Origin of the sequence: Amphritea atlantica (assembly GCF_900111095.1) — a bacterium.
Lineage (GTDB): Bacteria > Pseudomonadota > Gammaproteobacteria > Pseudomonadales > Balneatricaceae > Amphritea > Amphritea atlantica.
Genome location: NZ_FOGB01000002.1, coordinates 399,762 through 457,432, shown reverse-complemented (window position 1 = coordinate 457,432; position 57,671 = coordinate 399,762). Strand labels below are relative to the sequence as shown.

At 52.9% G+C, this 57,671-nt stretch carries 52 protein-coding genes (2 of these 52 cut by a window edge); 19 read left to right on the top strand and 33 right to left on the bottom strand.

Annotated elements, in window-relative coordinates; genetic code table 11:
• The 14 genes from ribA to BMY09_RS05325 all read right to left on the bottom strand — a co-directional run.
• Positions 1 to 140, bottom strand: partial view of a GTP cyclohydrolase II gene (gene ribA, locus BMY09_RS05390; protein ID WP_091354984.1) — the beginning only. 478 nt of this gene lie to the left of the window's left edge; 140 of the gene's 618 nt are visible here — the first part of the coding sequence; its start codon is at positions 138 to 140; its stop codon lies beyond the left edge, outside the window.
• Between the two features lie 104 nt (positions 141 to 244).
• Positions 245 to 1,597 (bottom strand): ATP-binding protein, encoded by a 1,353-nt coding sequence (locus BMY09_RS05385; RefSeq protein ID WP_245756506.1) that lies wholly within the window; start codon positions 1,595 to 1,597, stop codon positions 245 to 247.
• Positions 1,594 to 2,256: a response regulator transcription factor gene (locus tag BMY09_RS05380; RefSeq protein ID WP_091354982.1), complete on the bottom strand. Its 663-nt coding sequence runs from the start codon at positions 2,254 to 2,256 to the stop codon at positions 1,594 to 1,596. The genes BMY09_RS05385 and BMY09_RS05380 overlap by 4 nt, the downstream gene beginning before the upstream one ends.
• A gap of 13 nt (positions 2,257 to 2,269) precedes the next feature.
• Positions 2,270 to 2,596, bottom strand: a complete 327-nt coding sequence (locus tag BMY09_RS05375) for a PepSY domain-containing protein (protein ID WP_091354978.1) — start codon at positions 2,594 to 2,596, stop codon at positions 2,270 to 2,272.
• Between the two features lie 208 nt (positions 2,597 to 2,804).
• A complete protein-coding gene (locus BMY09_RS05370; RefSeq protein ID WP_091354976.1) occupies positions 2,805 to 3,278 on the bottom strand; it encodes a phosphatidylglycerophosphatase A family protein in 474 nt (157 codons plus the stop codon).
• The gene (gene thiL / locus BMY09_RS05365; protein ID WP_091354974.1) at positions 3,275 to 4,252 is read right to left on the bottom strand and encodes a thiamine-phosphate kinase; all 978 of its coding nucleotides are present in this window, start codon (positions 4,250 to 4,252) and stop codon (positions 3,275 to 3,277) included. Before thiL ends, BMY09_RS05370 begins: the two co-directional genes overlap by 4 nt.
• A gap of 9 nt (positions 4,253 to 4,261) precedes the next feature.
• Positions 4,262 to 4,738, bottom strand: a complete 477-nt coding sequence (nusB, locus tag BMY09_RS05360; protein WP_091354971.1) for a transcription antitermination factor NusB — start codon at positions 4,736 to 4,738, stop codon at positions 4,262 to 4,264.
• A gap of 1 nt (position 4,739) precedes the next feature.
• Positions 4,740 to 5,213 (bottom strand): 6,7-dimethyl-8-ribityllumazine synthase, encoded by a 474-nt coding sequence (gene ribH, locus BMY09_RS05355; protein ID WP_091354969.1) that lies wholly within the window; start codon positions 5,211 to 5,213, stop codon positions 4,740 to 4,742.
• 5 nt (positions 5,214 to 5,218) lie between these two features.
• On the bottom strand, positions 5,219 to 6,337 hold the full coding sequence (ribBA, locus tag BMY09_RS05350; protein WP_091354966.1) for a bifunctional 3,4-dihydroxy-2-butanone-4-phosphate synthase/GTP cyclohydrolase II: 1,119 nt from the start codon (positions 6,335 to 6,337) through the stop codon (positions 5,219 to 5,221).
• A 24-nt stretch (positions 6,338 to 6,361) separates the two neighbouring features.
• On the bottom strand, positions 6,362 to 7,039 hold the full coding sequence (locus BMY09_RS05345) for a riboflavin synthase (protein ID WP_091354964.1): 678 nt from the start codon (positions 7,037 to 7,039) through the stop codon (positions 6,362 to 6,364).
• Positions 7,040 to 7,041: 2 nt separating this feature from the next.
• Positions 7,042 to 8,163: a bifunctional diaminohydroxyphosphoribosylaminopyrimidine deaminase/5-amino-6-(5-phosphoribosylamino)uracil reductase RibD gene (gene ribD / locus BMY09_RS05340; RefSeq protein WP_091354961.1), complete on the bottom strand. Its 1,122-nt coding sequence runs from the start codon at positions 8,161 to 8,163 to the stop codon at positions 7,042 to 7,044.
• 5 nt (positions 8,164 to 8,168) lie between these two features.
• Positions 8,169 to 8,645, bottom strand: a complete 477-nt coding sequence (gene nrdR, locus BMY09_RS05335; RefSeq protein ID WP_091354959.1) for a transcriptional regulator NrdR — start codon at positions 8,643 to 8,645, stop codon at positions 8,169 to 8,171.
• A 167-nt stretch (positions 8,646 to 8,812) separates the two neighbouring features.
• A complete protein-coding gene (gene glyA / locus BMY09_RS05330) occupies positions 8,813 to 10,069 on the bottom strand; it encodes a serine hydroxymethyltransferase (RefSeq protein ID WP_091354957.1) in 1,257 nt (418 codons plus the stop codon).
• Between the two features lie 210 nt (positions 10,070 to 10,279).
• Positions 10,280 to 10,699, bottom strand: a complete 420-nt coding sequence (locus BMY09_RS05325; protein WP_091354954.1) for an Hsp20/alpha crystallin family protein — start codon at positions 10,697 to 10,699, stop codon at positions 10,280 to 10,282.
• A 238-nt stretch (positions 10,700 to 10,937) separates the two neighbouring features.
• On the opposite strand from BMY09_RS05325, the gene ettA reads away from it, so the two are divergent.
• Together ettA and BMY09_RS05315 are read left to right on the top strand one after the other, a co-directional pair.
• Complete coding sequence (gene ettA, locus BMY09_RS05320; protein WP_091354952.1) at positions 10,938 to 12,599, top strand: energy-dependent translational throttle protein EttA; 1,662 nt, start codon at positions 10,938 to 10,940, stop codon at positions 12,597 to 12,599.
• Positions 12,600 to 12,741: 142 nt separating this feature from the next.
• A complete protein-coding gene (locus tag BMY09_RS05315; protein WP_091354950.1) occupies positions 12,742 to 13,101 on the top strand; it encodes a PilZ domain-containing protein in 360 nt (119 codons plus the stop codon).
• A 16-nt stretch (positions 13,102 to 13,117) separates the two neighbouring features.
• Here BMY09_RS05315 and radA read toward each other — a convergent pair whose 3' ends face one another.
• Positions 13,118 to 14,491, bottom strand: a complete 1,374-nt coding sequence (gene radA / locus BMY09_RS05310; RefSeq protein WP_091354947.1) for a DNA repair protein RadA — start codon at positions 14,489 to 14,491, stop codon at positions 13,118 to 13,120.
• 158 nt (positions 14,492 to 14,649) lie between these two features.
• Here radA and BMY09_RS05305 point away from each other — a divergent pair, with 158 nt between their 5' ends.
• Entirely contained in the window at positions 14,650 to 15,924 is a 1,275-nt protein-coding gene (locus BMY09_RS05305) for an O-acetylhomoserine aminocarboxypropyltransferase/cysteine synthase family protein (RefSeq protein WP_091354945.1), read from the top strand.
• Between the two features lie 87 nt (positions 15,925 to 16,011).
• Here the strand turns inward: BMY09_RS05305 and can are convergent, their stop codons facing one another.
• The 12 genes from can to pilM form a co-directional block, all read right to left on the bottom strand.
• Positions 16,012 to 16,737: a carbonate dehydratase gene (gene can, locus BMY09_RS05300; RefSeq protein WP_091354942.1), complete on the bottom strand. Its 726-nt coding sequence runs from the start codon at positions 16,735 to 16,737 to the stop codon at positions 16,012 to 16,014.
• Positions 16,738 to 16,790: 53 nt separating this feature from the next.
• The gene (gene hemE, locus BMY09_RS05295) at positions 16,791 to 17,855 is read right to left on the bottom strand and encodes a uroporphyrinogen decarboxylase (protein WP_091354940.1); all 1,065 of its coding nucleotides are present in this window, start codon (positions 17,853 to 17,855) and stop codon (positions 16,791 to 16,793) included.
• Positions 17,856 to 17,999: 144 nt separating this feature from the next.
• Positions 18,000 to 19,421 (bottom strand): FAD-dependent oxidoreductase, encoded by a 1,422-nt coding sequence (locus BMY09_RS05290; RefSeq protein WP_091354937.1) that lies wholly within the window; start codon positions 19,419 to 19,421, stop codon positions 18,000 to 18,002.
• A gap of 72 nt (positions 19,422 to 19,493) precedes the next feature.
• A complete protein-coding gene (gltB, locus tag BMY09_RS05285; RefSeq protein ID WP_091354932.1) occupies positions 19,494 to 23,948 on the bottom strand; it encodes a glutamate synthase large subunit in 4,455 nt (1,484 codons plus the stop codon).
• A 174-nt stretch (positions 23,949 to 24,122) separates the two neighbouring features.
• Entirely contained in the window at positions 24,123 to 25,763 is a 1,641-nt protein-coding gene (locus BMY09_RS05280; RefSeq protein WP_091354929.1) for an AAA family ATPase, read from the bottom strand.
• Positions 25,764 to 25,775: 12 nt separating this feature from the next.
• Entirely contained in the window at positions 25,776 to 26,852 is a 1,077-nt protein-coding gene (aroB, locus tag BMY09_RS05275) for a 3-dehydroquinate synthase (RefSeq protein ID WP_091354927.1), read from the bottom strand.
• 13 nt (positions 26,853 to 26,865) lie between these two features.
• A complete protein-coding gene (gene aroK / locus BMY09_RS05270) occupies positions 26,866 to 27,384 on the bottom strand; it encodes a shikimate kinase AroK (protein ID WP_275991322.1) in 519 nt (172 codons plus the stop codon).
• Positions 27,385 to 27,394: 10 nt separating this feature from the next.
• A complete protein-coding gene (locus BMY09_RS05265; protein WP_091355260.1) occupies positions 27,395 to 29,500 on the bottom strand; it encodes a type IV pilus secretin PilQ in 2,106 nt (701 codons plus the stop codon).
• A 5-nt stretch (positions 29,501 to 29,505) separates the two neighbouring features.
• Positions 29,506 to 30,054 carry a pilus assembly protein PilP gene (locus tag BMY09_RS05260; RefSeq protein ID WP_091354921.1) on the bottom strand — a complete coding sequence of 183 codons (549 nt, stop codon included), beginning with the start codon at positions 30,052 to 30,054 and terminating at the stop codon, positions 29,506 to 29,508.
• The gene (locus BMY09_RS05255) at positions 30,038 to 30,640 is read right to left on the bottom strand and encodes a type IV pilus inner membrane component PilO (protein ID WP_091354919.1); all 603 of its coding nucleotides are present in this window, start codon (positions 30,638 to 30,640) and stop codon (positions 30,038 to 30,040) included. Before BMY09_RS05255 ends, BMY09_RS05260 begins: the two co-directional genes overlap by 17 nt.
• Before the next feature lies 1 nt (position 30,641).
• On the bottom strand, positions 30,642 to 31,190 hold the full coding sequence (locus tag BMY09_RS05250) for a PilN domain-containing protein (protein ID WP_091354917.1): 549 nt from the start codon (positions 31,188 to 31,190) through the stop codon (positions 30,642 to 30,644).
• A gap of 5 nt (positions 31,191 to 31,195) precedes the next feature.
• Positions 31,196 to 32,257, bottom strand: coding sequence for a type IV pilus assembly protein PilM (pilM, locus tag BMY09_RS05245; RefSeq protein WP_091354915.1), 1,062 nt, complete (start codon positions 32,255 to 32,257; stop codon positions 31,196 to 31,198).
• 153 nt (positions 32,258 to 32,410) lie between these two features.
• On the opposite strand from pilM, the gene BMY09_RS05240 reads away from it, so the two are divergent.
• Entirely contained in the window at positions 32,411 to 34,930 is a 2,520-nt protein-coding gene (locus tag BMY09_RS05240) for a penicillin-binding protein 1A (protein WP_091354912.1), read from the top strand.
• 123 nt (positions 34,931 to 35,053) lie between these two features.
• On the opposite strand, the gene BMY09_RS05235 is transcribed toward BMY09_RS05240, so the two are convergent.
• Both BMY09_RS05235 and rpmE read right to left on the bottom strand, forming a co-directional pair.
• Positions 35,054 to 36,325: a malic enzyme-like NAD(P)-binding protein gene (locus tag BMY09_RS05235; protein ID WP_091354910.1), complete on the bottom strand. Its 1,272-nt coding sequence runs from the start codon at positions 36,323 to 36,325 to the stop codon at positions 35,054 to 35,056.
• Between the two features lie 278 nt (positions 36,326 to 36,603).
• Positions 36,604 to 36,819, bottom strand: a complete 216-nt coding sequence (gene rpmE / locus BMY09_RS05230) for a 50S ribosomal protein L31 (protein WP_091354906.1) — start codon at positions 36,817 to 36,819, stop codon at positions 36,604 to 36,606.
• Positions 36,820 to 37,028: 209 nt separating this feature from the next.
• Between rpmE and BMY09_RS05225 the strand changes: the two genes are divergently transcribed.
• The 8 genes from BMY09_RS05225 (at position 37,029) to BMY09_RS05190 (ending at position 45,775) form a co-directional block, all read left to right on the top strand.
• Positions 37,029 to 39,230: a primosomal protein N' gene (locus tag BMY09_RS05225; RefSeq protein WP_091354903.1), complete on the top strand. Its 2,202-nt coding sequence runs from the start codon at positions 37,029 to 37,031 to the stop codon at positions 39,228 to 39,230.
• A gap of 174 nt (positions 39,231 to 39,404) precedes the next feature.
• Positions 39,405 to 41,090 carry an arginine--tRNA ligase gene (argS, locus tag BMY09_RS05220; RefSeq protein ID WP_091354900.1) on the top strand — a complete coding sequence of 562 codons (1,686 nt, stop codon included), beginning with the start codon at positions 39,405 to 39,407 and terminating at the stop codon, positions 41,088 to 41,090.
• A gap of 13 nt (positions 41,091 to 41,103) precedes the next feature.
• On the top strand, positions 41,104 to 41,805 hold the full coding sequence (locus tag BMY09_RS05215; RefSeq protein WP_091354897.1) for an SPOR domain-containing protein: 702 nt from the start codon (positions 41,104 to 41,106) through the stop codon (positions 41,803 to 41,805).
• A 100-nt stretch (positions 41,806 to 41,905) separates the two neighbouring features.
• Positions 41,906 to 42,439 carry an ATP-dependent protease subunit HslV gene (gene hslV / locus BMY09_RS05210; protein WP_091354894.1) on the top strand — a complete coding sequence of 178 codons (534 nt, stop codon included), beginning with the start codon at positions 41,906 to 41,908 and terminating at the stop codon, positions 42,437 to 42,439.
• Between the two features lie 29 nt (positions 42,440 to 42,468).
• Positions 42,469 to 43,803: an ATP-dependent protease ATPase subunit HslU gene (hslU, locus tag BMY09_RS05205; protein WP_091354891.1), complete on the top strand. Its 1,335-nt coding sequence runs from the start codon at positions 42,469 to 42,471 to the stop codon at positions 43,801 to 43,803.
• Between the two features lie 72 nt (positions 43,804 to 43,875).
• Positions 43,876 to 44,253 (top strand): gamma-butyrobetaine hydroxylase family protein, encoded by a 378-nt coding sequence (locus BMY09_RS05200; RefSeq protein ID WP_091354888.1) that lies wholly within the window; start codon positions 43,876 to 43,878, stop codon positions 44,251 to 44,253.
• A 131-nt stretch (positions 44,254 to 44,384) separates the two neighbouring features.
• Positions 44,385 to 45,146: a bifunctional demethylmenaquinone methyltransferase/2-methoxy-6-polyprenyl-1,4-benzoquinol methylase UbiE gene (gene ubiE, locus BMY09_RS05195; RefSeq protein ID WP_091354885.1), complete on the top strand. Its 762-nt coding sequence runs from the start codon at positions 44,385 to 44,387 to the stop codon at positions 45,144 to 45,146.
• Positions 45,086 to 45,775, top strand: a complete 690-nt coding sequence (locus BMY09_RS05190) for a ubiquinone biosynthesis accessory factor UbiJ (RefSeq protein WP_245756505.1) — start codon at positions 45,086 to 45,088, stop codon at positions 45,773 to 45,775. The genes ubiE and BMY09_RS05190 overlap by 61 nt, the downstream gene beginning before the upstream one ends.
• A 40-nt stretch (positions 45,776 to 45,815) precedes the next feature.
• On the opposite strand, the gene BMY09_RS05185 is transcribed toward BMY09_RS05190, so the two are convergent.
• From BMY09_RS05185 to BMY09_RS05175, 3 genes are all read right to left on the bottom strand, one after another.
• Entirely contained in the window at positions 45,816 to 46,229 is a 414-nt protein-coding gene (locus BMY09_RS05185; protein ID WP_091354881.1) for a CopD family protein, read from the bottom strand.
• Between the two features lie 19 nt (positions 46,230 to 46,248).
• Positions 46,249 to 46,905: a fumarylacetoacetate hydrolase family protein gene (locus BMY09_RS05180; protein ID WP_091354879.1), complete on the bottom strand. Its 657-nt coding sequence runs from the start codon at positions 46,903 to 46,905 to the stop codon at positions 46,249 to 46,251.
• A 62-nt stretch (positions 46,906 to 46,967) separates the two neighbouring features.
• Positions 46,968 to 48,164 (bottom strand): MFS transporter, encoded by a 1,197-nt coding sequence (locus BMY09_RS05175; RefSeq protein ID WP_091354877.1) that lies wholly within the window; start codon positions 48,162 to 48,164, stop codon positions 46,968 to 46,970.
• 163 nt (positions 48,165 to 48,327) lie between these two features.
• On the opposite strand from BMY09_RS05175, the gene BMY09_RS05170 reads away from it, so the two are divergent.
• The 3 genes from BMY09_RS05170 to serA all read left to right on the top strand — a co-directional run bounded on the left by BMY09_RS05170 (position 48,328) and on the right by serA (position 51,016).
• The gene (locus tag BMY09_RS05170; RefSeq protein ID WP_091354874.1) at positions 48,328 to 49,227 is read left to right on the top strand and encodes a LysR family transcriptional regulator; all 900 of its coding nucleotides are present in this window, start codon (positions 48,328 to 48,330) and stop codon (positions 49,225 to 49,227) included.
• Between the two features lie 52 nt (positions 49,228 to 49,279).
• Positions 49,280 to 49,561 (top strand): pyrimidine/purine nucleoside phosphorylase, encoded by a 282-nt coding sequence (gene ppnP, locus BMY09_RS05165; protein WP_175483444.1) that lies wholly within the window; start codon positions 49,280 to 49,282, stop codon positions 49,559 to 49,561.
• Between the two features lie 222 nt (positions 49,562 to 49,783).
• Positions 49,784 to 51,016 (top strand): phosphoglycerate dehydrogenase, encoded by a 1,233-nt coding sequence (gene serA, locus BMY09_RS05160; protein ID WP_091354872.1) that lies wholly within the window; start codon positions 49,784 to 49,786, stop codon positions 51,014 to 51,016.
• Between the two features lie 59 nt (positions 51,017 to 51,075).
• On the opposite strand, the gene BMY09_RS05155 is transcribed toward serA, so the two are convergent.
• The gene (locus tag BMY09_RS05155) at positions 51,076 to 52,029 is read right to left on the bottom strand and encodes an alpha/beta hydrolase (protein WP_091354870.1); all 954 of its coding nucleotides are present in this window, start codon (positions 52,027 to 52,029) and stop codon (positions 51,076 to 51,078) included.
• 145 nt (positions 52,030 to 52,174) lie between these two features.
• Here BMY09_RS05155 and BMY09_RS05150 point away from each other — a divergent pair, with 145 nt between their 5' ends.
• From BMY09_RS05150 to BMY09_RS05135, 4 genes are all read left to right on the top strand, one after another.
• Positions 52,175 to 55,363 carry a mechanosensitive ion channel domain-containing protein gene (locus BMY09_RS05150; RefSeq protein ID WP_091354867.1) on the top strand — a complete coding sequence of 1,063 codons (3,189 nt, stop codon included), beginning with the start codon at positions 52,175 to 52,177 and terminating at the stop codon, positions 55,361 to 55,363.
• A gap of 38 nt (positions 55,364 to 55,401) precedes the next feature.
• Positions 55,402 to 55,815, top strand: a complete 414-nt coding sequence (locus tag BMY09_RS05145; protein WP_091354865.1) for an acyl-CoA thioesterase — start codon at positions 55,402 to 55,404, stop codon at positions 55,813 to 55,815.
• 45 nt (positions 55,816 to 55,860) lie between these two features.
• Positions 55,861 to 56,211, top strand: a complete 351-nt coding sequence (locus BMY09_RS05140) for a DUF4870 family protein (RefSeq protein ID WP_091354862.1) — start codon at positions 55,861 to 55,863, stop codon at positions 56,209 to 56,211.
• A 309-nt stretch (positions 56,212 to 56,520) separates the two neighbouring features.
• Positions 56,521 to 57,671 carry the 5' portion of a malate synthase G gene (locus BMY09_RS05135; RefSeq protein WP_091354859.1) on the top strand. The gene runs 1,027 nt beyond the window's last position, so the window shows 1,151 of its 2,178 coding nt (coding positions 1-1,151); its start codon is at positions 56,521 to 56,523; the stop codon falls past the right edge of the window.

Here is a 57,671-nt window from a genome sequence, read left to right as displayed (position 1 = left end):
AGTACCGGTGTATCCGTATTCAGATCCCCATAGGTCAGCGCCACATGCTCTTTTCCGGATGCCAGGTCTTCAAACCCAACCATGGTAAAGACCCCCCATGGGGTCGGCAACTTGGATGATGCGGCGTACTTTACGGACACTAAGGGATTCCTTCGAAAAATAAGGCGGTTATTCTAGCAGTGATAGCGCCTTTCACATACCCCTGTAATGGGGTCATTATCAGAATATTAAAGGTTAGGCTGCATTAATTTTGCGCTGCCAGCTCGAGATCAGCACGGCGGGGCAACATAACCATCACCTTCAGCCCACCCAACTGTGCGGATGATTCGAGTATTATCCGCCCCTGATACTGACGCACTATCTCATTGATAATGCTCATCCCCAGGCCATGACCACTGGTTGACTCATCAAGCCGCTCACCGCGGTTCATCAAGCGTTCCCGGGCCTCTTCAGGAACCCCCGGGCCATCATCCTCAATGGTCAGTTCAAGACAGTGCTCATCCATATGCGCTGTGATACAGATCTGACTCTGCGCCCATTTACTGGCGTTATCCAGCAGATTGCCCAGCAACTCCACCAGATCATCCCGCTCACCGGGAAAATAACTTTTAGCGCTGATATCCAGGTTGAACACCAACGCCTTCTCCCGGTAGATCGCTTTGAGGGTGCGAATCAGCTTTTCCAGCTCTTCGCCCACATAGATCCGCTGTCCCGGCAGGGCGGCTCCGGCAATCCGGGCCCGGGTCAGTTCCCGGTCGATCATCTGCCGCAGCCGCTGGGACTGTTCCTTAATCCCCTGTCCCTGAGTTACCCCCTGCTCAAGCAGGGTATCAATATGACGATCAATCACCGTGAGTGGTGTTTTTGCGGCATGGGCCAGATTACCGACCGCATTGCGGGAACGCTGCAAACGCAGCTCCATATTCTGCACCAGATAGTTAATCTCAGTTACCAGTGGTTCAATTTCACGGGTATTGGTAGGCGACAGCTGGCGGATATCCCCCGCTTTCAACCGGGATATATCCTGTTTAACCTCGGTTAGTGAACTGAGCCCCCGGCGGATAATAAAGATCTGCAGTGCCAGCAGAATGATCAGACCAATCACCCCCAGCCCAGCCAGCAACCAGCCCAGCTGAGTCAGTGATTTATCAATGCGACTGATATCCTCAGCCAGAACGACCTGGATCTCACGCCCCTGTTTCATGAAGGTTTTTGAGTACACCAGCGTCGGCTTATCATCCTGCTGAATCAGGCGGATATTCTCCTGACCAATATCCTGTCCCGCTGCAGCAGGTATCTGTCCATCCCACAGTGAGCGGGAGAAAAACCACTTACCATCCACCGCGACCTGGTAATAGTGACCTGACATCGGCTGCTGATACACTGAAGAGGTGTTATCGACATTGATACGCCAGCCGGAACCGATATCCATCTCAACCGCCCGCAGAACAGAGTAGGCATCGCTGGTAAGGCGGGCGGCGACAAAGTCATATGCCATCTGTCGCAGAAACCAGCTTTGCCCCACCCAGAACAGGCTGAACAGAATCAGCGTGACGACAATAAAATTAACATTGAGTCTGGATTGAATCGACCTCAACGGCTGGCTCCGAATACATACCCCTGACCCCGCTTGGTGGAGATCATCTCGTGGCCAATCTTTTTCCGCAGCATCTTGATATACGCTTCCACCACATTACTGTCGTTCTCAGCACAATCATCGTACATATGCTCCACCAGCTGCAGCTTCGACAAGACCCGTCCGGGGTTGTGCATCATATACCGCAGCAGGCGGTATTCGGTTCCGGTCAGGGCAACTTCTGTGCCCTCACGGATAACCGACTGGGTATTCTCGTCCAGAGTCAGCCCTGAGGTTTGCAGTTGTGAAGTAATCTGTTGGTTCGCCCGCCGCAACAGTGCAGTCATCCGCGCCAGCAGCTCCTCGGTATGAAACGGTTTAGGCAGATAGTCATCCGCCCCCGCATCAAAACCATCGACCCGCTCCTGCCAGGCACTACGGGCGGTCAGCACCAGAACCGGGATATTATTCTTCTGTGCCCGCCAGTGGCGTAGCACATCCAGCCCCGACCGGTCGGGCAGCCCCAGATCCAGCACCACCAGGTCATAGATATCCTCCCTGCCGAGCGTTTCGCCATCAATACCATTAACCGCCAGATCCACCGCATAGCCATGCTTCGCCAGCGAAGCCTTCAGCTCAGGCCCCAGGGCAGCATCATCTTCCACTAACAGAATACGCATCTGTCCCGATCTCCTACTCTTTACGCTGTAGCGCTACCGGATCAACCACATCGCCGTTGCGGGCATCGACATAGAGCATAGACACCATGCCATCGGGAGCGGCTATCTCCATCTCATAAATATAGAGCTGTTCTTTCTGCAACAGGTGGGTATCAATAATTTTGCCTTCCGACAGCGTACTGACCAACCGCATCAGATCGCTCATTGAGAGAATCTCACCCGCCTGCACCAACACCCGGCAGGCTTCAGCATCCAGGGTTTTCACCCCAACCCACTCACTGTGCGCTACCGGTGACGCCAGAAGGAGTAAAAATGCTATCTTTATCATCATTGCTTTCATTATTACTCCTCTGCTCTGTGCAACAGCCTCTGTTTGTCAGCGGTAGCCGACATCTCAAAACAGTCCCACTAGTATAAATATACCCGTAACACGCTGGAATAGTTATCCCAGACTGTCAGACAAGAATATCAGCGATCTGTGAAATCAAGCTGAAAGCACGGAGATAGAGCAGAAGAGTGGTGAATCTGATGGTGGTGCAGAATAAAGGCTACAACAACCGGGTTAACAGTTGCAGACAGATCAGCGCCATCAACCCCGCCAGCACATCATCAAGCATGATACCCAGTCCGCCGGCGACCTTCTTATCTGCCCAGCTGATCGGCCAGGGTTTAATAATATCGAACAGTCTGAACAGAACAAACCCGATAACAATCCAGAGCCACCCGGGGGGGGCTGCCAGCATCGTTATCCAGTAGCCTACAAATTCATCCCAGACTATCCCCCCATGATCATGCACCCCCATATCTTTTGAAGTTTGACCACAGAGGTAGATCCCCACCAGAAAGGTGACCAGCAAAAACACCCCATACCAGACCAGAGAGAGCGGCTGAATCAGCAAAAACAGAGGGATAGCGGCCAGTGTTCCCGCCGTACCCGGCGCCCAGGGAGAAGCGCCACTGCCAAGCCCGAACGCCAGAAAGTGGATCGGATTTCGCCACACGGATGCAGGAGCCTGATTCATCGTAAATTACCTGTTCCAGAAAAATGATTATAACCCTGAGGCGTCACAGGCAGGACCTGACCATCCTCCGCCAGAACGATCCCACGCGTCTCAGAGATCTGTCCAATACAGGTTACAGCAACGTTGTGATCACGCAGCGCCCAGGCCAGCTTTGGCTCCACCAAAGCCGGCGCAGTAAAACAGAGTTCAAAATCTTCTCCACCACTCAGCGCCCACTGCCGTGACTGCGCTTCTCCCACCCAGTGATGCAGCTCATGAGAGATTGGCAGTTCACCCGGGTTGAGCATTGCCCCCACCTGGCTGGCTTCAAGAATATGATTCAGGTCTGCCAGAAGACCATCCGAAATATCGATTGCCGCCGTGGCAAAGGGAGCAATCAGCAACGCCGTATCCAGTCGGGGCTCGGGGCAGAAAAAACGGTGCTGCAGGTAGGGCACCTGTTCACCATGGATGTTGTTCAGCAGAGTCTCCAGCCCACCACGGGAGTCTCCCAGTGTGCCGGTGACAAAGATCCGGTCACCGGGACGGGCACCACTGCGCAGCAATGCTTTGCCAGCCGGCGTCCATCCGTGTACCTGCACACTCAGGGTAAGCGGTCCGCGGGTGGTATCTCCCCCTACCAGTTGCACACCATATTGGCGCGCCAGCTCGGCCAGACGGGTACTGAAGGCCTTCAGCCAGACCGGATCGGTATCAGGCAACGTCAGTGCCAGGGTGAAAAAAGCCGGGCTGGCCGCCATTGCTGCCAGATCACTGAGTGCAGCGCCCAGCAGCCGCGAAGCGACTCTGTCTCCGGAAGTGCCAAACGGAAAGTGAACCCCCTCGACCATGGTGTCGATAGAGACCACCAGATCCTGGTGAGCGGGCGGCGTGATGACCGCACAGTCATCCCCCACTGAGAGCTGCACAGACCCGGAAAGATCGCCACCAATATCGGCAAAATAGTCCCGGATCAGCTCAAACTCGCCGGTCATCACAGCGACTTATTTACCACGATTAGCGTTTATCTCGGTCATACGCACCCGGGCAGCCAGCTTGTCGAGTATGCCATTCACATACTTATGACTCTCGGTCGCACCGAAGATTTTTGCCAGATCAACGCTTTCATTAATCACCACTTTATAGGGCACGACAATGCGATTGATCAGCTCAAAACTACCGATCCGCAGCACCGCCCGCTCTATCGGATCGAGATCATCCAGCGCACGGTCCAGGAAGGGCTCATAAGCGCGATCCAGTTCCGCGACATTGGCAGGTACGCCATGCAACAGCTCATTGAAGAGGCTCAGATCAGTACCTGACATATCGTTATCCATACGGAACTGCAGTTCAATATCAGCCACCGCATTCCCGGACATCTCCCACTGATAGAGCGCCTGCAGGGCAAAACTGCGGGCCGCCCGACGCATCTCTGTGAGAGAGGGTTTTTTCTGCTTTTTAGGTGCAGGAGTGTCGCTCATCTTAAACCTCAAGCTGACGCAGCAGACTAACCATTTCCAGCGCAGACAGTGCAGCTTCTGCACCTTTATTACCTGCTTTAGTGCCGGAACGCTCAATCGCCTGCTCAATGGAATTAACTGTCAGAATACCATTAGCCACTGGGATACCGTACTCCAGAGAGACCTGAGCCACACCTTTAGAGCTCTCACCAGAGACGTATTCGAAGTGCGGCGTACCGCCACGAATCACCGCGCCCAGCGCAATAATGGCATCATCTTTTTTCTGTGCGGCGATCTTCTGCACCGCTAACGGAATCTCAAACGCACCGGGCACCCGCACCACACGGATCTTCTCTGCGGCGATACCATGGCGTTTCAGGGTATCAATCGCGCCTTCCAGCAGGCTTTCGACAACAAAACTGTTAAAACGCCCCACAACGATTGCGTACTGACCATTTCCGCTGAGGAAATCACCTTCAATATACTGAACTGACATATTCTTTACTCTTCGCATGCAATGTAATCGACAATCTCCAGATCAAAACCGGAGATTGCATTAAATTTCATAGGTGAACTCAGCACCCGCATCTTACCTACACCCAGATCCCGCAGGATCTGAGAGCCGGTGCCTACCGTCAGATAGGAACCTGAAGCACTGATATTGTGCTGACGGATCTTCTTCTCAGTGTTGAGCATCTGATTCAGAGCGTCGCCCAGATCAACCCGGACACCGGTATCCAGCAGCAATACCACACCTTTACCTTCATCAGAGATTTTTTTCAGAGCCCGGCGCATCGTCCACTTCAGCTCTTCTCCCTGGGCCGCACCAACAACATCCCGCAGCACCTCAGTACGCAGATGAACCCGTACCGGGGTTGGCTCTTCAGGAGTGATCTCCCCCAGCGTCAGTGCCATATGGGTACACCCCTGAATCTCATCCAGATAGGTGACGAAGTTGAAATCACCAAACTCGGTTGGCAACACCCCTTCACTTTCACGCATCACCGTATGTTCGTTGGTGGTGCGGTAATGGATCAGATCGGCGATGGTACCGATCTTGAGGTTATGCTTCTGGGCAAACTCTTCCAGATCAGGACGGCGCGCCATGGTGCCATCATCATTCATAATTTCGACAATCGCCGCTGCTGGCGTCATCCCCGCCAGGCGGGCCAGATCACAACCCGCTTCCGTATGACCGGCACGACTCAGCACACCACCAGGCTGCGCCATCAGCGGGAAGATATGGCCCGGCTGGACAATATCCTCTGGCTTGGCGTCTGCGCGGACTGCCGTCCGCACCGTATGGGCACGGTCTGCAGCAGAGATACCGGTAGTCACACCTTCAGCGGCTTCGATCGACAGGGTAAAGTTAGTAGAAAACTGCGCGCCATTACTCTGCACCATCAACGGCAGCTTCAACTGCTGGCAGCGGTCACGGGTCAGCGTCAGACAGATCAGTCCACGGGCATGGGTGGCCATAAAATTGATATCATCAGCACGCACCATCTCCGCAGCGATCACCAGATCGCCTTCATTTTCCCGGTCTTCGTCATCCATCAGGATAACCATTTTGCCCTGACGGATATCATCGATCAGTTCCTGGGGGGTATTCAGTTCCATTAACCTAAAGCCTCTGTGGCCGCGCTAGCGGCGGTTCAGGAAACCCGCCTGAGCGAGGGTAGCCATACTCACCCCACCGGCGGTTTCCGTTAAATTAGTATCGCTGTCATCGGTATAGTTGATCAGCCGCTCCATATAGCGGGCAATAATATCAACTTCCAGATGCACCTTCCGACCAGACTGATAGCTGGCTATTATAGTTTCCTGCGCCGTATGAGGCACAATATTCAGATCAAAAATATGCCCCTCTACCGCGTTCGCCGTAAGACTGACGCCATCTACGGTAATCGAACCTTTAGCGGCTATATAGCGGGCAATCGCTTTCGGCGCGCTGATCTTATAACGGATCGAGCGGGCATCAGCTTCTATCGATACCACTTCGCCCAGCCCATCCACATGACCAGTGACAATATGACCGCCAAAACGGGTGGTCGGTTGCATCGCTTTTTCCAGATTTACCCGTTCACCCGGAGAAAGATCAGGAAACCGGGTATGCACCAGCGTTTCTCTGGAAACATCCGCCCAGAAGCCATCTCCCGGCAGCGCCACGGCGGTCAGACAGACCCCGTTTACGGCAATACTGTCTCCCAGCTTTACATCCGACAGATCCAGATCACCGGTGCGGATATACAGACGCAGATCGCCCTGCACCTCTTCGGCCGCGGCGATCACCCCCACCGCTTCAATTATTCCGGTAAACATCGTTATTTCTCCAGCCCGGGGACCAGCGTCAGACGCAGATCATCCCCAAGCATCCGGCTGTCGACAAGAGTCAGCGTTTTCTGCTGACTCATTTTATCCAGCGGCAGCTGAAACATTGGCAGGGCACTGCTGCCCAGCAGTTTCATCGCCTGATAAAGTACCAGCTCATCCACCAGCCCCGCCTCAATAAAGGCCCCCGCAAGGGTAGCGCCGGCTTCCACCAGTACTTCGTTGCACTCTCTGCGCGCCAGCTCCTGCAGCAACTGATGCAGATCGATACGGCCTTGCTCTCCCGGCAGTATGAGCCACTCGGCCGAGTCGATATCGGCGATAAAAGCGGGGGCATCAACGCAACTGACAATCAGGGTGTGCCCTGGCAGACCGAACATCTTAGCCCGTTCAGGTATCCGGCCGGTACTATCCAGTATCACCCGCAACGGTTGGCGGGCACAGACCTCTTCAGCATTATCCAGCCCCAGCTCGGCGGCACGAATATTGAGCGACGCATCATCACTGATGACTGAACTAACACCACTGATCACCGCTGAACTGCGCGCCCGCAAGCGTTGTACATCCTGCCGGGCCAGTGGGCCGGTGATCCATTGGCTCTCGCCGGATGCCATCGCCGTACGACCATCCAGACTGGCAGCCATTTTAAGCCGGACAAATGGCATTTTCGTTGCCATCCGTTGAATAAACCCCGGATTCAGTGCCCGACACTGGCTCTCCATCAGACCCACACGAACCGATATGCCAGCTTGTTGCAGTTTAGCGATGCCATTACCAGAAACCCGCGGGTTAGGATCAACCATACCCACAACCACTTCTGTCACACCTGCCGCGATCAACGCATCGGCACAGGGCGGAGTTTTACCAAAATGACTGCAGGGTTCCAGCGTAACATAGGCGGTACAACCCTTTGCCTGTTCACCCGCACTACGCAGGGCATTAACCTCTGCATGCCCCTCGCCCGCTTTACGATGATAGCCTTCAGCGATCATCTGGCTATCTTTAGCCAGCACACAGCCTACCCGCGGGTTGGGTTCGGTAGTATAGAGTCCCTGCCAGGCGATCTGTATCGCCCGGGACATAAAGGTGTGATCTGCAATACTCCAGTCTGTCATCGCGGTTACTCGGCCTTGAGCACATCCTCTTTCTGTTCGGACAACCGGTCAATCTCCTCTTTAAACTCGTTGATATCCTGGAAGCTGCGATACACCGAAGCAAACCGCACATAGGCAACCTGATCAAGCTTGCGCAGCTGACTCATCACCTCTTCGCCAACACTCCGGGAGGGTAGCTCACGCTCGCCCGTGGCCCGCAGGTGTTGTTTGATCCGGCTGATACAGGCTTCGATATCTTCAACGCTGACCGGGCGTTTTTCCACAGCACGCTGGATACCGGCACGGAGTTTATCTTCATCGAAAGGTTGACGGGTGCCATCCGCTTTAATCAGGCGGGGCATCAGAAGCTCAGCAGCTTCGTAGGTGGTAAACCGCTCATGACAGGAGATACATTCGCGCCGGCGACGCACCTGCTGCCCCTCTGCCACCAGGCGTGAATCAACCACCTTGGTTTCATGGGCATTACAGAACGGACAGTACATATATCATCCTCAAAAGAGCGTAGCTGCATTGGCAGCCTGAAAAGAGCGTTTAATCGTTTATATAAGCACGCATTCATCACAGATTTCAAAGCGCTTATATAAACAACCGGGGCGCCCAAGGCGCCCCGATAGAGAAACAGGTTTTAAACCGTTTCTATTGTAACGGTTTACTTATAAACCGGGAAGCGTGCACAGATATCCAGAACCTTCTGTTTCACTGTGTTGATAACGTCTTCATTATCGATGTTATCCAGTACATCACAGATCCAGTTAGTCAGTTGCTCCGCTTCGGCTTCACCAAAACCACGACGGGTAATGGCTGGCGTACCGATACGAAGACCGGAAGTCACGAACGGTGAACGGGGATCATTCGGTACAGAGTTTTTGTTGACGGTAATGTTGGCGCGCCCCAGAGCGGCATCTGCATCTTTACCGGTGTACTCTTTACCGATCAGGTCAACCAGGAACAGGTGATCATCGGTACCATCAGAAACAATCTTGATACCACGCGATTTGAATACACTGGCCATCGCCTGAGCATTTTTAACAACCTGAGCCTGATAGGCTTTCCAGTCATCCTGCATCGCTTCTTTAAAGCAAACGGCTTTGGCAGCAATGATATGCATCAGCGGGCCGCCCTGAGACTCAGGGAACACGGCAAAATTGAGTTTCTTCTGCAGCTCTTCATCGGCATTTGCCGACAGGATCAGACCACCACGTGGACCACCCAGGGTCTTGTGAGTGGTGGTTGTCACAACATCAGCAAAAGGCAGTGGCGTCGGGTAAACACCCGCTGCAACCAGACCGGCAACATGTGCCATATCAACAAACAGGTATGCCCCAACTTTATCCGCAATATCACGGAAACGCTGCCAGTCAACCACACGAGAGTAGGCTGAGAAGCCCGCTACGATCATTTTTGGTTTATGTTCCAGTGCCAGACGCTCAACTTCGTCATAATCGATTTCGCCAGTCTCAGCATTCAAACCGTACTGAACCGCATTGTAGATGCGGCCGGAGAAGCTGACAGCAGCACCGTGAGTCAGGTGACCACCGTGGGCCAGACTCATCCCCAGAACCGTATCACCTGGCTGACACAGCGCCATATAAACCGCTGCGTTTGCCTGAGAACCGGAATGCGGCTGAACGTTTGCGTAGGTCGCATCGAACAGCTCTTTAGCACGATCAATCGCCAGTTGTTCAACCACATCAACATGCTCACAACCACCGTAGTAGCGCTTACCAGGGTAACCTTCCGCGTATTTATTGGTCAGCTCAGAGCCCTGAGCTTCCATTACCCGTGGGCTGGTATAGTTTTCAGAAGCGATCAGTTCGATATGCTCTTCCTGACGCCTGGCCTCAGCCTGCATCGCTGCATACAGATCCGGATCAAAACCAGCGATAGTCATCTCTTTGCTAAACATTAGCGGTCCCCAAGGTTGAGATTTACACAGGCCCCGCCATCGTGCTTGAAATAGCAACGATATTCCGGGCCTTGGAAAAGCCGCATATTATAGTCGAATTTAGATACAAAGCGCACTTGAAAGTGAGTCAGTTAACAGAGAATTTCGCTCATAAAGAGAATAAACCCGGCAGCTTTTCGCCGCCGGGTGCTGAGATATACCGAATAACGTTTATTCAATAGCGATAGAAACAGAGGCGGGTTGTTGTTCCTGAACCTTAGGCAGCGTCAGACTCAACACTCCATTCTCGAAACTGGCTTTAATCCCCGCCGGATCGACATCAGCTCCGACGCTGAGGGAGCGGACAAACCTGCCATAGCGGCGCTCCTGACGAATCAGCTTGCCATCTTTTTCCTCTGTGTTCTCGCGGGTGCTTTCAGCACTGACGGAGAGCACCCCGTTTTCCAGACTGACGTTGATATCCTCTTTTTTGATGCCCGGCAGATCAACCCTGACCAGATACTGTCCTTCGCCATCATGGACATCTATTGCCGGCACTTTATCACCACCATCCTCACGGCGAACCGGACGAAAGAAGTCATTGAAGAATGTGTCGTCAAACAGACTATTAAAACGTGTCAGATTACTCATATTGCTCACCTCCCGAGAAATTACTGGTCGTGATCGCACGCCTTAATGCTGCGGTTTAGCAACCCCGGAATCAGCACCATAAAACCGCTGATAAACACGCAGTTACTAACGGCACTCTAAGTTTAGAAATGAGATTGAGTATTCTCCAGGGCTTTTTTTGACGCATATCAAATAGCAATAAACGTTCTGTACCGCTAAGATATGCGCAGTTCAGAGATAACAGTTAACAGGTTGTGTAATGGCTCAGTACGTTTACAGCATGAATCGGGTTGGCAAAGTTGTGCCCCCCAAACGTGAAATTTTAAAAGATATCTCCCTGTCCTTCTTCCCCGGCGCCAAAATCGGCGTGCTGGGTCTGAACGGTTCGGGTAAATCATCCCTGCTGAGAATCATGGCAGGCGTGGACCAGGAGTATATTGGCGAAGCTCGCCCCATGCCCGGCATTAATGTGGGCTATCTGCCTCAGGAACCGGAGCTGGATGACAGCAAAACGGTCCGCGAAGTGGTTGAAGAAGCGGTGGCGGATGTCAAAGAGGCACTGGACGGTCTGGAGGCAGTTTATGCCGCCTACGCTGAACCGGATGCCGATTTTGATGAGCTGGCCAAACAACAGGCCCGCTATGAAGATCTGATCGCCGCCAAAGATGGCCATAACCTGGATATCATGCTGGAGCGTGCCGCCGATGCGATGCGTCTGCCGCCCTGGGACGCAGAGGTTAAAAATCTGTCCGGCGGTGAGCGTCGCCGGGTTGCTCTCTGCCGCCTGCTGCTGGATAAGCCGGACATGCTGTTGCTGGACGAGCCAACCAACCATCTGGATGCTGAATCGATCGCCTGGATTGAGCGCTTCCTGCAGGAATATCCTGGCACCGTTGTGGCGATCACCCACGACCGTTATTTCCTCGATAATGCCGCTGGCTGGATTCTCGAGCTCGACCGGGGCCGCGGTATCCCCTACGAAGGCAACTACTCCAGCTGGCTGGAACAGAAAGAGAAGCGTCTGGAGATGGAGTCCAAGCAGGAAGCCGCTCACCATAAAGCGGTAAATGCCGAGCTGGAGTGGGTACGTCAGGGTCAGAAAGGCCGTCAGGCGAAATCCAAAGCCCGTCTGCGCCAGTTTGAAGAGATGAACTCCCGGGAATTTCAGACCCGCAATGAAACCTCTGAGATCTATATTCCACCGGGACCTCGCCTCGGGGAAAAGGTGATCGTTTTGAACAACGTTACCAAGTCCTTCGGCGACAAAGTGCTGTTTGAAGATCTGTCACTGAGCATTCCTCAGGGAGCCATTGTCGGCATTATCGGTGGTAACGGTGCTGGTAAATCAACCCTGTTCAAAATGATCACCGGTGCAGAGCAGCCTGATTCCGGTACGATTGAGATCGGCGAAACGGTAAAACTGGCCTACGTCGACCAGAGCCGCGATCTGGCGGGCGAAAAAACCGTCTGGGAAGAGATCTCCGATGGCCAGGACAACATTGTTGTGGGCAACTACACCACCTCCTCACGGGCATACTGCGGACGTTTCAACTTCAAGGGCGCTGATCAGCAGAAGTTTGTTAAAGACCTGTCCGGTGGTGAACGTAACCGCCTGCATATGGCCAAGCTGCTGAAAGAGGGTGGCAATGTACTGTTACTCGATGAGCCGACCAACGATCTTGACGTAGAAACCCTGCGGGCACTGGAGGAAGCGCTGCTGGCCTTCCCAGGCTGCGCGGTAGTGATCTCCCACGACCGCTGGTTCCTCGACCGCGTATGTACCCATATGCTGGCCTATGAAGGCGATTCGAAGGTGGAGTTCTTTGAAGGCAACTACACCGAATACGCTGAAGATTACAAGCGACGCTACGGCAAGGATCATCAGCCAGAACGAATCAAATACAAGCGGATGGCTAAGTAACGCTATCTCCTGCCCATCAACAAAAAACCGGCTTCGCGCCGGTTTTTTTTATATTCCTCAGTCTGAGCATTGGCAAAAGATACTCCTGGGAAAAATTACACTAGAATAAACATTAGTCTGACAGACAGAACCGGAGAATCGAATGACAGAAGAGCGGCGCCGTTTCCAGCGAATCACCTTTGATGCGAATTGCGAGGTCCATACCGATGAATGCAGCTGGCCGGTGGAGCTGATCGACATCTCTTTCCAGGGTGCGCTGACCTCAGTCATCCTGACACCATTGCTGAATATCGGCGACGCAGCCGAACTGATTATCCGCCTCACCAATGACATTACTATCCGCATGCCGGTAATCCTGCGGCATCAGTTAGGGGAGTATCTGGGCTTTGAAGCGCAGAGCATGGATATTGACAGCATCTCCCACCTGCGCCGACTGGTTGAGCTGAACCTGGGCAGTGAAGCACTGCTCGAAAGAGAGCTGCTGCAACTGACCAATAGCTGATCCAGCGGGACGATGATTACAATGCATCCAGCGCTTCAGATAGCTGACTGACGCTGATTACAGTCATCCCCTGGGGAGCTTGCTTCGGGGCATTGGCCTTCGGCACAATCGCCCGGCGAAAGCCGTGCTTGGCAGCTTCTCTGATCCGTTCCTGGCCGTTCGGTACCGGACGAATCTCTCCCGACAGCCCCACCTCACCAAACACAATCAGATCCTGCGGCAGCGCCCGGTCACGAAAACTGGACACTACCGAGAGCAACAGAGCCAGGTCAGCACTGGTTTCCAGCACCTTCACCCCGCCCACCACGTTGACAAACACATCCTGATCACCAGTCTGCAAGCCCCCATGGCGGTGTAAAACGGCCAGCAACATCGCCAGACGGTTATGATCAAGCCCCACCGCTACCCGGCGCGGATTGTTCATATGACTCTGATCCACCAGCGCCTGAATCTCCACCAGCAGCGGCCGGGTGCCCTCCCAGACAACCATGACCAGACTGCCCGGACTGGCCTTTTCTCCCCGATTAAGGAAGATGGAACTGGGGTTCTTCACCTCCTTCAACCCCTGCTCCAGCATGGCAAACACCCCCAGTTCATTTACCGCACCGAAACGATTTTTGTGACTGCGCAGAGTGCGGAAACGACCATCACTGTCCCCTTCCAGCTGCAGCGAGCAATCGATCATATGCTCCAGCACTTTAGGACCCGCCAGCGAGCCATCCTTGGTTACATGGCCTACCAGAAACAGCACCGTGCCGGTCTGTTTGGCAAAGCGGGTCAGATACGCCGCCGCTTCCCGCACCTGAGAGACGCTGCCGGGCGCCGACTGAACATCATCCACATGCATCACCTGAATCGAGTCCACCACCAGCACTATAGGTTTCAGCTGCTCTGCAATAGTACAGATCTGCTCCACGCTGGTTTCCGACAACATCTTCAGATTGGTGGTGGTCAGCCCAAGTCGCTGAGCCCGCAAGGCAACCTGCTGCAGTGACTCCTCACCGGTGACATACAGTGCCGGCATCTGCTGCGCCAGATGACACATAGTCTGCAGTAACAGCGTACTTTTACCGGCCCCCGGATGCCCGCCGATCAGGATCGCGGACCCGGGAACCAGCCCGCCCCCCAGCACCCGGTCCAGCTCACCTGAACCGGAGGCAAAGCGCGGCATATCTGCGAGATTCACCTCCGACAGATCCTGCACTCTTGCCATGTTACCGGCACCGGCATAACCTTCAAACCGCGCGCCCCGCTGAGGACTCGACTTGGCACTGCTAAGCCGCACTTCGGTGAGGGTATTCCAGGCATGGCAGGCACCGCACTGTCCCTGCCATTTGCTGTAATCTGCACCGCAATCATTACAGACATACGCACTCTTTGCCTTGGCCATCAATCTCTCCTGCGAATAGATCTGAGCATTCTATCGGAACCCTCTGTCACCTTGAACCAAAGAGGCCTTTATTTATTCAGCCGAAGGGCTACAATCATCCGCTACGTAACGAATAAAAACGAACACAGACGTATTACATTGCTTATGAGGAGCTTCAGATGAAACTGGAAACAATTGCCATACACGGTGGTTACAGCCCGGAAGAAACGACCAAAGCGGTCGCTGTACCCATTTATCAAACCACCTCCTACGCGTTTGATAACGCGCAACATGGCGCTGATCTGTTTGATCTGAAAGTCCCTGGCAATATCTATACCCGCATTATGAACCCAACCACCGATGTACTGGAGCAGCGCGTCGCGGCGATGGAGGGCGGTGTAGCAGCGCTGGCGGTAGCTTCCGGTATGGCGGCGATTACCTACGCAATTCAGACCATCGCTGAGGTTGGCGACAATATCATCGCCACCAGCGAACTGTATGGCGGCACCTACAACCTGTTTGCCCACACCTTTCCACGTCAGGGCATTGAGGTACGTTTTGCCAATAAAGATGACTTTGCCGCGATGGAAGCACAGATCGATGACCGCACCCGGGCAATTTACTGTGAATCAATTGGCAACCCTTCCGGCGGCATTGCCGACATTGAAACCATGGCTGAGCTGGCCCATAAACACGGCCTGCCTCTGATCGTTGACAGCACTGTTGCCAGCCCGGCTCTGTGGCGCCCGATTGAGCATGGTGCCGATATCGTTGTTCAGGCGGCCACCAAGTATATAGGCGGTCACGGTAACTCTATCGGCGGCGTTATCATCGATTCCGGTAAGTTCCCCTGGGCAGATCACGCTGACCGCTTCCCACTGCTGAATACCCCTGACGTGTCATACCACGGCGTGGTTTACACCGACGCCTTTGGCCCGGCAGCCTTTATCGGCCGCTGCCGTGTCGTACCGCTGAGAAACACCGGTGCAGCACTGTCACCAATGAATGCCTTCCTGCTACTACAAGGTATCGAAACGCTGTCTCTGCGTATGGAGCGGGTGTGTGAAAATACTCAGAAGGTTGCCGAGTATCTGGAAGGCCACGATCAGGTTAACTGGGTTAATTATGCAGGCCTGGAAAACCACAAAGATTACCCTCTGGCACAGAAGTATATGAAAGGCCAGGCTTCCGGCATCCTCAGCTTCGGCATCAAAGGTGGACGCGAAGGCACCCGTAAATTCTATGATGCACTGAACATCTTCACCCGCTTAGTGAATATCGGCGACTGTAAGTCTCTGGCGTCGATTCCAGCAGAAACCACCCACCGTCAGTTGAATGATGAAGAGCTGAAGTCTGCCGGTGTAACCGACGATATGGTGCGTCTGTCAGTCGGCATTGAGCATATCGATGATCTGCTGGCCGATCTGGAGCAGGCGCTACAGGCAGCAAAATAAGCTGAGCGACCGGACCAACCATAAAAAAAGCCTCGCAGTTGCGAGGCTTTTTAGTTTCAGCGGCTGCTCAGCAGCAGATCCACAAACTTATTTGAAAACCTTACGCACCCGATCCCACAGCGTGCGGGCGTTATGCCCTTTCTCTGAAGCTTTCGCCAACTGCCGCAGAGTTTCGATCTTACTGATCGCCAGACCATATTGTTCTTCCACTTCATCGGCACCTGAAGCGTTAAACTCAAGATCATTCACCAGACCGTCGTTCAGACCATAGATCCAGCCATGCACGGTCAGGTCCTGCCCCCGGCTCCAGGCGTCCTGCACGATAGTGGTTTCACAGACATTAAAGGCCTGTTCGATGACATTCAGCTCGCACAGACGGTCGAGCTGCTGATGGGAGTGATCCCAGGCTGACAGCAATTCGCGATGCTTCTGGTTCACTTTACGGATCTGTCGTAACCAGTTATCGATCAGCCCATGCGGGGTGCTCTCCAGCGCAGCTTTAACACCACCACAGCCGTAATGCCCCACCACCATAATGTGCTTAACCTCCAGCACCTGAACCGCATACTGGATCACCGACAGACAGTTCATGTCGGTATGGATTACCAGGTTTGATACATTGCGGTGAACAAACAGCTCACCTGGCAACATGCCAACAATCTCGTTGGCAGGCACCCGGCTGTCGGAACAGCCAATCCAGAGGTATTCCGGAGCCTGTTGATGCGCCAGCGTTTCAAAAAACAGCGGATCATCCCGGCTGATCTGATCGGCCCATTGGCGATTACTTTCTAATAGTTGCGTCAGTCGTTTCATTTTTTCTGTTACATAGCAAAAGAGGGCGTCATGCCCTCTTTATAAACTGTTGATTAAACGTGGTACTGGGCGCTGAGCTCATGTACCGCATCAACAAAGAATTTCGGCTGCGCCGGGTCGACGAACTGGTGAATACCATGCCCCAGATTGAATACATGTCCCGGACCGCTGCCATAGCGGGCCAGAATATCAGCTACCTCAGCACGGATACGTTCCGGTGTCCCATAGAGCACAGAAGGGTCCATATTACCCTGCAGGGCAACTTTATCGCCAACCCGGGCACGGGCATCGTCAATATTGGTGGTCCAGTCCAGCCCCAGCGCATCAGCCCCGGACTCAGCCATCGCTTCCAGCCACTGACCGCCGTTCTTGGTAAACATAATCAGCGGCACTTTACGCCCTTCATTCTCACGAATCAGGCCGTTAGCAATCTGCTGCATATATTTCAGCGAAAACTCCTGATACATCGGGCCGCTTAGTGCGCCACCCCAGGTATCGAAGATCTGCACCGCCTGGGCACCACTACGGATCTGTTGATTCAGATAATCGGTCACCGACTGCGCCAGCTTGTCCAGTAGCTGATGCAACACCTCAGGGGTGGCATACATCATCTGCTTGATATGGCGGAAATCTTTACTGGAACCACCCTCAACCATATAGGTTGCCAGCGTCCAGGGGCTGCCGGAGAAACCAATCAGTGGCACCCGGCCATTCAGTTCTGCACGGATAGTTTTTACCGCATCCATCACATAATCAAGATCACTGGCAGACTCAGGCACCGACAGGGCATCAACATCAGCTTCAGTACGGATAATCTTTTTGAACTTAGGCCCCTCACCCGCTTCAAAATACAACCCCAACCCCATCGCATCAGGAATGGTCAGAATATCGGAAAACAGAATCGCGGCATCCAGATCGTAGCGCTCCAATGGCTGAATAGTCACCTCACAAGCCAGCTCTTTATTCTTACACAGGCTCATGAAATCGCCTGCCTGGGCTCGGGTAGCGCGGTATTCAGGCAGATAACGGCCCGCCTGACGCATCATCCATACCGGTGTTACATCGACAGGCTCACGCATCAGCGCACGCAGAAAACGATCATTCTTCAGTTCAGCCATTACATATTCTCGACTCAGATTCAAAACTGGGGGCATTTTACAGGTTTTTAGCGGCGGGAGCGAACAACTGCTGCATCTTCGCTGATCTGAATGACATAAACAAAAAAGGCCGCCTGAGGCGACCTTTTCAAGAGATGCTGATGTTTACACTTTGAGGTAATCCAGAATGCCTTCGGCGGCCTTACGGCCCTCATCAATGGCAGTCACCACCAGATCAGACCCTCTTACCATATCACCACCGGCAAACACTTTCTCGTTGCTGGTCTGGAAGGCAAAGGCTTTATCGCCCGAGGTTTTTATCCGGCCATCCTGTTCCAGCTCGATACCAAACTCAGTAAACCAGGGTGATGGGCTTGGACGGAAACCAAACGCCACCAACACTGCATCCGCAGGCAACACCTCTTCGCTGCCGGCAACCACTTCAGGACGGCGACGACCATTCTCGTCAGGTTCACCCATCCGTGTAGTCACCACTTTAACTCCGGTCACCTTACCGGCATCACCAACAACCTCAACTGGCTGACGGTTGAACATGAACTGCACGCCCTCTTCACGGGCATTCTCAACTTCACGTTTTGATCCCGGCATATTGGCCTCATCCCGGCGATATGCGCAGGTTACGCTGTTTGCTCCCTGACGGATTGAGGTACGGTTGCAGTCCATCGCAGTGTCACCACCACCCAGCACTACAACGTTTTTGCCCTCAACACCGATATAGTCGGCAACATCTTTTTCAAAGCCCAGACAACGATTGACGTTGGAAATCAGGAACGGCAGCGCATCGTAGACGCCATCCAGCTCTTCACCGGGGAAACCGCCTTTCATATAGGTATAGGTTCCCATCCCCAGGAAAACAGCATCATACTGATCCAGCAGTTCCTGCATCTGAATATCTTTACCGACATTGGTATTCAGACGGAACTCAACACCCATCTCCGTGAATATTTCACGACGACGGACCATTACGTCTTTATCCAGCTTGAACTCAGGAATACCGAAGGTCAGCAAGCCACCAATCTCCGGGTGACGGTCAAAGACTACCGGCTTAACACCGTTACGCACCAGAATATCTGCTGCTGCCAGGCCCGCAGGACCGGCACCGATCACCGCTACTTTTTTGTCCGTCACCGGCACTTTGCTCATATCCGGCCGCCAGCCCATGGCAAAAGCGGTATCGGTAATATGTTTCTCAACAGAACCGATGGTGACAGCCCCAAATTCGTCATTCAGTGTACAGGCGCCTTCACACAGACGATCCTGAGGACAGACACGGCCACAGACTTCAGGCAACGAGTTAGTCTGATGGCTCAGCTCTGCCGCTTCAATAATGTTGCCTTCAGACACCAGCTTAAGCCAGTTAGGAATATAGTTGTGTACCGGACACTTCCATTCACAGTATGGATTACCACATTCAAGACAACGGTGCGCCTGTTCGGACGCATCTTCCGACTTAAACGGCTCATAGATCTCAGCAAACTCCTTCTTACGGATATCTGCTGCTATCTTATTTGGTCCCTGACGCTCTACTTCCAGAAACTGAAAATCATTCTTCAGACGTTCAGACATTCTCCACCCCGCCTAATGGTGCCTGCCCGCAGGCAGACACAGCTATAACTAAACACCTGTTCGATGAACCCATTACTCCGGACGGGAGCGCATATCGGTCAGCAGCGCCCCCAGACTGGCAGCTTTCGGCTTAACCAGCCAGAAACGACCAATATAGTCATCGAAGTTTTCAACAATCTGCTGACCCCAGTCACTACCGGTCTCTTTCACAAAACCGATAATTACAGAGCGCAGGTGATTTTTGTACTCTTCCATATGCTGCGGAGCCACCCGATGGATATCCACCAGCTCATGGTTGTACTTATCAACAAAGGTGTTATCCATATCCAGCACGTAAGCGAAGCCGCCGGTCATACCTGCACCGAAGTTGTAGCCCGTCTGACCCAATACGGTAATCAGACCACCGGTCATATATTCACAACAGTGATCACCGGCACCTTCGATAACGGCATGGCAGCCTGAGTTTCGCACCGCAAAACGCTCACCAGCACAACCGGCAGCATACAGCTTGCCTCCGGTAGCCCCATAGAGACAGGTATTACCGATAATAGCGGTTTCATTGCTGGCATAGGTGACCACATCCGGCTGGCTGATAACGATCTTACCGCCGGCCATACCCTTACCAACGTAATCGTTGGCATCACCTTTCAGGTAAAGCTCCTGACCACCAGCGTTCCAGACACCAAAGCTCTGTCCGGCATGGCCGCTAAAGTTAAAGCGAAGCGGGGCATCCGACATCCCCAGATTGCCATGGACCCTGGCGATAGCCCCGGAAGTACGGGCACCCACCGAACGGTCACAATTGGTGATTGGCAGATCAAACACACCACCCGCTTTCTCGGCAATCGCCTGTTTAGCCAGTTCCAGCATCCGGCTATTCAACGCACCGGTATCATAAGGGTCGTTATGTGCGACCTGACAGGTCTGTGGATACTCTGCCGGAATACCCGCATCAGACACCAGCGGCGACAGATCCAGCTTGCCATGCTTGGCAGTACTACCGTCCAGCAGCTCCAACAGGTCAACCCGACCCACCAACTCTTCCAGCGAACGCACGCCGACAGTGGCCATCCACTGACGGGTCTCTTCTGCAACAAAGCGGAAGTAATTTTTAACCATCTCAACGGTGCCGCGGTAATACTTATCCCGCAGTTCATCGTTCTGAGTCGCCACACCGGTGGCACAGTTATTCAGATGGCAGATTCGCAGGTATTTACAGCCTACCGCTACCATCGGCATAGTACCGAAGCCAAAGCTTTCTGCGCCCAGAATGGCTGCTTTAACCACATCCAGACCGGTTTTCAGACCACCATCAGTCTGCAGACGAATCTTGCCCCGCAGATGGTTGCCCCGCAGTGACTGATGCGCATCAGCCAGACCCAGCTCCCAGGGGGAGCCGGCATAATGCACCGACGTCAGCGGACTTGCAGCGGTACCGCCATCGTAACCGGAGATGGTAATCAGGTCGGCATAGGCCTTGGCCACACCACAGGCGATCGTGCCAACCCCCGGCCGGGATACCAGTTTCACCGACACCAGACCTTCAGGGTTAACCTGCTTAAGATCGAAAATCAGCTGTGCCAGATCCTCAATCGAATAGATATCATGGTGCGGCGGAGGTGAGATCAGGGTTACACCGGGTACGGAGTAACGCAAACGGGCGATCAGGCTGTTCACCTTACCCCCGGGCAACTGACCACCCTCGCCCGGCTTAGCACCCTGAGCGACCTTGATCTGCATAACATCGGCATTAATCAGGTATTCAGGGGTTACCCCGAAACGACCTGAAGCCACCTGCTTGATCTTGGAACGCTTGTTAGTGCCGTGGCGGGCCGGGTCTTCACCGCCCTCACCGGAGTTTGAGCGACCGCCGAGTTCATTCATCGCCATCGCCAGACATTCGTGCGCTTCAGGAGACAGAGCTCCCAGCGACATGGCAGCGGAGTCAAAACGGGGGAACAGATTCTCTGCCGGCTCGACTTCGCTCAGCGGGATCGCTTTAATATCTTTTCTCAGCCCCATCAGGTCACGCAGCGTTGCCACGCCGCGCTTATTCACCAGATCAGCATACGCCTGATAGTCAGCCTGATCACCACTACGAACAGCAGCGTGAATTGTGCGTATTACATCAGGGTTGTAGGCATGGTATTCACCACCATGGATATACTTTAACAAGCCACCCTGCTGAATCTTCTTACGGGCCACCCAGGCTTCTTCAGACAGGGACTCCTGATCTTTCTGGAAATCACTGAAGTCAGCGCCTTCAATGCGGCTGGCCACACCGGGGAAACAGAGGTCAACCACATCAGAGCTGATACCCACTGCTTCAAACAGTTGTGCACCACGATAGGAGGCGATCGTAGAGATACCCATCTTCGACAGGATCTTCATCAGACCTTTCTTAATACCCTTACGATAGTTCTCGTGACTGTCGAGCCAGTTCATCTGCATTTCGCCGGTGGCACACAGATCGGTCAGCACCCGGTAGGCCAGGTATGGATAGACTGCGGTAGCACCAAAACCAAACAGCACGGCAAACTGGTGAGGATCGCGCACCGTACCGGATTCGACAATGATATTGGCATCGGCACGCAGGCGGGTATTGATCAGGCGGTGGTGCACTGCACCGGTCGCCATCGCCGCATGAATCGGCAGCCGCCCTGGTGCAATCGAGAAATCAGACAGAATAATCAGAACTTTGCCGGAACGAACCAGCTGTTCGGCCTGATCAGCAACCGATTCAATCGCTGCTTTCAGATCCATAACCGCAGGATCATAGTTCAGATCGATCTGGGCAACCCCAAAACCTTCAACGGTATTGTTTTTCAGCCGCAGAAATTTACTGGCCGATAGCACCGGTGAGGTAAGAATAACCCGGCGGGCATGCTCAGGGGTCTCTTCAAAGACGTTACGTTCGGCACCAATACAGGTTTCCAGCGACATCACAATCGCTTCACGTAACGGGTCGATTGGCGGATTGGTGACCTGAGCGAACTGCTGACGGAAATAATCAAAAACCGAACGCACTTTTGATGACAACACCGCCATCGGCTTATCGTCACCCATGGAGCCAACGGCTTCCATGGCAGTTTCACCCAGCGGACGCAATACCTGATCACGCTCTTCATAGGTGACCTGGAACATCTTCATATGCGTTTTGACCTCTTCCGGGGTCATCTCGCAGAAAGACTGAGACTCCTCAGTGAGGTTCATTGTCTGCTCGAGGGGCAGGGCATTCTCACGCATCCACTTTTTATAGGGTTGCGCTTTTTTCAGACGGTCATCAACATCGGCGGTGTGCAGTACTTCACCGGTCTGGGTATCGATTGACAGAATCTGCCCCGGACCGACACGGCCCTGAGATACGACATCCTCGGGCTTGTAATCGAATACACCGATCTCAGATGCGGTACAGATCAGACCATCTTTGGTCATCACCCAGCGGGATGGACGCAGACCGTTCCGATCCAGCATACAGACGGCGAAACGGCCATCGGTCATCACCATCCCGGCGGGGCCATCCCAGGGCTCCATATGCATCGAGTTATAGTCATAGAAGGCCCGCAGTTCAGCATCCATGGTATCGACATTCTGCCAGGCAGGAGGCACGATCATCCGTGCCGCACGATATAGGTTCATCCCCCCGACCAGCAGGAATTCAAGCATATTATCCATGCTGGACGAGTCCGAACCAGTGGTATTCACAATCGGCTGAAGCTCATCGACATTCGGCAGCAGTTCGGTGGCAAACTTGCTGGAACGGGCGCGGGACCAGTTACGGTTGCCCTCAATAGTATTGATCTCACCATTGTGCGCCAGCAGCCGGAACGGCTGAGCCAGCGGCCAGCGTGGCGCTGTATTGGTAGAAAACCGTTGATGATAGGTACAGATAGCGGTTTCCAGACGTTCATCGCTCAGATCCTGATAGAACACCGGCAGATCCACCGGCATTGTCAGCCCCTTATAGGAGATAACTTTGTCCGACAGACTGCAGATATAAAAATCCTCATCTGCACTCAGGGCAATCTCGGCCTTGCGACGGGCTGTATAGAGACTAACCGCAAATTCACGATCCGCTTTATCGGTTGTCACAAACACCTGCTCAATCTGCGGCAGAGTATCCTTTGCTATCGGTCCAAGACAACCCGGATCTGTCGGCACAACCCGCCAACCTGCGACATTCAGTCCTTGCGCCACCAGTTCATTATTCAACACCTCACGCGCAGTCGCTGCCAGGGCCGGCTCTTTTGACAGAAACACCATACCCACGGCATAACGGTCACCCAGCTCGACACCCAGATCGCTTTTTGCCGCCGCACGCAGAAATGCATCCGGCTTCTGCATCAGTAATCCGCAGCCGTCACCGGTTTTGCCATCAGCTGCGATCCCACCACGGTGGGTCATACATGCAAGTGCTTCAATCGCCTTCAACAATACATTGTGGCTTGGTTCACCTTGCATATGGGCCATCAGGCCAAAACCACAGTTGTCTTTGAACTCACCAGGGCGATACAGACCTATGCTCATAAACGAATCCCACCAAAAAGTTCTTAATTATCAATATATTACATCCACCAAATTCCAGCCACAGTTGTGTATGCAGAGAAAAAGGGACAGGTATTTTACACAGCGAGGGTATGAAGGACAAATTATAAGCAATACAGAAAATTTTTTTGTTTGCGCAGACGATACAAAAAAATACTATTTTCTGGCTGCCAGATCCGCCTGAATCCCCTGAATTGTCCTCGCCCAGGGCTTCAGCCTGGCAAGCGCTGAAGGTAGTGATGCACTGGCAGCATGGGCGGCATCCCGATCTTTATATTGCCCATAGACTACCACAAACCAGGGGTTACCCTTATAGCGGGTCTGAAACATATAAAATTTCTGAGGCTCTGCCTGTTCACGGATAAATGCTTCAGCGCTTTTGCGCATACCAGCGCCCAGCATTTGCAACGTATAACCACTGGCAGGCCAGCCCATCAGGGTTTGCTCCGCTTCAGTCAACTGATTGTTGCCAGCCACTGCTGCCTTAACCGGCGCTTTCTTAACCACAGGTTCAGGCTCTATTACTTTAACCTTTTTTGCTGCAGGTGCAATAGGGGCGACCACCGGCTTGTCCGCGACAGCGACAACCGGCTTATCGGCAGGCTTAGCTTCAGAGACACGGGTATCAGGCGTTTTAGCCAGGGGCTGCCCGGTATTAACGCTCTCTGACATCCGGTCAGCAGCAACAGGCTCCCCGGACGGCGCACTGGTTTCTGCTGTTTCGACGGTATCCCGATCAGCGGTTTGCAGGACGGATGATATCTCCTCCCGTGAGTTACTTTGCGCTAAAAGGGGTAATGAATCCGACGCAGATGACTGGTTATTATCAGTATCAGTCTGATTGACCTTAACCTCAGCGACCGGACTTTCATTTGCAGCGATCACCGGCCCCGCCTCTATCGGCACCTGAATCTGTACCTGCGTACGGGTTGTTCCGGCGTCACTTTCTGGCCAGTACTGCCACAACCCACCCAGAAGTACGAGCAGTAAAACGGCTGCAACACTAACAAGATGCACGCGGGAGAACCCTGCTGATTTGGCAGTCTTCTTCACTGAACCTGAACGAAACAGAAGCTCCGCCTGCTGATTGAGCGAGCCCGGGTAGCCACCGGAAGCCTCGTAAACAGCCTCAAGCTGTTTTTCAGTCAGGGATGCCGCTGCACTATACCGTTGCAGCAGATAACTTTTGGCTTCTGTTGCAGTAAACGGCTCCAGTATCAGCTGATGCACCTGAGACTCGAGTAGTTCATACTCATCAAACCCCTGCAGGCGTCCATGAAAACTATCCCCGGCGGCCATTAACAGATGCGGTTTAACCGGTAACCCCTGCGCCTCACTGAGCATCTGAAGCAACAGCTGAACAACCTGATTTTCCAGCTGATCAGCATTATCTATAATAATAACCCATTGAATATGCTCAACCGCCATCACCTGAGCAAAGCGGTAAATGGCATTCAGCATCTGCTGGTTATCAGCCTGGGTATCCAGCTCAGGGCTCAGCTGTTCGCTCAGGGCGACCAGCACGCCATTCAACCCTGGGGTTTTGCTGCCATCCAGGGAACAAAGCCGTAGCGTTCGATCACTCTCCGCCCCCTGCAGTTGTCGAATCAGGGTTGTTTTTCCGGCGCCCTCCGGTCCGGTGACCAGCAGCAGAAAATCACTGAAGCGACTCAGGTGCTCAAGCTTTTCCAACAGCTGTAATCGGGAAGATGGCTCAAAAAAGAAACTCTTACGCTGCTCTGCACTGGCAAATGCATCTGCCAGCGCGTCAACACCATTCCCTTTAAGATCAGCCATCGGTAAGCCCCTTTATGCTGCGAAGCGGGTTAAGGTTTGCTGCAATGCTGCCGGATCAAACTGATCAGTCACCACTGCCTTCCCCAGCGCTTTTAACAAAATCAAACGCAGTTGCCCGTCGACAACCTTTTTATCAACAGACATCAACGTCATAAACTCTTCAGGCGTCATTCCCCGCGGTGCGGTCACCGGAAGATTTGCCGCCTGCATGATCTGTACAACCCGCTGATAATCATCGCTACTGATCCATCCCAGTCGCTGAGACAGGTCTGCAGCCATCACCGTTCCAACTGCCACCGCTTCACCATGAAGCCAGTTACCATAACCCTGACATGACTCAATTGCATGCCCAAAGGTATGTCCAAGATTGAGTAACGCCCGGACACCGGACTCTTTCTCATCCTGAGCGACAACCTCCGCCTTCAACTCACAGGAGCGATAGATTGCATAACTCAGCAGCGATGCATCTCGCCCGATCAGGCCTGACATATTGGTTTCAAGCCAGCCAAGAAAACCCTCATCATAAACCAGGCCATACTTGATCACTTCGGCCAGTCCGGCCGACAGCTCACGATCGGGAAGCGTTTGCAGTACATCAACGCTGGCCAGAACCACCTGCGGCTGATGAAACGCGCCAATCATATTTTTTCCTAAGGGGTGGTTCACTCCGGTTTTCCCTCCCACTGAAGAGTCAACCTGGGAAAGCAGAGTAGTGGGAATCTGGATGAAGTTAACCCCCCGCTGGTAACATGCTGCGGCAAAACCGGTCATATCCCCAATAACCCCGCCGCCTAAGGCGATCAGCGTAGTGGTACGGTTATGGCGACATTCCAGCAGACGATCAAACACCGCATTCAGCTGCGCCAGCGTTTTAAACTTCTCCCCATCCGGCAGAATCACATCATCGATCTGCACCGCGGGCAAAACAGCTTTCAATGGTTCCAGATAAAGAGGAGCGACCGTTTCATTACTAACGATTAACACCTGATTTCCCTTGATATATGGGGTCAGGTTGTCCGGGTGAAACAGGTCGGTTCCGATAAAGATAGGATAGGAACGATCACCAAGATCGACATTCAGGGTTTGCATGGCGGGCTTATCTCTATTTAACTATTTGCTGTGCGCGAAGCTCCGTCATTATATCAGTAACCACCGCTTTAGGGTTACGGCGTTCGGTATCAATAACAATGTCGGCCACTTGCAGATAGAGAGGGTGACGCTGCTCCATCAGCGTATTCAGCACCGCCTCAGGATCGGGGGTTTGCAGCAAAGGCCGGTTTTTATCCCGCGCGGTACGCTCCAGCTGCTGTGCCACCGATGCCTGCAGGTAGACAACAGTTCCCCGTCCCTGCAAGTTTGAACGATTCTCGGCCCTCAGCACGGCACCACCACCCGTTGCCAGCACCTGATTATCCTCCTCACTCAGTTGATCGATAATATGCGCTTCCCGGTCGCGGAACCCCGTTTCACCTTCGACATCAAAAATCCAGGGAATATCGGCTCCGGCCCGCTCTTCAATAACTTTATCTGAATCAACAAACCTCAGTTTCAGCTCATGAGAAAGAAGACGCCCTATGGTGCTCTTTCCAGCACCCATAGGGCCAATTAAAAATATGTTCAATACAACAACCTTACTGCTTTGACAGAGACTCGCGTACCAGCTTAGGCGTGATAAAGATCAGCAGTTCAGACTTGATATTAGACTCCGATTTATTCCGGAACAATGCACCAAGCACTGGCAGATCACCCAGCAGCGGGGTTTTATTAACGGTATTCTGTGTTTCATTTTCAAACACACCACCGAGCACAATTGTCTGCCCATCAGGCACCACAACCGAGGTTTCTAACAGGTTTTTGATAATACTGATATCTCCGTTCGACAGGGTCTCACCCACGGAGTCTTTCTTAATGACCAGATCCATAGCGATCCGGTCGCCCGGGTTGATCCGCGGCGTTACCTCCAGTGAGAGCACCACATCCTTAAACTCAACCTGGACATCGCCGTCCTGAACAGTCTGGTAAGGAATCTCTCTACCAGATTCAATGAGTGCAGCTTTACCATTGGTGGTGACAACCTTGGGCTGGGAGATCACCTCAATCCGACCATCAGATTCCAGGGCGGATAACTCCAGCTGTAACAGTGCACTGTTAGAAGCAAGCCCGATAGCAACGGAAGCGGGCGAGGTAACATTGGCACCAAGATCCACCATCAGACCACTGGGCACCGCACCGGGAGAGGAGACACCTGATATTGAACTACCGATAGAGATCGCATTGCCTGACGAATCAGCATCACCATACCCCAGCCCCCACTTAATACCGAGATCTTTCGACACAGTGGTGTTAGCGGTTACCAGACGCGCTTCAATCAACACCTGTGCAACCTCGGTATCAAAACGGCGCAGGGTTGAGCGGATCTCTTCAATCCGTTTTTCTGTTTCACGCACCATCAGCACATTGGTTTCATCATCCGCGAGCAGGAAACCCCGCTCAGAGATCAGCTTCGCCTCATTCAGACGGGACACCATATCGGAGGCCTTCCTGAAATCCACCTGGATAAACTCGGTGCGCAGCGGGGCCAGTTCCTCGACCTGCTTACTGCTCTCCAGCTCCACCCGTTCACGCTCGGCGATCTCTTCTGCTGTACCGATCAGCAGCACATTACCCATCTCACGCTTATCCAGCTTGTTGGTATTAAGAATCAGATCCAGCGCCTGATCCCAGGGAACATTTTTCAAGCGTAGCGTGATATTACCACCCACGTTATCACTGACAACCAGGTTCATCTCCGCGACTTCGGCAAGAATCTGCAGTACGGAGCGCACCTCGACATTCTGGAAGTCCAGATCGATCCGCTCTCCCTGGTAAGGAAAGCGTTCCTCCTCTTTTTTATTCAGCTCAGCCTGAGTGATAGGCTTCAGATCCACAACCAACTGGTTATTAGTCTGATAAACCATATAGTCATAAGGTTCGGGAGACGGCTTAATCAGAATCGACACATTCTCACCACTGGCCATCGAGTCGATAAACATCACCGGCGTGGCAAAATCCTGAACATCGATACGGTTCTGCATACTGGCAGAAAGGTCAACCCCCAACAGATTGACAACAATGTTATTGCCCTCTTCGATAACATCCACTCCAGCCCGATCATCTGACAGAGAAACAACCACCCGTCCGGCTCCTTCCGGAGTCCGCTCAAAATCGACACCTTTAACCCGGGTCTTATCTGATACAACAGGCTTAGCGGTAGAATCTGCAGTGACACTCTTACTGACTTTGGCCACCTCCTGTTTTGCCATTCCGCGGTCACCTACCGTCAGGAACAGGCTATTACCATCGGCGCGGGTTTCAAAGGCAGATGCTTCAAACAGATCGAGAACAACCCTCAGCCGGCCGTCAACCTGAGCGAAGTTGATCTTATCCACATTGCCAGCCTCAACGGTCAGCAACCGGGTATCCTGTGTATTTTCAACGCCCCACATATCGAGGACCAGACGCGCCGGGCTGTTAGTCATATAGGATTTAGGCAGCGAGGGGGGCACATCAAAATCGAAGCGAACCTCAAGCTTATTATCGGGAAGCGCAACAAAGGAGGACGCCATAAGCTTTGCATCTGCAGCGATCGCATTGAAAGCCAGCATCCACAGCCCGATGACTATTCCCGCCATCTTAGCGAGTGCGGAGTACGTCAGTTTACCCGCCTGAATATTCTTATTCACAGTATTCACCATCATCGTCATCAATCCATCACCACGCTACGGGGCCGTCGCATCCAACCACCCCGGCCGTTTGTAACAATCTCAATAAGCTCAACATTATCACTGTTAACAGCAACCACTTTGCCGTAATCCAGCCCCATATAATCACCGACAGAAACCCGGTGCACTTCGCCCTTCTTATCCTTAATCAGCGCCCAGCGTGAGCCATCTGCACTCATATTAATGGTGCCAACCATGGAAAGATTATCCAGCGAAAAGGTTTCGAGATAGCTTTTTTCCCGATCCACATCAGGTTTTATGCCATTATCGCCTGGCGTCGCAACCTCATCCCCGGTATCCAATGCAGCGATAGACACCAGCGGTTTGAAAGGGCTGCGCATGCTGGCCCCCTCATAGACAAAGCTATGATAGGGCTTAAATTCCGGCAGCGGCTCCACCTTTATAATCTTTTTCTGCTTCTCCTGCGCAACAAAACTGCGCAGATCACTGACATCCTCAATCCAGACACAACCGCCGAGAAAAAAGGGAGTAAGAATCAGGAAACGCAAAAGTTTACTTGGTATCATCATAGCGATAAGTCTTTGCACTAATTGTCATATCCAGCTGACCTCCAGCAGGAGTTATACTGTAGTCATGCAGGGTCACAATCCGGGGGATTGCGGCAACGCCGCTGACAAACTGGCCCATCTGGTGATAGGTACCACTCACCTTTATATTGATCGGAAGCTCAATAAATATCTCATTTCTTATCTCCCCGCCCAGTGTGATCGACTGAATATTCAGACCGCTTGAACGACCAATTTCGGTGATATCCTCCAGCAGACCGGGCACCTCTTTCTCGGTCGGCAGCTGTTTCAGCAGTTCGGAAAAACGCCCCTGAACATCTTTCATCTGTTCGCGGAGCTGATCCAGACTGGCCACCTGAGTTGTCTTAACCGAGATCTGCTGCTTAAGACCGCTCTCCTGACTAACCTCACGGGCCAGATTTTTCTCTTTATCAGTAATGTATAAATAGACACCAGCGCCAACGACCAGCGAAAAAACCAGCAGGTAGGTGATCACTTTCACCCCTATTGGCCAGTTACCCGCCATATTGAAGTCAAGGTTATCGGCGTCAAACCCTTTAAAACTGTTTTTCAATGCATCCATTGCCATATCAGTTCACCTCTTCCAGCGAGGGTTTCAATACCGGAACAGTCAGGTTGAATTTCTTCATATTGCCATCATTCGCCACGGTAGACAGGTTCGGCTCACCAAACCAGATACTGGCATAAATATGCCGCATCAGACTCGAAACATCGTCACTTTTCTCAGCCCGCCCAGCCAGATTAATGGTATCGCCTTTACGGCTCAGGGACTGATAATAGACACCATCAGGCAGCACCCGAACCATCTCATCAAAACTTCTGACGATCAGGGGACGGGTCCCCTGAAGCTCCTGAATCGCATTCAGACGGGCAATGAGACGGGCACGTTGCTGCTTTAACTCTTTAATGTCAGCCAGCTGCTTGTCCAGCTGTGCAATCTCGCTGCGCAAAAAGTTGTTCCGCGTTTTTTGCCGGTCTGTTTGCATATCGATATAAAAACCGATCAGAAATACCACCACGGCAGCAAGAAATGCAGCGGCCACCAGATTCACAATGAACTGTTTTTGCCTCTCAGCAGACTGTTCTTCGCGCCAGGCCCTTAAATTTATCTTTGCCATAGTCGCTACCCTTCAAAGCTTCGTAACGCCAGACCACAGGCTTTTACCAGGGTTGGAGCATCCTGACTCAGCCGGCCTGCATTGATTTTCGAGTCCAGATCCATACCCACGAATGGATTAGCAACCTCAACAGCCACACCCACCTCGGCCTGCATCTGTTCAGCCAAGCCATCAATCGCGGCGGTCCCCCCAAGAATATAGAGTTTACTCAGCTCATTGTGCGGACCAGAGGAGTAGAAAAACTGCAGCGAACGTGAAACCTGCTGCGAAACAGTGCTTCGGAAGGGCAGCACCACACTCTGTTTCAGTTCATCAGACAGTTCGCCGCTACGCAGGAGATGTTCGACCTCTCCCGCTTCCAGTCCCGACTGTTGATGAATAATATTGCTCAGATCGTTACCACCAAACGCCTGTTCACGGTCATAAACGATCTTGCCGTTTCTGAATACATTGAGCGTAAGAGTAGATGCACCGATATCGACCAGCCCGATAAGCTGATCGGTTGTTTCCGCTGCATTATCCAGCAACCCCACAACCCGCTCAGTGGCAAAACGGTCGACATCAACAACTTCACACTTCAACCCGCTGCTGTTAATCGCGTCTTCACGCATTTCCACATCATCTCGACGACAGGCAACCAGCAGAATATCATTGAGTTCCGGACTGCTTTCCGATGGACCAAGCACCTCAAAATCGAGGGCGATCTCATTCAGGGGATAGGGAATAAAGCGATCCGCTTCAAGCTTAACCTGTTCTTCAAGCTCAAACTCGGTGAATGCGTTACTCAGTTGGATGGTTTTAGCGATTACAGCAGAGGAGGGCACTGCAGCAACACAGGTAGTCAGCCCGCCGCCACATATTTTCAACCCCTTCTCAACAGCTTCAGATACCTGACCGATATCCTGAATACTGCTCTCTATAACGGCAGATGAAGGCAAAGGCACAATCGCGTATGAGTCAAGACGAAGTCCCTTCCCGCGCTTTGAAAGTGCCACCATTTTAATTGAAGAGGAGCCGATATCTATGCCGACCCATCCTTTTTCCTGTTTGCTAAGAAAGCTAAGCACAGTAAATTATCCTTAAAAAATCCCGCATAAACCGAGCGTTATTGACTCTAGCGCGGTTTCATCAAAAATTAAACCACTGTTTCACTAGTGGCTGACACTTTCTTACAGATATAATAACTCGGCAACAAAAAACTTAACTTTAAATAACTTAACATGAAAATATTGACATCGTTACTCAAGATCGGCCTAAAACTCACCATACTGGGCTGCTTTGTTGGCTGCCTGGCATTGGCCGCGGCGTATTTTTACTATGCGCCCAAACTTCCCGATGTCGAAACCCTGCGAGACGTTCAGCTGCAAACCCCCCTCAGAATCTACTCTGAGGACGATAAACTGATCTCTGAATTTGGCGAAAAGCGCCGTACACCGATCAGTTTTAACCAGATCCCCCAGAACTACATCAACGCCCTGCTGGCTGCCGAAGACCGGAATTTTTTCGAACACATCGGTATCGACATCAAAGGCCTGTTCCGCGCTGTCTTTCAGCTGGCAAGTACCGGCCATATCCAGAGCGGTGGCAGCACCATCACCATGCAGGTCGCCAAAAACTACTTCCTCACCCGGGAACGCTCTTTTGTTCGTAAATTCAATGAGATACTGCTCTCACTCCGGATCGAACAGGAGCTGACCAAAGAGGAGATTTTTGAGTTATACATCAACAAAATCTACCTGGGACACCGCTCCTACGGCATCCAGGCTGCCGCCAACATCTACTACGGCAAAGATATCGATCAACTCAGTCTGGCTCAGGTCGCCATGATTGCGGGTCTCCCCAAAGCACCGTCTGCATACAACCCGATCACCAATCCCAGCCGTGCACTGGAACGCCGCAACTGGATCCTGAAACGGATGCACAGCCTCAGTTTTATTAACGACGAGGACTATGAAACCGCCAGAAATGAACCCATCAGTGCAGAATATCATGGCACCCAGATTGAACTATACGCTCCCTATGTTGCTGAAATGGTTCGCAATGAGCTATATCAATACTTTGACGAGAGTTTATATACCAACGGCTTCAGAGTTTACACAACGCTAAACAGCACCATGCAGGCGGCAGCAAACCGGTCCGTAGAGGATGGTCTGATCGCATACACTGAGCGACACGGATATTTTGGCCCGGAAAAACCGGCAGCAGTAACCCCGCTCGCTGAAGAAAATATCACCGCGTATCTGGAACAGCAGCGTACCTACGGTTCTCTGCAACCGGCAATTGTTCTCAGCACAGATAAGCAAGAGGCACAACTCTTCATCAAAGATCATGGTCCAGCCACGCTAAGCTGGGACAACATGGAGTGGGCGCAGCCCTATAAAGGCCCCAACAGTCGGGGACGAAAACCTGAACAGGCAGCGGATATATTCTCCCCTGGAGACATGATCAGAGTACGTTTGGTCAGCGAAAACAACTGGCGTCTGACCCAGATCCCACGGGTAGAGGGCGCGCTGACCGCCCTGTCACCCCAGAATGGCGCCATCAGAGCACTGGTTGGCGGCTTTAACTTCAACCACAACAAATTCAACCGGGCTATCCAGGCAAGACGCCAGCCTGGCTCAAACTTCAAGCCTTTCATTTATGCCTCAGCGCTGGAGCAGGGCTACACACCTGCGACTCTTATCAATGATGCTCCCGTGGTGTTCCATGACAGCAACCTGGAATCAAACTGGAGACCAGAAAACTACAGCAAAAAGTTCTACGGCCCGACCCGTTTGCGCGAAGCTCTCTACAAATCCAGAAACCTGGTATCTATTCGCATCCTGCGTTCAATCGGCATCGATACCGCGACTGAATTTCTCAGCCGCTTTGGCTTTGATAAAGACCGGCTGCCGAACAATCTTTCCCTATCACTGGGAAGTGCAGACATAACCCCACTCGAACTGGTGACAGGCTATGCCGGTCTGGCCAACCAGGGCTTTAAAGTCAGTCCCTACTTTATCGACAGAGTTGAAGATTCAGAAGGTAATATTCTCTATCAGGCACAGCCAGCAACCGTCTGCCCGGAATGCACCTACATCGCCAACCCTTCCGCTCCGCCAGCGGTATTAAAACGTATAGAGCAGCAAGCAGCCACCACAGGCAACGCCATCATCACCCCGACATCAACCCCAGACAGCACCCCTCCGATCAACCAGGAAGAGCTTCCCACCAGCCAGCCAACCGGACAACAGGTTACCAGCCTTCCGCTGGCAAACCGGATCATGCAGCCGCAGACCGCTTACATGATCTACAGCATTATGCAGGATGTTATCGCCCGGGGTACCGGACGCCGCGCCCGGGTACTGCAACGCTCAGACCTGGCGGGTAAAACCGGAACCACCAACGATCAGAAAGATGCATGGTTTTCAGGCTTTAACAAAGATGTGGTGGCGACCGCCTGGGTCGGCTTTGACCAGCCATCAACCCTCGGACGCAGCGAGTTCGGCGGAACCGCAGCATTGCCAGTCTGGATCGAGTTCATGGAAACTGCCCTGGCCAACAGCCCGGATCAGCCCATCGCTCAGCCTGAGGGGCTGGTCAGCATCAGAATCGACCCCAAAACAGGCCTGTTGGCATACCCCGGCCAGGAAGATGCCATTTTCGAAATATTCCCCGAGGCCAGCGTACCGAAAGAGATTGCCCACAATCCAGCACTCACAAATGCCACGGGAACAACCCGAACAGAAGAAATATTCTAAATCAAGAGAGCCGCAGCCGCCCTGCTCAGCCAGGGCAACAGCTCTTCCTTTATCCGAACCAAAAACCAGTCTTCAGGCACAAAAAAACCCGGCATGCCGGGTTTTTTTAATTACCGTATCAACTTACCGGTTCAGCAAAGCCGCAACGGTTGTCAGCGGGTAATGAGCAGGCAGAGGCAAACGGGCCACACCTGAATCGATAGCCGCCTGAGCGACCGCCTGAGACACAACACCCAGCAGGCGAGAGTCAGTTGGCTTAGGAATAATATACTGAGGACCGAACTCCAGAGAACCCAGCTCGTATGCATCCAGAACGTCCTGAGGAACGGGTTCTTTAGCCAGATCCGCCAGAGCTCTTACAGCGGCAGCTTTCATCTCTTCATTGATAGCAGAAGCGCGGACATCCAGTGCGCCACGGAAGATGAAAGGGAAACCCAGTACGTTATTGACCTGGTTAGGGTAATCTGAACGACCGGTCGCCATGATGACATCATCACGAACAGAGTGAGCCAGCTCAGGCTTGATTTCCGGATCAGGGTTAGCACAGGCAAAGACAACCGGTGTTGGCGCCATCTTCGCCAATTGCTCAGCACTCAGCAGGTTGGGACCAGACAGACCAACAAACACATCAGCGCCATCGATTGCATCATCCAGCGTGCGCTTATCGGTCTCTGAAGCGAATGCCGCTTTCTCCGGGGTCAGGTTTTCACGACCAGAGTGGATAACACCGGTACGGTCAATCATAAAGATATTCTCGACCTTGGCACCCATATTCACCAACAGCTTCATGCAAGCATGCGCCGCAGCACCTGCACCAAGACAAACAATCTGTGCATCTTCAAGTGTCTTACCGGCGATCTCCAGAGCGTTGATCATACCCGCAGCCGTTACGATCGCGGTGCCGTGCTGATCATCATGGAATACCGGGATATTGCAACGTTCAATCAGAGCGCGCTCTACTTCGAAACACTCCGGCGCCTTGATATCTTCCAGGTTGATACCACCAAAGGTATCTGCGATACGGGCAATGGTGTCGATCAGAGCCTGAGGGCTTTCAGAGTCAACTTCGATATCAACAGAATCGATTCCGGCGAACCGCTTAAACAGCAGCGACTTACCTTCCATAACAGGCTTGGACGCCAAAGGCCCCAGATCACCAAGACCCAGAATCGCAGTACCGTTAGTGATAACAGCTACCAGATTACCTTTGGCAGTATAGCGATAAGCGTTATCAGGATTTTCTGCAATAGCACGTACAGGCTCAGCAACACCCGGGCTGTAAGCCAGCGCCAGATCGCGGGCAGACTCAGCAGAAGTAGTCAGCTCAACACTGATCTTACCCGGGCGAGGAAACTCGTGATAATCGAGTGCAGCTTGTTTCATATCTTCAGACATGGTCGCGGTTCCAATTAGTTATAAAAATTCGGAGCTGGAATCATATAGAAAAGATCCTTCGCGCTCAACCGCAAAAACAGCCCATATCTCTGAAATTTTCACGATATTTAGTGTATTTTCTACTACTTTTGAGGGAGTAAGCAGAATTTACAAAAGAATTGTTCTGCAAAATCAGAGGATCTAACCAGTTATGCTAAAGTTTTATATAAATCAGTCTGAATTGACCAGAAACAAAAAAGGCACCCCAAAGGGTGCCTTTTTTCACAATACGGAATCGTTTACTTCTTAAGACCACGTCCGCCGAAACGCTTGTTGAAGCGATCAACACGACCACCGGTAGTCGCATCTTTCTGCTTGCCGGTATAGAACGGGTGGCACTGGCTGCAAACATCGATGTGGATGTCTTTACAAACAGTTGAACGTGTCTTAACAACGTTGCCACAAGAACAGCTTGCGCTGATCTCGGAGTATTCTGGATGGATATCTTTTTTCATCTGAAACCTCAGTTGTTTTGTATGCCGCCACCCGATCTCTTGCCGGGCACCGCATGCAGGCAGTTAAGCCTATAGGATTAAGGCCGGGCATTATACGCACAGTTTTCACCCCCAGCAAGCATTTCCAGGACTAAAACAACCACAGGTTAACAGCGAAAACAAAAAGACATACACTGTCGCATCTGTTCCTGATGTGGATCGTCCCTTTAATGTCTTATCTGCAGTTAGCCATCCCTTCCCCTCTGCGCCGACTATTTGATTATCGGCCACCAAGAGAATGCTCACCTGAGCAGCTCAGCCCCGGTGTGCGGGTCAAAGTGCCGTTCGGACGGCGGGAAGTCACCGGGATTCTGATCAATGTGACGCAACACAGCGAAGTTCCCCCGGATAAGCTCAAGCCCGCGATTGCCGTGCTCGATACAACCCCGCCGATGCCAGAATCGATACTGAAACTGGCACGCTGGGCGGCTAACTACTATCAACACCCGCTGGGCGATGCCCTGAGCCAGGCTCTGCCGGTGCTGCTACGCAAAGGAGACCCCTGTGAATATGCCCACCAGCATCTGTGGCGATCAACACCAGACGCAGATATCGCCCAACTGGGTAAAACTGCGGCACGACAACGGGAGCTGTTACTCCTGCTACTGGAGCATCCCAACGGCATCAGCGAAGATGCCATACGGGCTGAAGGCGGGCAAACCCCACTACTGAAAAAACTGGCCGACAAAGGCCTGGCCGAGTCTTTTATTCACAACACAGACCATCATCAGCATAACGATCAGCCACTTCATGAAGCACCACTAACACTAAACACAGAACAACAGCTGGCGGTTAACGCCATCACCGCGACCCCAGGCTTTAAATCCTTTCTGTTACAGGGGGTGACAGGTTCAGGCAAAACAGAAGTTTACCTGCAGGCGATAGAACATTTTATCCGCCAGGGCAAACAGGCGCTAATTCTGGTACCCGAGATAGGCCTGACACCGCAGACCGTAGCCCGCTTCAAAGCTCGCTTTAATCTGCCGGTGGTGGTATTGCACTCAAACCTGACTGATCGACAGCGACTCGATACCTGGCTTCAGGCCCGCGAAGGCACGGCCCGCATTATTATTGGCACCCGCTCGGCCATCTTCACCCCCCTTAAAAATCCCGGGGTGATCTTTATCGACGAAGAGCACGACACCTCGTTCAAACAACAGGACGGGTTTCGCTATAACGCCCGGGATCTGGCTGTTATGCGCGCTAATTTTGAACAGATTCCGGTTGTACTGGGTACAGCGACTCCCGCGATAGAGAGCCTTTATAACGCGCAACAGGGGCGCTATCACTGGCTAAAGCTGAATCAGCGCGCCGGTAACGCACGCGCACCTGAGTTTGAACTGCTGGATATCCGTCAGCAGCCGCTGCAGGATGGGTTATCGGCACCGCTGGTTGCGCAGATCAAACACCACCTGCAGCAGGGCACTCAGGTGCTGATCTTCCTTAACCGTCGCGGTTTCGCGCCCACCCTGATGTGCCACGACTGCGGCTGGCTGGCGGACTGCAAGCGCTGTGATGCGCATATGACCCTGCACAGAAAACCGTTCCATCTGCACTGCCACCACTGCGATAGCCAGCGTCCCGTGCCGATCAAATGCGACAGCTGTGGCAGCACCGAACTGAAACCCGTCGGCGCTGGCACTGAGCGCACCGAGGAAGCACTGCAAAAACTCTTCCCCAGTATCCCTGTGATCCGGGTTGACCGTGACACGACACAACGCAAAAACGCCATGCAGCAGATTATGGACCGGGTACATCAGGGCCTGCCCTGCATTCTGATCGGCACCCAGATGCTGGCAAAGGGGCATCACTTTCCTAAAGTAACCCTGGTGGCCATTCTGAATGCCGATAGCGGCCTGTTCAGCGCCGATTTCAGGGGGATGGAGCGCACCGCTCAGCTGATACTACAGGTTGCGGGGAGAGCAGGCAGAGCCGATCATCCGGGGAAAGTAGTGATGCAGACCCACCATGCAGACCATCCGACCATTACCAGCCTGGTCACCGAAGGCTACCAGGCGTTTGCCGAACAGGAGCTCGGGCAGCGTATCGCAGCCCACCTGCCACCCTCAATACATTGCGCCATGCTCCGGGCTGAAGCCAGCCATCCGGGAGCGGCTGAACGCTTCCTCGGCACACTCAGAAATCGACTGGAATCGGACATTCTCCAACCCCAGGGGGTTCAGTGGCTGGGCCCTTTGCCTTCGCCAATGGAAAAGCGCGCCGGACTGTTTCGCGCCCAGTTGGTGTTACAGTGCCGCGATCGCAAAAACCTGCACCAACAGCTACACAACATAATCAGAGAAGCAGAAGGTGACCCGGATGCCCGCAAAGTCCGCTGGTCCGTGGATGTCGATCCGGTGGATATGTTTTAGCCACAAATAACCCCATCAGGGGTTAACAAAGGGCGGTCGAAAAGGGATAATACGCGGTCTTTTTTACAGACAACGCGCAACCGCCTTAGTTTTGATACTCTCCTTACTCTTCATAAGGCGAAAAACCTGCGTCGCTGAATCTGGCCCCTGAATTCAACCCGGTATCTTTTGAGCATGAAACAACACATTGCGGATCTGATTAATACTGCCCTGACCACGCTGATTGAAAATGGCACCTTGCCTGCAGACACTCAGCCCAACATCATGGTAGAGAACACCCGCGACAAGTCTCATGGAGACTTTGCTTCCAACATCGCTCTGACCCTTGCCAAGGCGGCCAAATGCAACCCCAGGGAGCTGTCTCAAAAGATCTGCGCAGCTCTGCCCGGTTCTGATAATGTCGAAAAAACCGAGATCGCCGGCCCCGGTTTTATCAACTTCTTTGTCAGCGATGCCTCAACCGGCAACCTGATCAAAACCATCCTGCAGCAGAAAAGTGATTACGGCCGCAACAATGATGGCGCCGGCAAAAAGGTGCAGATTGAGTTTGTCTCCGCCAATCCAACGGGTCCTCTGCATATCGGTCATGGCCGTGGCGCGGCAGTTGGCGATTGCCTCAGCCGCCTGATGGAAGCAACCGGCTGGGAAGTCACCCGCGAATTTTATTACAACGATGCCGGTGCCCAGATCAACAATCTGGCGCTCTCTGTTCAGGCACGCTGCAAAGGACTAACCCCTGAAGACCCAGGCTGGCCCGAGGATGGCTACCGCGGTGCTTATATTACTGAGCTGGCGGAAAGCTTTATGCGCGGTGATACGGTCAGCTCTGAAGATCAGAGTTTTACCGGCACTCAGAATGCCGATGATCTGGAAGCGATTCGCCATTTTGCAGTAGCCTATCTGCGCCATGAACAGGACCTGGACCTGAAAGCGTTCGGCGTCGACTTCGATGTCTATTTCCTTGAGTCCTCTCTCTATAGCGAAGGTAAGGTTGAGGAAACTGTACAAACCCTGATTAACAATGGCTACACCTACGAGGATGGTGGCGCGCTGTGGCTGCGCACCACCGACTTTGGTGATGATAAAGATCGGGTGATGCGCAAAACCGATGGCGGTTATACCTACTTTGTACCTGATGTTGCCTACCATATGAATAAGTGGCAGCGTGGCTTTGACACAGTCATTAACGAACAGGGCGCTGATCACCACAGCACCATCACCCGTGTTCGCGCGGGTCTGCAGGCACTCAATGCAGGGATCCCTAAGGGCTGGCCAGATTATGTACTGCACCAGATGGCCACCGTGATGCGCGGTGGTGAAGAGGTCAAAATTTCCAAGCGCGCGGGCAGTTATCTGACCCTGCGAGACCTGATCGACGAGGTAGGCCGTGATGCCACCCGCTACTTCCTGGCAGCCCGTAAATCAGACAGTCATCTGAATTTTGATATCGATCTGGCGCGCTCAGAGTCTGCAGATAATCCGGTCTACTACATTCAGTATGCCCATGCACGGGTCTGCTCAATCTTCCGCAAACTGGCTGAAAACAACCAGCAGTGGGATGAGCAAACCGGTCAGAACGCCCTTGACCGGCTAACCCTTGAATCGGAGAAACACCTGACGATTAAGCTGGGACGTTACCCGGAAGTGGTGAAACGCGCCGCTGATGTCCGCGAGCCTCATCTGATCGCCACCTACCTCTATGAGCTGGCCAGCGATTTCCACACCTATTACAACTCAGAAAAAACCCTGGTCGACGATACTGACCTGCGCAACGCCCGGTTAACCCTGGCGGTTGCCGTCAGACAGGTGCTGGCAAACGGCCTGGACCTGCTGGGTGTCAACGCTCCGGACCTTATGTAAGAAGGCGAAACTGATGGCGCGCAAAGATTACGCAAAGAAACGCAACAGTGGAACGGCCGCCAGCCGGGCAACGCGAAGTCATGCAAAAACCAAAAGCGCGCCGGTCAAAAAGCCCTTTCCACTGGTACGCTCTGTTATCAGTCTGGTTGTGCTGGCCGGCTTTGGCTTCGCGCTCTGGCAACTGACAACCGTGAAGCCCGATAACAGCGCTACCGGCAACACCTCACAGCCAGCCACGACAAAGCCAGTAGCCAAAGCGGCTGACAAGGTTAGCAAACCGGTGGCTAAAGCCGCACCAAAAGCAAAACCCGCAGACCCCAAAACAACACAACCGGAAAGCAAAGCCGCCGCCAAACCGGCGATACCGGTTGAGGAGCAATCTGAACGGTTTGACTTCTATCAGATTCTGCCAGAAAGCGAAGTCGATACCGCCAATGTTGAGCCCTACAAATCGACTCCGAAAGACGCAAAATCGGCACACACCTATGTGATTCAGGCTGGCTCTTTCAAAAATCAGAGTGATGCAGAACAACTGCGGGCACGTCTTATTCTTGAAGGGCTGCCCAATGTCAAAACGCACCGGGTAACCAATAGCAACGGCAGCATCTGGTATCAGGTACTGTCCGGCCCGTTCGAAAACCGCTCGCTGCTGAATAAAGCAGAAGACCGCCTGGTCAGGATGAGTATTCAGCCATTAGTCCGACAAATCGACTAATCGATCGGTCATCGGATATTCATAACCTTGAAATAACGTCCTGCGCTCCCATATCTATACTCATTGAAAACTGAGTATATCTATTCGGGAAAACGCACCCATGACCACAATTGTTTCAGTACGCCGCAACGACCAGGTCGTTGTCGGCGGTGACGGCCAGGTTTCGCTTGGCAACACCGTAATGAAAGGTACCGCCCGCAAAGTCCGTCGCCTGCCAAAGCACGATGTTATCACCGGCTTCGCTGGCAGCACTGCAGACGCCATCACCCTGCTGGACCTGTTTGAGCAGCAACTGGAGAAACATCAGGGCAATATTTTTAATGCCGTGGTCAGCCTGGCTCGGGAGTGGCGTGGTGACCGGGTGCTGCGAAAACTGGAAGCTCTGATGCTGGTTGCCAATAAAGATAAAACCTACCTTATCTCCGGCAGCGGCGACATTATTGAGCCGGAAGACGGCGTGATCGCCATCGGCTCCGGTGGCAACTACGCCCTGGCTGCAGCCCGCGCACTGGTCGCTAACAGTGACCTGTCCGCCCGGGATATTGTTGAAAAGAGTCTGCAGATCGCTGCCGATATCTGTGTCTTTACCAACGCAAACCTCACCATAGAACAGCTGCAGTCCACCGCAGCCTGAGCCTGAAGAACAGCCAGAGAGAATTACTGATGTCCAATATGACACCCCGCGAAATAGTTTCTGAACTTGACCGACACATCGTCGGTCAGGCCGACGCCAAACGCTCAGTCGCCATCGCGCTGCGGAACCGCTGGCGCCGGATGCAGCTGGAGCCTGAACTGCGCGCCGAAGTTTCACCGAAAAATATTCTGATGATCGGCCCCACCGGGGTCGGTAAAACCGAAATCGCCCGCCGCCTGGCGAAACTGGCTAACGCCCCCTTTATCAAGGTTGAAGCCACCAAATTTACCGAAGTAGGCTATGTCGGCCGCGATGTCGAAACCATTATTCGCGATCTGATGGATATGGCGATCAAAATGTTGCGCGAACAGGCGATGGATAAAGTTAAATTCCGCGCCGAAGATTCCGCTGAAGATCGCATTCTTGATGCTCTGTTGCCGCCTGCCCGCCCCACCAGCTTTGATGAGCAACCGGCAGAACCGAAACAGGACAGCGCGACCCGACAACTGCTGCGCAAGCAACTGCGTGAAGGCAAGCTGGATGATAAAGAGATCGATATCGATCTGAGCCAGACGCCGGTCGGGGTTGAGATCATGGCGCCTCCGGGAATGGAGGAGATGACCAGCCAGTTGCAGAGCATGTTCTCCAACCTGGGCAACAACAAAACCAAAAGTAAGCGGATGAAGGTTAAAGATGCGCTGAAACAGGTGATCGACGAAGAAGCGGCCAAAATGGTCAATGATGATGAGCTGAAACAGCTGGCCATCGACGCAGTGGAGCAGAACGGCATCGTTTTCCTCGACGAGATCGACAAAGTATGCAAACGCGAAGGCACCGGGGCTGATGTGTCCCGCGAAGGGGTTCAGCGCGATCTGCTGCCACTGATCGAAGGCAGTACCGTGAGCACCAAATACGGCATGATCAAAACGGACCACATTCTGTTTATCGCCTCCGGCGCGTTTCATCTGTCCAAACCATCCGATCTGATTCCCGAACTGCAGGGGCGTCTGCCGATCCGGGTTGAGCTGAAGGCTCTGACACCGGATGATTTCCGTCGCATTCTGACCGAACCGAATGCCTCACTGACGGAACAATACCGCGCCCTGCTGGCGACGGAGGGCGTCACCGTTGAGTATACTCAGGATGGTATCGACCGGATCGCTGAGCTGGCGTATCAGGTCAACGAGAAAACCGAAAACATCGGTGCCCGTCGCCTGCATACAATGATGGAACGGCTGTTGGAAGAGGTCTCCTTTACCGCCGCCGACAACTCAGGCCAGACCATCAATGTCGATCGTGCATATGTGGATAAGTATCTGGCAGAGCTGAGCCAGGATGAAGACCTGAGCCACTATATTCTGTAGGCCTGACACAATAGGGCCAACCCGTTAACCCCTGTCAGGCGGAGCTATAAAGCTCCGCCACCGGAGTCTGTCATGGCAGCACCACTACCGAAAGATATCAAACTGCATGCAAAATCCAGAACCCTTGAACTGGAATACAGCGACCAGCAGCACTTTGAACTGACCGCCGAATACCTGCGGGTTCACTCGCCTTCAGCCGAGGTACGCGGTCACGGTATCGGCAACGGCGTGCTGCAGACGGGTAAACAACTGGTGGGAATCAAAGGGCTGGAACCCGCCGGCAACTATGCACTCAAGATTATCTTTGATGATGGCCACGACAGCGGCCTGTACACCTGGGAATACCTCTACGACCTGTGTCAGCATCATGATACCTACTGGAACCGCTATCTCGAAGCTCTGCAAGAGGCCGGAGCCACACGCCACGGCAACATGATCGCCCGGGGCTAGGCAGCACGGCCTCCCGATGACTGAACCCGGTTTTTATTTATCCAGATCAGTTGATGATGGAAGAGTAAAGACAATTGCCTGTGGCAAAGGTAGAATGCTGCAACGCGAACTATGCAGATTACAGGTTTTCTATGACTGACCAGAAACAATCTCAGGACAAGACCCATTTCGGCTTCGAACAGGTCAAAGTCGATGAAAAACAGGCGAAAGTAGCTGACGTTTTTCACTCGGTTGCCAGCAAATATGACATCATGAACGACCTGATGTCCGGCGGTATCCATCGCATCTGGAAACGGCTGACCATCGAACAGAGCGGTGTCCGTCGTGGCCATAAAGTGCTGGATATTGCCGGCGGCACCGGCGACCTGACGATGCGTTTCTCCCGTCTGGTGGGCTCTGAAGGCAAAGTGGTTCTCGCGGATATCAACGATTCCATGCTTAAAGTTGGCCGCGACAGGCTGATGGACCGGGGTATTACCGGCAATGTCGAGTTTGTTCAGGCCAATGCCGAAGCGCTGCCCTTCCCAGACAACACCTTTGACTGCATCACCATCGCATTTGGCCTGCGCAACGTGACCTTTAAAGAGAAAGCCCTCGCCTCGATGGCACGGGTGCTGAAACCCGGCGGCAAAGTGATGGTGCTGGAGTTTTCCAAAACCGAAAACCCTCTGCTGACCAAGGCCTATGATCTGTACTCTTTCAATTTGCTGCCGAAAATCGGCAAGCTGATTGCGGGTGATGAGGACAGCTACCGCTATCTGGCAGAATCGATCCGTATGCACCCTGATCAGGAAACCCTGAAAGGGATGATGGAGGAAGCGGGTCTGACCCAGTGCAAATATCAGAATATGACTGGTGGCGTCGTCGCCCTGCATACCGGCATCAAGCCCTGACCATGACTATCGAATCGATCAGCGCAACCCTGCTAACCCTCGCGGAAGGCACGATTAACCGGTTACTGCTGAGCAGTCCGGCAACCGTTGATCGACTCAGCCTGTTGGATGGCAAAGTTATCGCCATTCAGCTCAGTGCCCCCAGGCTCTCCCTGTCACTGCAGCCCAGCGCCGCCGGCCTGCAGATAGACCAGATTGAACGCGATGATGCCGATGTCACACTGAGCGGCTCAGCGGCAGACTTTTTCCAGCTACTGAGCGCCGCAGACAACAGCGAAGTGATGTTTGGCAAAACCATTCAGGTTTCCGGTGATAGCGCCCTGGCCACCCGGTTCAGTCAGGTGATGATTGATGCAGCGCTTGACTGGGAGGGGATTCTGGCACAGATCATAGGTGATCTGCCCGCCCACGAACTGGCCCGGTTAGTGAAGTGGAAATCGCAGTTTTATCGGCAGGCGGGTCACAGCCTGATGCTAAATATGCAAGAGTATATTAAAGAGGAGTTGCAGTTGCTGCCGAGCCAGCCCCAGTTGAAACGTTTCTACTCTGAAGTGGACAGTCTGCGTCAGGAAACCGAACGGGCTGCGGCCCGTCTTGAACGGCTACGCGGCAAAATCGAACGCGCTTAACCTTTCTTGTTAATAACCTGCCTGTTAATAGCCTGGCCTGTTAAAAAGGCTTCACCACCACAAAGATCAGAATCGGTATAAAGATCAGCAGCGGCAACTCATTGAACAGACGGAAATATCGTCCACTGTTATCCAGCGTTCCGGCCCGCAGTTTTTTCAGATAGCTGAAACACCAGAAGTGATAACCAAGCAACAGCGCCACAAACAGCAGCTTGGCGTGCAACCAGCCCCCGGAAATCCCGAAGCCCAACCAGAGCCATAAGCCAAACCCCAGGGTAAACAGCGCCATAATCGACATAAAGACAAACAGCTTACCAGCCATAATCTCCAGCCGTGCAACATCCTGTCCCGCTGCACGCCCCTCGACATAGTGCACAAAAATACGCGGCAGATAGAAAATACCCGCCATCCAGCTGGTCATTGCCAGTATATGAAACACCTTTACCCATAGCATCGTGTCGCGTCCCCTGTGCTCAGATAGCCTGAGTTTCTACCCGCAGCTGACTGCCTAATTCCAGCAACAACTTATCACCGGGATTAACCGCACCAACCCCAGCCGGAGTACCGGTCAGCACCACATCGCCTGGCAACAGGGTGAAGTAGTGGCTCATGTACGCGATCAGTGGATGCACTTTATTCAACATATGGCTGCTATTGCCGTTCTGACGCACCTGGCCATTGACCGTCAGGCGGATCTGCTGATCCTGCAGATCCGCCACCGGCTCAAGAAATGCAGATAACGGACAGGAACCATCAAAGCCTTTGGCTTTTTCCCAGGGATGTCCCTGCTGTTTTAACTTGCCCTGCAGATCCCGCAGGGTCAGATCAAGCGCTATCCCCACGCCGACAATCGCCTCGTCAACCTCGGCATGAGTCGCATTTTTCAGCGGCTGGCCAATCAGAATAGCCATCTCCGTTTCAAAATGGACCGAGCCAAAATCCACCGGCACCTCAAACGGACTGGACAGCGGCACAATAGCGGTTGAAGGTTTTATAAACAGCATCGGCGTTGTCGGAACCGGGTTATTCAGCTCCGCCGCATGGTCGGCATAATTTCTCCCCACACAGACCACCTTCCCCACAGGAAGGTTAGCGTCAGTTCCGTCTACATACTGATGTTTATACTGCATAATCATGCTCCCTACCGATTGAGCGCCCGCAACTATCATTTAAAGCTGGAATCGTTGTTTGCTTAATGGGCTCTGATCATACCCCTGGCGCTCAGCGAGCTCAATGACAGTGTCAGACTGAGGGTGATCAGCAGTACGATGACCGACCCCAGTACAACCCCTTCCCAACCCAGCCAGTGCCAGAATGGATCAAGATAAAAACCACCACTACTCGCCCCCAGATAATAAAACACCAGATAGAGCGAGGAGGCGCTGGCGCGAGCATGGGTTGCCTGATGGCTTACCCAGCTGCTGGCGCTGGAGTGGGCGAAAAAGAAACCGAAACTATTGATAAAGAAACCAGTAACAATCAGCGGTAAAGCGCTGCTCAGGGTCAGCAGGCTGCCACTGATCAGAATCAGAATGCCCGCTTTCATACAGTTAAGCTGTCCATACTGCTGCGCTAAACGCCCCGATAGCGTTGAACCAACGGTCCCGGTCAGATAGGTCAGGAACAGCAGGCCTATCCATACCGGACTCAGATAGTAGGGCGCGTCCGACAACACGAAGGTGATATAGCTGTACTGGTTGATAAAGATAAAGAAATTCAGTCCACCCACCAGATAGACCAGCAACAGTAGCGGATTACTCAGGTGATCCCATAAACGGGACAGCATCGCAGACAGGTTAAGGGGCTGCGGTGAAAACTGCCGGGATGCCGGTAATAACCACCAGAACAATAACAAACCAAAACAGCTACCCACACCCATGACCAGAAACAGGTCAGCCCAACCCAGCCATTCACCGACAAAACCACCAATTAAGCGACCGGAAATACCACCGAGCGAGTTACCACTGATATAAAGGCCTACCGCCAGCATCAGAGCTTTACGGGAATACTCATCGCCCATATAGGCGATCGCAATGGCCGGTAAACCGCCAAGAAACAAGCCCTGCAATCCACGTAACAGAACCAGGGTTGAAAAACTGTCCGCTTGTGACAGTAGCAATGTACAAAGACATACACCCGCCATACTGATCAGCATCAGAGGGCGGCGACCTACCGCATCCGACAAAGGCCCATAAAACAGCAAGGACAGACCCAGCATCAGGGTGGTCACGGTAAACGACCAGCTAACTTCCAGAGTAGTAAGTGCAAACTCCCGCTGCAACTCCGGCAGAATAGGCTGCGTGACATAGACGTTGGCAAAAATCATAAACGAACCGATACACAGGGCGATGGTTGCCCGCCAGAACGGCTTACTACCCGATTCAATCATTACAGCACACTCCAGTTAGATGCTGTAAGCCTAACAGCCAACATAAAATCACAGAAATATATATAAATGATCATATTAATAAATATCTGTGATGATATAGTAAGTGTCACACCGCTCACTGAGCATCAAGGGAATTTCCGCAGATCAATATTCAGGTAAACCGATGGATATCCGTTCGCTACGTTGCTTCCAGATGGTTGCCCGGGAAGCCAACTTCACCCGCGCAGCAGAAAAGCTCCACCTGGCACAACCCGCTGTCAGCATGTCCATCAAACGGCTGGAGAGTGAGTTGGGGCTGACCCTGTTCCATCGTAATGAACGCCGCATCAGCCTCACCGATGAAGGTGAACGACTGCTGCTGCATGCGGACAAGATAGTTCAGGCGGTTGCCGATGCTGAGTTGGAGATGCAGGAACTGACCGGCCTCACCCGGGGTCAGGTGAGAGTGGGTATTCCCAGCATGCTGGGCTCCTACTATCTGCCCGAACTGCTAATGGGCTTTCGCCACAGCTTTCCCGCACTGCAGCTATCGGTCGTCGAAGGTGGGACCACCCATATCCGCCGCCAGATAGAACAGGGCTCCCTGGATATAGGTATTGTTGTCGATTACGGCGAAACCGATGAGTTGGAGAGGGTACATCTGATGCAGGTGGAAACCCTCGTGTGCGTCAGTCCTGACCATCCTTTCGCCAGCCAGACCAGTGTCAGCTACCCAGCGTTTCTGGACGAAGAGCTGGTGCTGTTTAAGGAGGGTTTTTTCCACCGACAGGTCACCGAGCAACTGGCAAAAAGTTATCATGTTACGCCGAAAATATCCTTTGAAACCAACCTGATCCCATTGATTCAGTCCGTGGTACGACACGGTTTTGGCATCTCAGCCCTGCTCAAACCCGCCATCGATGATGCCCGCGACCTGATCGGCATCCCCTTTGATGAACCACTACTGTTCAACCTGAGCATCGCCTGGCGACAACAGAGCTACCTTTCCCAGGCAAACAAAGCCTTTGTCGATTACCTGTTGGAGCACTCCCCCGCCACCGCTGCCCACACCTCAAACAGGTGACAAAACAGGCAAAGATATCTACTATAGCGCTCCCATTTATAGGAGTAATAACATGCTGACCGTAAACGAATACTTTGATGGTGCGGTAAAATCTATCGGCTTTGAAAATGCGGAAGGCAAAGTGACTTCCGGCGTTATGGCTGCGGGAGACTATGAGTTTGGCACCTCTGAAAACGAACTGATGAAAGTGGTCAGTGGTGAACTGGTTGTCAAACTGCCCGGCAGTGATGAATGGCAGGCATTCCCAACAGGCACCGAGTTCCGGGTTGCAGCCAATCAGACCTTCCAGCTACAGGTTGCCCAACCAACAGCTTACCTCTGTTTCTATAGCTGAATAGCGCTGTTAACCGCCTAAAACATGAATCCAAATCACTTATTATTTTTATTAATTGATCTGGATTCATCTTTAAGTGAATAAAAATCCACCAAATCCCCCCATCGGGGCCACCCCTTTTCCCCTTACACTGTGTTAACATAGCGCCCTTTCTTTTACCGGCTAATCCGGGGATGCCTGCCACACACAGGTACATCGCCACATTAAAAAGAGATCCATACCATGAGCCAAAATACCTCTCTGGAAAAAAGCAAGATCAAGATTCTGCTGCTGGAGGGCGTGCACCAGTCTGCACTGGATACCCTGAATGCGCACGGCTATACCAATATCGAGTACCTGACCGGCTCTCTGCCTGAAGATGAGCTGCTTGAGCGTGTCAAGGATGTGCACTTTATCGGCATTCGCTCCCGTACCCAACTGACCGAAGAAGTCTTTGAAGCGGCGGAAAAACTGGTCGCCGTCGGTTGTTTCTGTATCGGCACCAATCAGGTGGATCTGCGCGCAGCAACCATGCGTGGTGTTGCCGTTTTCAACGCACCTTACTCCAACACCCGTTCAGTAGCTGAACTGGTGATCGCAGAAGCCATTCTGCTGCTACGGGGCGTGGCAGAAAAAAATGCCAAGGCGCATCGCGGCGAATGGCAGAAATCAGCCAAGAGCTCCTATGAAATTCGCGGCAAGAAACTGGGTATCGTGGGTTACGGCAGCATCGGTTCACAGCTGAGTGTTATTGCCGAATCCCTGGGGATGCATGTCTTCTTCTACGATATCGTCACCAAGCTGCCTCTGGGGAACGCGACCCAGCTGGGGTCACTGAAAGAGCTGCTGAACACCTGCGATATCGTCACACTGCATGTTCCTGAGACTGCCTCAACTAAAGATATGATGGGGGCGGCACAGTTTGCAGAGATGAAACAGGACTCGATCTTTATCAACGCCGCCCGTGGTACTGTCGTCGTCATCGATGATCTGTGCAAAGCACTGGCTGAAAAACGTCTGCTGGGAGCGGCCATTGATGTGTTCCCGGTTGAACCACGCAGCAATGATGATGAGTTTATCTCGCCACTGCGCGAGTTCGACAATGTTATCCTGACCCCGCATGTTGGCGGATCAACGCTGGAAGCACAGGAAAATATTGGTTATGAAGTATCAGAGAAGCTGATCAAGTACAGCGATAATGGCTCCTCTATCAGCTCCGTCAACTTCCCTGAAGTGGCCCTGCCAGAGCATCCGGATGTTCACCGCCTGCTGCATGTTCATGAGAACATCCCTGGGGTGATGAGCTCAATCAACAGCATATTCTCTGAAAACAACATCAACATCGCCGGCCAGTACCTGCAGACCAATGAGAAAGTGGGTTATGTGGTTATCGATGTGAATGCTGATACCTCAGAAGTTGCCCTGGAAAAACTGAAACAGATTAAGGGTACTATCCGCTGCCGCCGACTGTTCTGAGTCAGCCTGGTATCCGCAAAGGCAGTCTGCTTAGCAGGCTGCCTTTTTTATTGGCTTCTTCAACTGTGTGAATTAAGTTTCTGCTCTATCAGATTAAACACCTGCAACCTGATAGCAGCCTCTTCATTCACCAGATGATGCCTGGCTTTCTGTAACAGCTTAATTTCCAGCCCCGGATAGAGACGTCCGATCACACCAAGGTTATGCCGCCACTCCACCGTTTCATCTTCCACCCCCTGAATACACAGGGGCTGAGTCTCCAGACTGCCGGACTGTTCCACCTCTTCAATCCAGCGCAGCATAGCGCCGATCCAGCGCACAGGAATGCGGTGATGCTGGAGCGGATCCTGATAACGAACAAAATCCAGAAACCGCTGATCCCCGGAGCTCGGACCATAACTTCTGGGCACTGAGCGCAACAGAAACCTCAACCAGCGATACTTACTGGCGATCTGTTCCCAGCCAAAGGGGCGCACCAGGGGCGCCAGAAACACCTGATGCTGAACTGGCCAGTCGCGATAACCAAACTGCAGTTGCTGCTCTATCAGTATTGCCGCGCCGGTACTCTGCCCCAGCACAGTCCAGGGAGGTGCGAGTCTATCCTGACGACTGTTCAACAGCTCGGTCAGCTGTCTGGCGTAGGTGGTGAAGCAGTCAATCGACAGTGGCGTCCCCTGGGAAAGCCCATGCCCCGGCAGATCATAGATGAGGACATCCCAGCCGATCTCCAGCAGATAGGAGATCAGATGACCATACAACCCACTGTGATCAAAATAGCCATGCAACACCACCACCGTTCCCCGGCTCTGCTCGCGGCAACAGTAATGCTGCACAAACAGGGTACACCCCAGCACCGTTTGCCGGGTGGCAAACAGCTTATGCCCGGCATGCAGAATCGGATGTAACTGATAACAGCTGAGATACTCCTCCAGCATCTCGCTGCTGCTGATACCATCCTCATGGTTATATACCGGAAGATTGTTGCGTAAGCATTTGGCATCTAACATCTGCATAATCAACTATTCCTTAAGTTCACCGTCAACAGGGGCGATCAAAAAAACCGGGGCTACCTTATAATTTAGGCCAGATTTGCAACTTATTCCTTGTGCACAGGTCATTGGCGTATATAGTAAACTGCATCACCTTAAGGCACGATCTATGCGACTGTTATCTATTTTTCTGCTGCTGTTCAGTCTTAACGGGCTGGCCGAATCGCCCGACCTCAATGCTGACCTGACACGCCTTCAGGGTCAGCTACAGCAGTTTGAAAAAGACCCTGAAAACCCTCTCAATACGATCTATCAGCAAACAGCGCAACATATTCAGGATATCATCAGCCAGCGACAACAGGCGAAAGATCTGCGGGTTGAGATTGAGGCGCAGCCTCAACAGCTGCAGCAAGCACGCAACCGCCCCCCTCAGCGCGGTACAGAGCTGCCTGAAACCCTGCCGCCAGCCACCGAGCTGCAACCTCTGCTGATCAAAACCAAAGCGGGCCTGATTGATCTGGAAAAGTATCAGGATGAACTGCAACAGACTATCCGCGATAGTGACAAGTTACTGCTGAGCAAACGGGAAAAACAATCCTCCCTGCAACAACAACTTAACAGCCCTCTTAGCTCAGCTCCAGCGATTCCACCGACAACCGAGCTGCAGAAAGCCAGAGAGCTGCTGCGTAGCTATCAGCAAATGGCCACCGAGTCGGCTCTGGAGGTTACCGAGCTTGAGATTCTCGCCCTGCCCGGCCGAACAGAGCTGGCATCACTGAATCTGAAAAGTCTGCAAAACCAGATTCAGGACTACAATGCCTGGATCAACAAAGCCGAAGAGCGCCTGCAGCAGCAAAGCCGGGCCTCGGCAGAAAAAACTCTGAGCCAGTTTGAATCGGCCGACACCGATAACAACCCGGTGTTGCAACAGGCACTTACCCGCAATAATGAAACAGCCGATATTATCCGTCAGGGACTCGCAGAAACCGAGCAGACAGCACAACGGCGTAAACAACTGGAACAGCAACTGCAGATTATTCGCCAGACCTACCAAGCGATCCAGTTGCAGCTGGAGTTGGGAATCGGCTATACCGGTTCAGAGATTCGCAAACATATTCAACAACTGCCAAAGCCCCTGAAATCGGACATCACCCGAACCCGGCTTAAAGAGCTGCGCCTCAACCAGTTGACCCTGAGTCAGCCCCCGGTGGAGACACAGACCACGGGGCTGACCGAAGCTCAAAAAACAAAGCTTTCTCAGCTGCATCAGAGCCTCAGCGAGCTGATCTCCGAACAGCGTTCACTGCAACAGAAACTGATCAGTGAACTGTCACAACTGTTGTTGATTCAGGAACAGTTTAACGCCCAGATAACCGCCAGCCGGGCGCTGTTTAATAAGCACCTGCTATGGCTGCCCAGCACTGAACCGGTCTCGACCGGATGGCCCACGCAGATTATTAACGGATTTATCGATCTGAGTGCTGAATTACCCGCCCTGCTGAAACCCTACCGGGCGCTGCTGATGGATAAAGTAACGCTGCCATCGGGGTTGTTTCTGATTGTGCTGCCCTTCGCGCTGTTCTGCCGGCGTTATCTGAACAAACGTCAGCCGCAATGGTGCAAACAGATCGGCAATGTCAGTCAGGACCATATCAGCCATACCCTGCGCCCTCTGCTGTATGGCCCATTAGCTACACTGCCCATCCCGCTGTTTCTCTATGTGTTAGGCAGAAAAATCGGCGGGGATGAGGCCGCGGTCAGAAACCTGCTCTATATGCTCGCCTCGATCAGTTGGCTATACCTGACCGTGATGCTTTGGTTACAGCAGCCTCACGGCTTACTGCAGGGGCAGTTCAGCCTGCCGGAGCACACCACCGCGACACTGCGAAAACGACTGAGCTGGCTCTTCTGGATCAACACACCACTGATCGCCTTCCTGATGATGCTGGACCTGAGTACCAATGAGACCGTTATTGCAGGCCCGACCCGCTTAATCCTGTTATTGATTACCATCGGTTTTACCCTGTTCTGGGTCAGCCTGTGGCGCGCGACCCCGCATGCACAGCACACAGCGGATGGTAAACTGTGGCACAATATCAGCGTCTGGATCGGTGCGGTCATCGCCTTTAATGTCGCGATGGCAGGGATGATTCTCTGGGGCTATATACTCTCGGCGGGCATTCTGATCGGCCTGATGTTCCTGCTGGTATGTATCGCTATTCTGGCCTACCTGATCTTTCATCTGGGACGACGCTGGTTACTGATCGAAGAGCGCAAGCTGCTGTTCGCCCAAACCCTGGCCCGTCGGGCGGAAATACTGTCTGCCCGGGAGGAGCAGAAAGAGACACCGCCACCACTGAAGGAGAATTTCGTAGATCTGCAAACCATATCTGAGCAGGGTAATATGCTGCTCAAAACCGTCACTGCACTGATCTTTCTCACCCTGGCATGGTTTACTCTCGGCTGGACCCTGCCAGCCCTGGAAGCGCTGGACTCGGTGACACTCTGGAGCACCGGCAGCAGCGACAGCGGCGTGCTGAGTTTTATCACTCTGAAGCAGATTATTTTTGCCCTGGCCGCCCTGACAGTGACCTTTATCGCTGCGCGCAACCTGCCCGGTCTGTTTGAGTTGCTGGTTCTGAACTATCTGCCACTGGCACCTGGCACCAGCTTTGCCATCTCGACACTGCTGAAATACTGTCTCTACATTACCGGTCTGATCAGTTTTCTCAACTTTCTCGGCCTCGAATGGGGCAAACTGCAGTGGCTGGTTGCCGCGCTGGGTGTGGGGCTGGGGTTTGGCCTGCAGGAGATCGTCGCCAATTTCGTTTCAGGCCTGATTATCCTGTTTGAGAAGCCCGTCCGTATCGGCGACACCGTCACCATTGGCGGTGTGACAGGCAATGTTACCCGTATACAGATCCGCGCCACTACCATTACTGACTGGGATCGCAAAGAGGTGATTATTCCCAATAAAACCTTTATCACCGATCAGTTGATAAACTGGTCCCTGACCGACGCCATCACCCGGATCGTGATCCCCGTCGGGGTCGCCTATGGTTCAGATACCCCGTTGGTAACCAAGCTATTGCTACAGGCTGCCGCGGAAAATAAACATGTTCTTACTGAACCGGCGCCGCTGGCCTTTTTCCTGGCATTCGGCAACAGTACACTGGACTTTGAACTGCGCGCCCATATCAGCTCTATGGATATCCGCAACCAGACGGTGCATGAGCTACACAGCACCATTGACCGGCTATTCCGGGAGCACAATATCGAGATTGCGTTTCCGCAGATGGACCTGCATCTGCGCAGCAATGATACCGGGCAGCCCCCGGGTGAAGATGATGACGACTGAACACCTATATACAGGAATACCGGAAGAGGAGATGGATCATGAGTGAACCGCCAAAGCGGAAATTATTGCACCAGTGCCAGTTGGCGGTGCGCTGGGGCGATATGGACGCCTACGGTCACGTCAATAATGCGCTCTACATGCGCTATCTGGAAGAGGCCCGGGTGCAGTTTCTCGCCAGTATCGGCGCAACGATGAACGGTAACGGCACCGACCCGGTGATTATCAATGTTGGCTGCACCTTCCTCAGACCGGTGAGCTATCCGGCCACCATCATCGTAAAAAGTTTTGTTGGCGAGATTGGCCGCAGCAGCTTTATGGTCTGGTATGAACTGAGCACCACCGACAACCCCGATCAGCTCTGCAGCGAAGGCTACTCCAAGGTGGTGTGGATGGATCATAACACTGGGCGCTCCGTAGCTCTGCCCGATATCATCCGTGAAAATATTTCTTAAATCGTAAAAAATATATCTTAAATCGTAAAAAGGAGCTTAACGCGTATGAATGAAGTTGCAGAAACGCAAAAGGATAATGGCAGCAACGCTAAAATTGTGTATATCCTCTACCTGATCAGTATTGTGATCGGTGTCACCGGAATCGTGGGACTGGTGATGGCCTATGTCTATAAAGCGGATGCCCCGGACTGGCTGAAGACTCACTATCAGTGGCAGATCCGCACCTTCTGGATAGGATTCCTGTATGCCTTTATCGGTGCGATTACCACGTTTATTCTGATCGGCTATCTGATTCTGTTATTCACTGTCCTCTGGTTTATCATCCGTTGTATCAAAGGGCTGAGCGCCGTTGAAAAAAGGCAGCCCCTGCCAGAACCGGGCAACTGGTTGTTCTGACCAAACAGTCAGGGTAACGCCGCATTAAAGCTGCCATCTGGCAGCTTTTTGCCAGATGAAAACCGCCCCCTGACCGCCCATCGCCACCTTTCCACAATGTGAAATGAATACCTGCCTCAAAGGGGGTATATGCTTCATACTTTAGCAGTGCTCAGGGGCGACAGGGTTTGCAAATTGCGATATTGTTGCAACGCACAAGCCACAATAGCGGTAGCGCTGATAGGAGCCACTGCGATTGCGGCATACAAAATAGACCTGGTCCGGTTGCCTCGCACCGGATTCGGGACGATTACAATGAGGCAGTAAATTATGAGTCAACGGATACAAACGGGCGGCCTGCAGGTTGCTGAAGCGCTGTACAACTTTGTCAACCAACAGGTCATTCCAGGCACCGGTGTAACTGAAGAGCAGTTCTGGTCAAGTCTGGACGCGATTGTTCACGATCTTGCACCGAAAAACCGCACTCTGCTGGCAAAGCGTGATGCCATTCAGGAGCAGATCGACAGCTGGCATCGCGACAACCGGGCTAACGGTTTTGATTTTAGCGCCTATAAGTCATTCCTTCAGAAGATCGGCTACCTGTTGCCAGAAGGCGAAGACTTCTCTGCCACCACCAGCAATGTTGACCCGGAAATGGCCACCATGGCTGGCCCGCAGCTGGTGGTACCGGTGATGAACGCCCGTTTCGCCCTGAACGCTGCCAATGCCCGCTGGGGTAGCCTCTACGATGCCCTCTATGGCACCGATGCGATCTCAGAAGCGGATGGCGCAGAGATCTCTGGCAGTTATAACCCGGTTCGAGGGGCTAAAGTCATTGAATTTGCCCGTAACGTACTGAACGAAGCGGCACCGCTGGCAACTGGCTGCCATAAAGATTCTGTTCGCTACAGTATCCGTGATGGCAAGCTGGTGGTCACCCTGACCAACGGTGCTGAAACCGGTCTGCAGGATGAAGCGCAACTGATCGGTTACAACGGCGATGCCGAGGCACCCACCGCAATCCTGTTGAAACACAACGGCCTGCATCTGGACGTTAAAGTCGACCGCGACAGTCAGATCGGTTCCACCGATGCCGCCGGTATCAGCGATATCATCGTAGAAGCCGCACTAACTGCAATTATGGACTGCGAAGACTCCGTTGCCGCCGTCGATGCTGACGATAAAGTGGTTGCCTATAAAAACTGGCTGGGCCTGATGAAAGGCGACCTCACCGAAGAGGTGACCAAAAGCGGTAAAACTTTCACCCGTCGTATGAACCCTGACCGTACATATACCGGTGTGGATGGTTCTGCAGTCAGCCTCAAAGGCCGCAGTCTGATGTTTGTGCGTAACGTTGGCCACCTGATGACCAACAACGCTATTCTGGACAAAGATGGCAACGAGATTCCTGAGGGCATCCTCGATGGCATGGTCACCAGCCTGATCTCAATCCACGATGTTAAGGGTAACGGTCAGTTCAG

What these genes read in the sequence shown, in the direction of transcription:
- nrdR (WP_091354959.1), bottom strand. Translation starts at nt 8,645, where the DNA reads ATGTACTGTCCGTTCTGTAATGCCCATGAAACCAAGGTGGTTGATTCA.
- ribBA (WP_091354966.1), bottom strand. Translation starts at nt 6,337, where the DNA reads ATGGAACTGAATACCCCCCAGGAACTGATCGATGATATCCGTCAGGGC.
- BMY09_RS05345 (WP_091354964.1), bottom strand. Translation starts at nt 7,039, where the DNA reads ATGTTTACCGGAATAATTGAAGCGGTGGGGGTGATCGCCGCGGCCGAA.
- BMY09_RS05155 (WP_091354870.1), bottom strand. Translation starts at nt 52,029, where the DNA reads ATGCAGATGTTAGATGCCAAATGCTTACGCAACAATCTTCCGGTATAT.
- BMY09_RS05265 (WP_091355260.1), bottom strand. Translation starts at nt 29,500, where the DNA reads ATGATGGTGAATACTGTGAATAAGAATATTCAGGCGGGTAAACTGACG.
- BMY09_RS05170 (WP_091354874.1), top strand. Translation starts at nt 48,328, where the DNA reads ATGGATATCCGTTCGCTACGTTGCTTCCAGATGGTTGCCCGGGAAGCC.
- BMY09_RS05185 (WP_091354881.1), bottom strand. Translation starts at nt 46,229, where the DNA reads ATGCTATGGGTAAAGGTGTTTCATATACTGGCAATGACCAGCTGGATG.
- gltB (WP_091354932.1), bottom strand. Translation starts at nt 23,948, where the DNA reads ATGAGCATAGGTCTGTATCGCCCTGGTGAGTTCAAAGACAACTGTGGT.
- BMY09_RS05375 (WP_091354978.1), bottom strand. Translation starts at nt 2,596, where the DNA reads ATGAAAGCAATGATGATAAAGATAGCATTTTTACTCCTTCTGGCGTCA.
- BMY09_RS05290 (WP_091354937.1), bottom strand. Translation starts at nt 19,421, where the DNA reads ATGTCTGAACGTCTGAAGAATGATTTTCAGTTTCTGGAAGTAGAGCGT.
- BMY09_RS05235 (WP_091354910.1), bottom strand. Translation starts at nt 36,325, where the DNA reads ATGTCTGAAGATATGAAACAAGCTGCACTCGATTATCACGAGTTTCCT.
- serA (WP_091354872.1), top strand. Translation starts at nt 49,784, where the DNA reads ATGAGCCAAAATACCTCTCTGGAAAAAAGCAAGATCAAGATTCTGCTG.
- aroB (WP_091354927.1), bottom strand. Translation starts at nt 26,852, where the DNA reads ATGCAAACCCTGAATGTCGATCTTGGTGATCGTTCCTATCCTATCTTT.
- ribH (WP_091354969.1), bottom strand. Translation starts at nt 5,213, where the DNA reads ATGTCAGTTCAGTATATTGAAGGTGATTTCCTCAGCGGAAATGGTCAG.
- BMY09_RS05370 (WP_091354976.1), bottom strand. Translation starts at nt 3,278, where the DNA reads ATGAATCAGGCTCCTGCATCCGTGTGGCGAAATCCGATCCACTTTCTG.
- ppnP (WP_175483444.1), top strand. Translation starts at nt 49,280, where the DNA reads ATGCTGACCGTAAACGAATACTTTGATGGTGCGGTAAAATCTATCGGC.
- rpmE (WP_091354906.1), bottom strand. Translation starts at nt 36,819, where the DNA reads ATGAAAAAAGATATCCATCCAGAATACTCCGAGATCAGCGCAAGCTGT.
- BMY09_RS05150 (WP_091354867.1), top strand. Translation starts at nt 52,175, where the DNA reads ATGCGACTGTTATCTATTTTTCTGCTGCTGTTCAGTCTTAACGGGCTG.
- BMY09_RS05260 (WP_091354921.1), bottom strand. Translation starts at nt 30,054, where the DNA reads ATGATGATACCAAGTAAACTTTTGCGTTTCCTGATTCTTACTCCCTTT.
- BMY09_RS05280 (WP_091354929.1), bottom strand. Translation starts at nt 25,763, where the DNA reads ATGGCTGATCTTAAAGGGAATGGTGTTGACGCGCTGGCAGATGCATTT.
- BMY09_RS05315 (WP_091354950.1), top strand. Translation starts at nt 12,742, where the DNA reads ATGACAGAAGAGCGGCGCCGTTTCCAGCGAATCACCTTTGATGCGAAT.
- thiL (WP_091354974.1), bottom strand. Translation starts at nt 4,252, where the DNA reads ATGACCGGCGAGTTTGAGCTGATCCGGGACTATTTTGCCGATATTGGT.
- can (WP_091354942.1), bottom strand. Translation starts at nt 16,737, where the DNA reads ATGAAACGACTGACGCAACTATTAGAAAGTAATCGCCAATGGGCCGAT.
- ribD (WP_091354961.1), bottom strand. Translation starts at nt 8,163, where the DNA reads ATGACAGACTGGAGTATTGCAGATCACACCTTTATGTCCCGGGCGATA.
- argS (WP_091354900.1), top strand. Translation starts at nt 39,405, where the DNA reads ATGAAACAACACATTGCGGATCTGATTAATACTGCCCTGACCACGCTG.
- BMY09_RS05215 (WP_091354897.1), top strand. Translation starts at nt 41,104, where the DNA reads ATGGCGCGCAAAGATTACGCAAAGAAACGCAACAGTGGAACGGCCGCC.
- BMY09_RS05200 (WP_091354888.1), top strand. Translation starts at nt 43,876, where the DNA reads ATGGCAGCACCACTACCGAAAGATATCAAACTGCATGCAAAATCCAGA.
- nusB (WP_091354971.1), bottom strand. Translation starts at nt 4,738, where the DNA reads ATGAGCGACACTCCTGCACCTAAAAAGCAGAAAAAACCCTCTCTCACA.
- hslU (WP_091354891.1), top strand. Translation starts at nt 42,469, where the DNA reads ATGTCCAATATGACACCCCGCGAAATAGTTTCTGAACTTGACCGACAC.
- hslV (WP_091354894.1), top strand. Translation starts at nt 41,906, where the DNA reads ATGACCACAATTGTTTCAGTACGCCGCAACGACCAGGTCGTTGTCGGC.
- BMY09_RS05255 (WP_091354919.1), bottom strand. Translation starts at nt 30,640, where the DNA reads ATGGCAATGGATGCATTGAAAAACAGTTTTAAAGGGTTTGACGCCGAT.
- BMY09_RS05225 (WP_091354903.1), top strand. Translation starts at nt 37,029, where the DNA reads ATGTCTTATCTGCAGTTAGCCATCCCTTCCCCTCTGCGCCGACTATTT.
- ettA (WP_091354952.1), top strand. Translation starts at nt 10,938, where the DNA reads ATGGCTCAGTACGTTTACAGCATGAATCGGGTTGGCAAAGTTGTGCCC.
- BMY09_RS05180 (WP_091354879.1), bottom strand. Translation starts at nt 46,905, where the DNA reads ATGCAGTATAAACATCAGTATGTAGACGGAACTGACGCTAACCTTCCT.
- hemE (WP_091354940.1), bottom strand. Translation starts at nt 17,855, where the DNA reads ATGGCTGAACTGAAGAATGATCGTTTTCTGCGTGCGCTGATGCGTGAG.
- BMY09_RS05250 (WP_091354917.1), bottom strand. Translation starts at nt 31,190, where the DNA reads ATGGCAAAGATAAATTTAAGGGCCTGGCGCGAAGAACAGTCTGCTGAG.
- BMY09_RS05145 (WP_091354865.1), top strand. Translation starts at nt 55,402, where the DNA reads ATGAGTGAACCGCCAAAGCGGAAATTATTGCACCAGTGCCAGTTGGCG.
- radA (WP_091354947.1), bottom strand. Translation starts at nt 14,491, where the DNA reads ATGGCCAAGGCAAAGAGTGCGTATGTCTGTAATGATTGCGGTGCAGAT.
- glyA (WP_091354957.1), bottom strand. Translation starts at nt 10,069, where the DNA reads ATGTTTAGCAAAGAGATGACTATCGCTGGTTTTGATCCGGATCTGTAT.
- BMY09_RS05380 (WP_091354982.1), bottom strand. Translation starts at nt 2,256, where the DNA reads ATGCGTATTCTGTTAGTGGAAGATGATGCTGCCCTGGGGCCTGAGCTG.
- BMY09_RS05305 (WP_091354945.1), top strand. Translation starts at nt 14,650, where the DNA reads ATGAAACTGGAAACAATTGCCATACACGGTGGTTACAGCCCGGAAGAA.
- BMY09_RS05140 (WP_091354862.1), top strand. Translation starts at nt 55,861, where the DNA reads ATGAATGAAGTTGCAGAAACGCAAAAGGATAATGGCAGCAACGCTAAA.
- BMY09_RS05175 (WP_091354877.1), bottom strand. Translation starts at nt 48,164, where the DNA reads ATGATTGAATCGGGTAGTAAGCCGTTCTGGCGGGCAACCATCGCCCTG.
- ubiE (WP_091354885.1), top strand. Translation starts at nt 44,385, where the DNA reads ATGACTGACCAGAAACAATCTCAGGACAAGACCCATTTCGGCTTCGAA.
- BMY09_RS05240 (WP_091354912.1), top strand. Translation starts at nt 32,411, where the DNA reads ATGAAAATATTGACATCGTTACTCAAGATCGGCCTAAAACTCACCATA.
- BMY09_RS05325 (WP_091354954.1), bottom strand. Translation starts at nt 10,699, where the DNA reads ATGAGTAATCTGACACGTTTTAATAGTCTGTTTGACGACACATTCTTC.